The 56,833-nt window shown below is 69.6% G+C and carries 43 protein-coding genes and 1 tRNA gene; 25 read left to right on the top strand and 19 right to left on the bottom strand.

Features of this window, described 5'->3' with window-relative positions; genetic code table 11:
* Positions 1-539 (bottom strand): formate dehydrogenase accessory protein FdhE domain-containing protein (gene fdhE, locus ACFQ4O_RS02535; RefSeq protein ID WP_378774068.1); only part of this gene is annotated, 539 nt, incomplete at its 3' end.
* A gap of 300 nt (positions 540-839) precedes the next feature.
* Here fdhE and ACFQ4O_RS02530 point away from each other — a divergent pair.
* Entirely contained in the window at positions 840-998 is a 159-nt protein-coding gene (locus tag ACFQ4O_RS02530; protein WP_378774067.1) for a hypothetical protein, read from the top strand.
* Between the two features lie 432 nt (positions 999-1,430).
* Here ACFQ4O_RS02530 and ACFQ4O_RS02525 read toward each other — a convergent pair whose 3' ends face one another.
* Genes ACFQ4O_RS02525 through fdnG form a run of 3 tightly spaced genes read right to left on the bottom strand, consistent with a single transcriptional unit; the run spans position 1,431 to position 6,135 of the window.
* Positions 1,431-2,096 carry a formate dehydrogenase subunit gamma gene (locus ACFQ4O_RS02525; RefSeq protein WP_378774066.1) on the bottom strand — a complete coding sequence of 222 codons (666 nt, stop codon included), beginning with the start codon at positions 2,094-2,096 and terminating at the stop codon, positions 1,431-1,433.
* Entirely contained in the window at positions 2,096-3,034 is a 939-nt protein-coding gene (gene fdxH / locus ACFQ4O_RS02520; protein WP_378774065.1) for a formate dehydrogenase subunit beta, read from the bottom strand. Before fdxH ends, ACFQ4O_RS02525 begins: the two co-directional genes overlap by 1 nt.
* A 14-nt stretch (positions 3,035-3,048) precedes the next feature.
* On the bottom strand, positions 3,049-6,135 hold the full coding sequence (gene fdnG, locus ACFQ4O_RS02515; protein ID WP_378774064.1) for a formate dehydrogenase-N subunit alpha: 3,087 nt from the start codon (positions 6,133-6,135) through the stop codon (positions 3,049-3,051).
* Between the two features lie 167 nt (positions 6,136-6,302).
* On the opposite strand from fdnG, the gene ACFQ4O_RS02510 reads away from it, so the two are divergent.
* Complete coding sequence (locus ACFQ4O_RS02510) at positions 6,303-6,593, top strand: sulfurtransferase TusA family protein (RefSeq protein WP_378774063.1); 291 nt, start codon at positions 6,303-6,305, stop codon at positions 6,591-6,593.
* A gap of 25 nt (positions 6,594-6,618) precedes the next feature.
* Positions 6,619-6,695, top strand: a tRNA-Lys gene (locus ACFQ4O_RS02505).
* A 201-nt stretch (positions 6,696-6,896) separates the two neighbouring features.
* Here the strand turns inward: ACFQ4O_RS02505 and uvrA are convergent.
* Positions 6,897-9,761 carry an excinuclease ABC subunit UvrA gene (uvrA, locus tag ACFQ4O_RS02500; protein WP_378774062.1) on the bottom strand — a complete coding sequence of 955 codons (2,865 nt, stop codon included), beginning with the start codon at positions 9,759-9,761 and terminating at the stop codon, positions 6,897-6,899.
* Between the two features lie 518 nt (positions 9,762-10,279).
* On the opposite strand from uvrA, the gene ssb reads away from it, so the two are divergent.
* The 13 genes from ssb (at position 10,280) to ACFQ4O_RS02435 (ending at position 28,217) form a co-directional block, all read left to right on the top strand.
* Complete coding sequence (ssb, locus tag ACFQ4O_RS02495) at positions 10,280-10,801, top strand: single-stranded DNA-binding protein (RefSeq protein ID WP_378774061.1); 522 nt, start codon at positions 10,280-10,282, stop codon at positions 10,799-10,801.
* A 173-nt stretch (positions 10,802-10,974) separates the two neighbouring features.
* A complete protein-coding gene (locus ACFQ4O_RS02490) occupies positions 10,975-12,117 on the top strand; it encodes a glycosyltransferase family 4 protein (RefSeq protein WP_378774060.1) in 1,143 nt (380 codons plus the stop codon).
* Between the two features lie 90 nt (positions 12,118-12,207).
* Positions 12,208-13,716, top strand: coding sequence for an undecaprenyl-phosphate glucose phosphotransferase (locus tag ACFQ4O_RS02485; RefSeq protein ID WP_378774059.1), 1,509 nt, complete (start codon positions 12,208-12,210; stop codon positions 13,714-13,716).
* On the top strand, positions 13,713-14,990 hold the full coding sequence (locus ACFQ4O_RS02480) for an O-antigen ligase family protein (RefSeq protein ID WP_378774058.1): 1,278 nt from the start codon (positions 13,713-13,715) through the stop codon (positions 14,988-14,990). The genes ACFQ4O_RS02485 and ACFQ4O_RS02480 overlap by 4 nt, the downstream gene beginning before the upstream one ends.
* 73 nt (positions 14,991-15,063) lie before the next feature.
* Entirely contained in the window at positions 15,064-15,651 is a 588-nt protein-coding gene (locus ACFQ4O_RS02475; protein ID WP_378774057.1) for an ANTAR domain-containing response regulator, read from the top strand.
* On the top strand, positions 15,648-16,751 hold the full coding sequence (locus ACFQ4O_RS02470) for a CmpA/NrtA family ABC transporter substrate-binding protein (RefSeq protein ID WP_378774056.1): 1,104 nt from the start codon (positions 15,648-15,650) through the stop codon (positions 16,749-16,751). The genes ACFQ4O_RS02475 and ACFQ4O_RS02470 overlap by 4 nt, the downstream gene beginning before the upstream one ends.
* Before the next feature lie 363 nt (positions 16,752-17,114).
* Entirely contained in the window at positions 17,115-18,425 is a 1,311-nt protein-coding gene (locus tag ACFQ4O_RS02465; RefSeq protein ID WP_378774055.1) for a CmpA/NrtA family ABC transporter substrate-binding protein, read from the top strand.
* Positions 18,426-18,492: 67 nt separating this feature from the next.
* Positions 18,493-19,404, top strand: a complete 912-nt coding sequence (ntrB, locus tag ACFQ4O_RS02460) for a nitrate ABC transporter permease (protein WP_378774054.1) — start codon at positions 18,493-18,495, stop codon at positions 19,402-19,404.
* An 11-nt stretch (positions 19,405-19,415) separates the two neighbouring features.
* Positions 19,416-20,213, top strand: coding sequence for an ABC transporter ATP-binding protein (locus tag ACFQ4O_RS02455; protein WP_378774053.1), 798 nt, complete (start codon positions 19,416-19,418; stop codon positions 20,211-20,213).
* 14 nt (positions 20,214-20,227) lie between these two features.
* Positions 20,228-21,442 (top strand): NAD(P)/FAD-dependent oxidoreductase, encoded by a 1,215-nt coding sequence (locus ACFQ4O_RS02450; RefSeq protein WP_378774052.1) that lies wholly within the window; start codon positions 20,228-20,230, stop codon positions 21,440-21,442.
* A gap of 11 nt (positions 21,443-21,453) precedes the next feature.
* Positions 21,454-23,238, top strand: coding sequence for a NirA family protein (locus ACFQ4O_RS02445; protein ID WP_378774051.1), 1,785 nt, complete (start codon positions 21,454-21,456; stop codon positions 23,236-23,238).
* 667 nt (positions 23,239-23,905) lie between these two features.
* On the top strand, positions 23,906-25,534 hold the full coding sequence (locus tag ACFQ4O_RS02440) for a sulfite reductase subunit alpha (RefSeq protein ID WP_378774050.1): 1,629 nt from the start codon (positions 23,906-23,908) through the stop codon (positions 25,532-25,534).
* 19 nt (positions 25,535-25,553) lie between these two features.
* On the top strand, positions 25,554-28,217 hold the full coding sequence (locus ACFQ4O_RS02435; RefSeq protein WP_378774072.1) for a nitrate reductase: 2,664 nt from the start codon (positions 25,554-25,556) through the stop codon (positions 28,215-28,217).
* An 11-nt stretch (positions 28,218-28,228) separates the two neighbouring features.
* Here ACFQ4O_RS02435 and ACFQ4O_RS02430 read toward each other — a convergent pair whose 3' ends face one another.
* From ACFQ4O_RS02430 to ACFQ4O_RS02405, 6 genes are all read right to left on the bottom strand, one after another.
* Positions 28,229-29,218, bottom strand: coding sequence for a S41 family peptidase (locus ACFQ4O_RS02430; RefSeq protein WP_378774049.1), 990 nt, complete (start codon positions 29,216-29,218; stop codon positions 28,229-28,231).
* Between the two features lie 56 nt (positions 29,219-29,274).
* Positions 29,275-30,627, bottom strand: coding sequence for a GTPase HflX (gene hflX, locus ACFQ4O_RS02425; protein ID WP_378774071.1), 1,353 nt, complete (start codon positions 30,625-30,627; stop codon positions 29,275-29,277).
* 58 nt (positions 30,628-30,685) lie between these two features.
* Positions 30,686-30,952, bottom strand: a complete 267-nt coding sequence (gene hfq, locus ACFQ4O_RS02420; protein ID WP_378774048.1) for an RNA chaperone Hfq — start codon at positions 30,950-30,952, stop codon at positions 30,686-30,688.
* A 217-nt stretch (positions 30,953-31,169) separates the two neighbouring features.
* On the bottom strand, positions 31,170-32,027 hold the full coding sequence (locus ACFQ4O_RS02415) for a D-amino-acid transaminase (RefSeq protein ID WP_378774047.1): 858 nt from the start codon (positions 32,025-32,027) through the stop codon (positions 31,170-31,172).
* Positions 32,028-32,172: 145 nt separating this feature from the next.
* Positions 32,173-33,537 (bottom strand): nitrogen assimilation response regulator NtrX, encoded by a 1,365-nt coding sequence (gene ntrX / locus ACFQ4O_RS02410; RefSeq protein WP_378774046.1) that lies wholly within the window; start codon positions 33,535-33,537, stop codon positions 32,173-32,175.
* A 34-nt stretch (positions 33,538-33,571) separates the two neighbouring features.
* On the bottom strand, positions 33,572-35,830 hold the full coding sequence (locus ACFQ4O_RS02405) for a sensor histidine kinase NtrY-like (protein WP_378774045.1): 2,259 nt from the start codon (positions 35,828-35,830) through the stop codon (positions 33,572-33,574).
* A 487-nt stretch (positions 35,831-36,317) separates the two neighbouring features.
* Here ACFQ4O_RS02405 and ACFQ4O_RS02400 point away from each other — a divergent pair, with 487 nt between their 5' ends.
* The 5 genes from ACFQ4O_RS02400 (at position 36,318) to ACFQ4O_RS02380 (ending at position 42,761) form a co-directional block, all read left to right on the top strand.
* Positions 36,318-36,659 carry a hypothetical protein gene (locus tag ACFQ4O_RS02400; RefSeq protein ID WP_378774044.1) on the top strand — a complete coding sequence of 114 codons (342 nt, stop codon included), beginning with the start codon at positions 36,318-36,320 and terminating at the stop codon, positions 36,657-36,659.
* A gap of 73 nt (positions 36,660-36,732) precedes the next feature.
* A complete protein-coding gene (locus tag ACFQ4O_RS02395) occupies positions 36,733-38,016 on the top strand; it encodes a TolC family protein (RefSeq protein WP_378774043.1) in 1,284 nt (427 codons plus the stop codon).
* Positions 38,013-38,330 carry a hypothetical protein gene (locus tag ACFQ4O_RS02390; RefSeq protein WP_378774042.1) on the top strand — a complete coding sequence of 106 codons (318 nt, stop codon included), beginning with the start codon at positions 38,013-38,015 and terminating at the stop codon, positions 38,328-38,330. The genes ACFQ4O_RS02395 and ACFQ4O_RS02390 overlap by 4 nt, the downstream gene beginning before the upstream one ends.
* Positions 38,327-39,538, top strand: a complete 1,212-nt coding sequence (ihpB, locus tag ACFQ4O_RS02385; RefSeq protein ID WP_378774041.1) for a divalent metal ion exporter adaptor subunit IhpB — start codon at positions 38,327-38,329, stop codon at positions 39,536-39,538. Before ACFQ4O_RS02390 ends, ihpB begins: the two co-directional genes overlap by 4 nt.
* A 25-nt stretch (positions 39,539-39,563) precedes the next feature.
* A complete protein-coding gene (locus ACFQ4O_RS02380; RefSeq protein ID WP_378774070.1) occupies positions 39,564-42,761 on the top strand; it encodes an efflux RND transporter permease subunit in 3,198 nt (1,065 codons plus the stop codon).
* A 173-nt stretch (positions 42,762-42,934) separates the two neighbouring features.
* Here the strand turns inward: ACFQ4O_RS02380 and ACFQ4O_RS02375 are convergent, their stop codons facing one another.
* Positions 42,935-43,564 (bottom strand): NAD-dependent dehydratase, encoded by a 630-nt coding sequence (locus ACFQ4O_RS02375; protein ID WP_378774040.1) that lies wholly within the window; start codon positions 43,562-43,564, stop codon positions 42,935-42,937.
* 46 nt (positions 43,565-43,610) lie between these two features.
* The gene (locus ACFQ4O_RS02370; protein ID WP_378774039.1) at positions 43,611-43,877 is read right to left on the bottom strand and encodes a YARHG domain-containing protein; all 267 of its coding nucleotides are present in this window, start codon (positions 43,875-43,877) and stop codon (positions 43,611-43,613) included.
* 88 nt (positions 43,878-43,965) lie between these two features.
* On the opposite strand from ACFQ4O_RS02370, the gene uvrB reads away from it, so the two are divergent.
* Positions 43,966-46,710, top strand: coding sequence for an excinuclease ABC subunit UvrB (gene uvrB / locus ACFQ4O_RS02365; RefSeq protein WP_378774038.1), 2,745 nt, complete (start codon positions 43,966-43,968; stop codon positions 46,708-46,710).
* Positions 46,711-46,734: 24 nt separating this feature from the next.
* On the opposite strand, the gene ACFQ4O_RS02360 is transcribed toward uvrB, so the two are convergent.
* Positions 46,735-48,390: a PGAP1-like alpha/beta domain-containing protein gene (locus tag ACFQ4O_RS02360; RefSeq protein WP_378774037.1), complete on the bottom strand. Its 1,656-nt coding sequence runs from the start codon at positions 48,388-48,390 to the stop codon at positions 46,735-46,737.
* Positions 48,391-48,852: 462 nt separating this feature from the next.
* Here ACFQ4O_RS02360 and ACFQ4O_RS02355 point away from each other — a divergent pair, with 462 nt between their 5' ends.
* Genes ACFQ4O_RS02355 through ACFQ4O_RS02345 form a run of 3 tightly spaced genes read left to right on the top strand, consistent with a single transcriptional unit; the run spans position 48,853 to position 51,805 of the window.
* Positions 48,853-49,776: an aliphatic sulfonate ABC transporter substrate-binding protein gene (locus ACFQ4O_RS02355; protein ID WP_378774036.1), complete on the top strand. Its 924-nt coding sequence runs from the start codon at positions 48,853-48,855 to the stop codon at positions 49,774-49,776.
* Positions 49,777-49,786: 10 nt separating this feature from the next.
* The gene (ssuD, locus tag ACFQ4O_RS02350; RefSeq protein WP_378774035.1) at positions 49,787-50,899 is read left to right on the top strand and encodes an FMNH2-dependent alkanesulfonate monooxygenase; all 1,113 of its coding nucleotides are present in this window, start codon (positions 49,787-49,789) and stop codon (positions 50,897-50,899) included.
* A 39-nt stretch (positions 50,900-50,938) separates the two neighbouring features.
* Complete coding sequence (locus ACFQ4O_RS02345; protein WP_378774034.1) at positions 50,939-51,805, top strand: 3-methyl-2-oxobutanoate hydroxymethyltransferase; 867 nt, start codon at positions 50,939-50,941, stop codon at positions 51,803-51,805.
* 94 nt (positions 51,806-51,899) lie between these two features.
* On the opposite strand, the gene ACFQ4O_RS02340 is transcribed toward ACFQ4O_RS02345, so the two are convergent.
* The 5 genes from ACFQ4O_RS02340 to ACFQ4O_RS02320 all read right to left on the bottom strand — a co-directional run.
* On the bottom strand, positions 51,900-53,060 hold the full coding sequence (locus ACFQ4O_RS02340; RefSeq protein ID WP_378774069.1) for a cytidylyltransferase domain-containing protein: 1,161 nt from the start codon (positions 53,058-53,060) through the stop codon (positions 51,900-51,902).
* Positions 53,061-53,207: 147 nt separating this feature from the next.
* Entirely contained in the window at positions 53,208-54,083 is an 876-nt protein-coding gene (locus tag ACFQ4O_RS02335; RefSeq protein WP_378774033.1) for an N-acetylneuraminate synthase family protein, read from the bottom strand.
* A gap of 100 nt (positions 54,084-54,183) precedes the next feature.
* On the bottom strand, positions 54,184-54,567 hold the full coding sequence (locus ACFQ4O_RS02330) for a phosphomannose isomerase type II C-terminal cupin domain (RefSeq protein WP_378774032.1): 384 nt from the start codon (positions 54,565-54,567) through the stop codon (positions 54,184-54,186).
* A gap of 67 nt (positions 54,568-54,634) precedes the next feature.
* A complete protein-coding gene (locus ACFQ4O_RS02325) occupies positions 54,635-55,945 on the bottom strand; it encodes a DUF6716 putative glycosyltransferase (protein ID WP_378774030.1) in 1,311 nt (436 codons plus the stop codon).
* A partial coding sequence (locus ACFQ4O_RS02320; protein ID WP_378774029.1) for a hypothetical protein occupies positions 55,942-56,833 on the bottom strand: 892 nt, incomplete at its 5' end. The genes ACFQ4O_RS02325 and ACFQ4O_RS02320, both read right to left, overlap by 4 nt.

The following is a 56,833-nucleotide window of genomic DNA, read 5'->3' as shown; positions in this document are numbered from 1 at the left end:
AGCCGCTCCGCGTCGAGCGCGGCGGCGAGGCGGACGAAATGGGTCTGCAGCGCCGCCGCCGCGAACACGTGTTCGGCGAGCGCCTCCGCGCCTGCGGCGCTGTCCAGCGCGTCGTTCAGCGCCGTCTCCCGCGTTTCACGGCCGCCGTCGCGCAGCCGCCGCACGGCCTCCGCCGCGGGTTCCGGCATGGCGATCGCGCCGGCCCGCTCCAGCAGGCGCTCGAAGGCGGCGTGAATGGTCTCGTCCATGCGCATGCGCGCCCGGTCGAGCGGCGGCATGGCGAAATCTTCCGCCCGCGTCAGAAAATCCGCGTCGGGCGCCTGCGCCGGCGGCTGTTCGGCGACCACCGCGTGCTGCGCCCGGCTCAGCTCCGCTAGGAACCCGAGATAAGCCTCCAGCGGGTGGCCCGGCGCCAGCGTCTCGAAGCGCTCCGCCCGGCTCAGGAACAGCCGCTCCGGGTCCGGCAGCACGGCGAACAGCGGCTGCGCCACGCCGCCGATGTCGGACGGCGTCGGGGCGAGTGAGGCGGGACCGGCCATGCGCATGCTCCATTTCGGCCGCGAACGCGGCGTCGTCTCACATCGGGCGCCCGGAAGGCGCGGGCTGGGCCGCGCCCGTCCGGCGCCGTCGTCATATGGCGTCCGCGTGGACGCCCGTCCAACCGGCGCGCGCGAGGCCCTCGACCCACGCGGCCGCCCACGAAACCGCCGCAGAGGTTGACGCGGTTTAACCGCGCTCCGCTCGCCGCGCACATCTGGCATGCCAACTTGGGCGTACCGCCCGCATCGCTGGCATGCCAAATACCAATCACGCAAAATCTAGACTAAAGGATGAGGCCCATGCCCACCACCATCGCCCAGACCGCGTCCTCCGCCCCGGTCGAAACCACCGGCTTCGCCGCCCTCGTCGCCCGCCTGTTCACCGAGGTCACGGCGTTCTTCGAAGAGTCCGGCCGCGCCCTGCACCGCGCCCATCGCGACTACCCGTTCGGCCTCTGATCCCGCCGAACGCAGCGCCTCGCGAAGGCTCCCCCGCCCTTCGCGTTCCGACATCGGGCCGTCCGCCACGCGCGGGCGGCCCGATTGTTTTTGCGCCGAAGAGGTTGGCCGTCTCGCCGCCTGAACCGACATCCAGATGCGCCGGCTTGCCGAGCCTGGCCACCGACGCCTCGGCTTGAAGACGCCGCGTATCGAGAGCCGAAGGCGGCTCTTCCTTGTCCCGGCCTTGAGCCGGGACCCAGACCCTCAACGGACACGATAAAGCGCGACATCCGAGCGGCTTGATGCTGAAGCGCCGACGTTTCTGGGTCCCGGCTCAAGGCCGGGACAAGAAAGTAAGCGCCCGGCGTGGAGCGAACCCGTCACGCCCGCACATCGCGCAGGCCAGACGGACGTCCGCACATCGCGACACGCACCATCCGACGTGGATCGTCAGTGGTCGTCCGTCTCCTTCACCTTCGACCGCAGCCACTTGCGGTGGTGGCGCCAGGCCCAGCCGCCGGTGACCTGCCCCTGCGTCATGGCCCGAACGGTGCCCTTGACCCAGATGCCGGCGTAGATGTGGACGATGATGATCAGGATCGCCCCGATGGCCGCCAGCGAGTGGGTGAGCGCCGCGAGCCGGTTGACGTTGATCGACACCAGCCCGTGGAAATACTGGTCCCAGATCACCAGACCCGAGGCGAGCAGCACGACGAGCAGCAGCGACGTGCCCCAGAACACCATCTTCTGACCGGCGTTGTATTTGCCGAGCTCCGGAAGATGCTCCTCCTCGCCTTTGACCACGTCGCCGATCTGCGACATCCAGCGGGTGTCGTCGCGGTTCCAGAGGTTGAGCTTCCAGAACCGCACGAACAGCACGGAGAAGCTCGCCACCAGCACCACGCCGATCCAGGGGTGGAAGGCGCGGGTGTTCGCCCCGCCGCCGAACAGGTCGGTGAGGAAGAACAGGCTGGGGTGGAACAGCGCGAGCCCGCTCAAGGTGAGCAGCACGAAGCAGATCGCGGTGATCCAGTGGTTGACGCGGGCGGAGGCGGAGTAGCGCTTCACCTCCGTCCGCTCGACGATCATCGGCCGGCGTTCGATCTCGATCGCCATCAGAGCGTCCTCGTCTCAGGCGTCGGCGGCGCGCCGTTGGCCTCTTCCGCCAGATCCGCCGCATTGGCCTCGTCCGTGTCGGTGACGCGGTTCGGCCCCACGATGGTGTGGTGGAAGAAGGCGCCCACCGCCGCGAAGGCGATCGCCCCCAGCGCCAGCAGCTTCGCCCCGCCCTTCCAGGCGGAGACCAGCGGGCTGATCTGCGGGTCCTTCGGCAGGCCGGCGTAGATCTCCGGCTTGTCCAGATGATGCAGCACATACATCACATGGGTGCCGCCGACGCCGGCCGGATCGTACAGCCCGGCGTTGGCGAAGCCGCGCGACTTGAGGTCCTCGATCCGCCGCGACGCCTGGTCCTTCATGTCCTCCTTGGTGCCGAACATGATGGCGGCGGTCGGACAGGCCTTGGCGCAGGCCGGCCCCATGCCGACCGACACCCGGTCGGAGCACAGGGTGCATTTGTAGGCCTTGCGGTCCACCTGGCTGATGCGCGGAATGTTGAAGGGGCAGCCCTTCACGCAATAGGCGCAGCCGATGCAGTTCTCCGACACGAAATCCACGATGCCGTTGGTGTACTGCACGATCGCGCCCGGCGAGGGGCAGGCCTTCAGACAGCCCGGATCGGCGCAATGCATGCAGCCGTCCTTGCGGATCAGCCACTCGAAATTGCCGTTGTCCGGGTTGTCCCATTCGCTGAAGCGCATCAGCGTCCAGCTGTTGGGGGTGAGGTCGTGCGGGTTGTCGTAGACGCCCGTGTTGACCCCGACCTCTTCCTTCAGGTTGTTCCACTCAAGGCAGGCCGACTGGCACGCCTTGCAGCCGATGCACTTCGAGACGTCGATCAGCTTGGCCACCTCGAGGCCGGTCGACCGCACGGTCGGCGGCGTCGAGGTGGAGGCCGAGCGGCGCTTGATGTCGAGGGACTGGTAGGAAGCCATCTCTCAGCCCTCCCTCACGCGACCGCCGGAGCCGAGGTCGGCTCTATGTTGACCAAAAACGCCTTGTATTCCGGCGTCTCGATGTTCGCGTCGCCCACGAAGGGGGTCAGCGAATTGGGGTTGTGGCCCTTCTTCGTCTTGCCGATGAAGCCCCAGTGCTGGGGAATGCCCACCACATGGACCGCGCGGCCGTCCACCATCAGCGGCTTGATGCGCTTGGTCACCACCGCCTTGGCCTTGAGCGAGCCGCGGTTGGACCACACCCGCACCCAACCGCCCTTCTCGATGCCCTTCTCCTTCGCGAGCTCTTCCGAGATCTCCACGAAGAATTCAGGCTGCAGCGCCGCGTTGACCCAGACGTGCTTGGTCCACTGATGGAAATGCTCCGTCAGGCGGTAGCTGGTGGCGACATAGGGGAACTTGTCGGCCGAGCCGAGGGCTTCGAGATCCGCCTTGAAGATGCGCGCGGCGGGATTGCCGCGGATCTTCGGGTTGATCACGTTCGCCACCGGCGACTCGAACGGCTCGTAATGCGACGGGAACGGCCCATCGCGCATCATGCCGCGGGTGAACAGCCGCGCCACGCCCTCCGGGTTCATGATGAAGGGACCGACCGCCTGCTCGGGCTTCACCGTCGGGCCGTAGTCCGGCACGTCGTAGCCCGTCCAGCGCTCGCCCGACCACCACACCAGCTTGCGGCTCTCGTCCCACGGCTTGCCGGACACGTCCGACGAGGCGCGGTTGTAGAGGATGCGGCGGTTGATCGGCCACGCCCAGGCCCAGCGGGGCGCAAGCCCCGTGTCGCCCGGATCGTAGGTGTCGCGCCGGGAGGTCTGGTTGCCGGCTTCCGTGTAGCAGCCGGCGTAGACCCAGCAGAACGAGGAGGTGGAGCCGTCGTCGCGCAGCTGCGCGAAGGTGTCCACCTGCTTGCCCTTCTGGACCAGCACCTTGGTCGGATCGGTCGGGTCGTAGACGTCGGCCAGCGCTTGGCCGTTCATCTCCTTCGCCAGCTCTTCCGCCGAGGGCTCCTCCGGCTGGGCGTAGGGCCAGCGCAGGTTCACCACCGGATCCGGGAAGGCGCCGCCCTCCGAGAGGTACATCTCCTTCAGGCGCAGATGCAGCCCCGCCATGATCCAGACGTCGGACTTGGCCTCCGCGGGTGGGGACACCGCCGCGTTGTGCCACTGCAGCCAGCGGCCGGAGTTGACGATGGAGCCCTCGTCCTCGGCGAAGCAGCTGGTGGGCAGCTGGAACACCTCGGTCTGGATGTCCGCCGTCTTCACGTCGTTGAATTCGCCGTGGTTCTCCCAGAACCGCGAGGTCTCCGTGTCGAGCGGGTCCATGGTGACCAGCCACTTCAGCTTGGCGAGGCCCGAGGTGATCTTGCCCCGGTTGGGGAAGGTCATCAGCGGGTTGAAGCCCTGGCAGACATAGCCGGTGATCTTGCCCTGGTTCATCAGCTCGAACGTGCGCAGCACGTCATAGGTGACGTCCAGCTTGGGCAGCCAGTCATAGGCCCAGTCGTTCTCCGCCGTCGCCTTGTCGCCCCACATGGACTTCTGGAACGAGACGAAGAACTTCTTGTAGTTCTGCCAAAAACTGGTCTGCCCGGGCCGCAGCGGCTTGAAGCCGCGGGTCGACATGTAGGTCCCGAAGTCCTTCTCCTTCTCCGTGGGGAGATTGAGATAGCCGGGAAGCATGTTCGACAGCAGTCCGAGGTCCGTCAGGCCCTGGATGTTGGAGTGGCCGCGGAGCGCGTTCATGCCGCCGCCGCGCACGCCGATGTTGCCGAGCAGAAGCTGCACCATCGCCATGCCGCGGATGTTCTGCGCGCCCTTGGAATGCTGCGTCCAGCCGAGCGCGTACATCGACGTCATGGTCTTGGTCGGCGACGAACACTCCGAGATCATCTCGCAGATCTTGAGGAACTTGTCCTTCGGCGATCCGCAGACGCGCTCCACCAGCTCCGGCGTGTAAGTGGCGAAGTGCTGCTTCATGAGCTGGAAGACGCAGCGCGGGTCCGTCATGGTCTCGTCGACCTTGGCGAAGCCCTGCTCGTCCATCTGGTAGTCCCAGGACGACCGGTCGTAGTCGCGCTTCTCTTCGTTGTAGCCCGTGAACAGACCTTCCGACCAGCCGAACTCCGGTTTCACCAGGAACGTGGCGTTGGTGTAGGCCTTGACGTAGTCCTTCTGGATCTTGTCGTTCGCCAGCAGGTAATTGATGACGCCGCCGAGGAAGGCGATGTCCGAGCCGGGCCGGATCGGGCAATAGAAGTCCGCCACGGAGGCCGTGCGCGTGAAGCGCGGGTCCACCACGATCAGCTTGGCGCCGCGATTGGCCTTGGCCTCGACCACCCATTTGAAGCCGCACGGATGCGCTTCAGCCGCGTTGCCGCCCATCACGACAACGAGGTCGGTGTATTTGATGTCGCCCCATGCGTTCGTCATGGCGCCGCGACCGAATGTTGGGGCCAGACTGGCCACCGTCGGTCCGTGTCAGACGCGCGCTTGGTTGTCGAACGGCAGAGTTCCGAGCGACCGCATCACCTTGTAGGTGATCGTGCCGGTTTCATTGGTGGTGGCGGAGGCCGCCAGGAAGCCGACCGAGGTCCAGCGGTTGACCGTCACGCCGTCCTTGTTCGTGGTCTGGAAGTTCGCGTCACGGTCGTCCTTCATCAGGCGCGCAATGCGGTCCAGCGCGAAGTCCCACGACACCCGCTCGAACTTGTCCGAGCCCGGCTTGCGGTGCATCGGATACTTCAGCCGGGTCTCCGCATGCACGAAGTCCAGCAGAGCCGCGCCCTTGGGGCAGAGCGTGCCGCGATTCGTGGGGTGATCGGGATCGCCCTCCACGTGCATCAGCGCGGCGCGCGTGTTCTTGGACCGATCGCCGAGGCTGTACATAATGACGCCGCAGGCCACCGAGCAGTAGGGGCAGATGTTCCGGGTCTCCGTCATGCGGGCCAGCTTGAACGGCCGCACCGCCTGGGCCATGGCCTGTTCGGCGCCGCCGAACCCCATCGCTCCAAGCGTGGTCCCGGCGACGCCCACGCCGGCCGCTTTCAAAAAGCCGCGCCGTGAGACTTCACCGATCGTCATCGGGAAGGATCCTCCTTCGAATGCGCGGACCGCCCATCGGCCGCCGCGCCGCCACAGCGTCATCTCCTGACGCAATCGTCCGATTGTAGGATTGTATCAATTCAAATGTCAAACCGGACCAGTTCTGAAATGCCGCACAATTCCATGGAAAATCAGTTGTTTAGATTGTGAACGACACGACGCGCGATGAGGACGGACGACCGCTTCCCACGCTGGACCTGAGAGGCCTGCGCTGCCCGCTGCCGGTGCTGAAGGTGCGCAAGGCGCTGTCGGGAATGGCGCCCGGCGAACGGCTTTCCGCGCGCGCCGACGACCCGCTCGCAGGCGTCGACATCCCCCATTTCCTGCGGGAGACGGGCGACGCGCTGATCGCGACCGAAACCGACCACGGCGAATTCCTGTTCGTGATCGAGAAAGCCGCGCCCAATCCGCTTGAAAGCGCGCCCGACCCCCTCTAGTGTCCGCGCCGCGCTGACATGGCGCGGGCGCGTAGCTCAGTTGGTTAGAGCAACTGACTTTTAATCAGTAGGTCCTGGGTTCGAGTCCCAGCGCGCTCACCAATAAAATCAATGACTTAGCTGAAATTCTGGCAGAACGCACCGGGAACGTGCGACTTTTCAAAAGTCTCTCGTGAGACTGTCCGTTTCGCGGCTGCGCCCTGCGCTTGTGCGCCGGCCGGCCGCCAAGGCGCACGTGTGAGCGGGGCGAGGAGGCTGCGGAAAGCGTAGGCTTGAGCGCGGCGGAGCTGCGTCACCTCGCGCCTACTCCGCCGCCTGTTTCTTCAACGGACGACGGCGCAGCACCTCGGCGAGGAAGCGACCGGTGTGGCTCGCCTCGTCGGGGGCGATCTGCTCGGGCGTTCCGGCCGCGACCACCATGCCGCCGCCGTCGCCGCCTTCCGGGCCCATGTCCACAATCCAGTCCGCGGTCTTGATGACCTCGAGATTGTGCTCGATCACGGCGACCGTGTTGCCCTGGTCCACCAGCTGGTGGAGCACCTCCAGCAGCTTGGCCACGTCGTGGAAGTGCAGGCCCGTCGTCGGTTCGTCTAGGATGTAGAGCGTGCGCCCCGTTGAACGGCGGGACAGCTCCTTGGAGAGCTTCACCCGCTGGGCCTCGCCGCCGGACAGCGTGGTGGCGGGCTGGCCGACCTTGACGTAGCCGAGGCCGACCTTGGCCAGCGTCTCCATCTTCTCCCGGATCGACGGCACCGCCTTGAAGAACTCGGCCGCCTCGTCGACCGTCATGTCCAGCACGTCGGCGATCGACTTGCCGCGGTAGAGCACCTCCAGCGTCTCGCGGTCGTAGCGCTTGCCCTTGCAAACGTCGCAGGTGACGTAGACGTCCGGCAGGAAGTGCATCTCGATCTTGATGACGCCATCGCCCTGGCAGGCCTCGCAGCGGCCGCCCTTGACGTTGAACGAGAACCGCCCCGGCTGGTAGCCGCGCGCCTTGGACTCCGGCAGGCCGGCGAACCAGTCGCGGATCGGCGTGAAGGCGCCGATGTAGGTGGCGGGGTTCGACCGCGGCGTGCGCCCGATCGGCGACTGGTCGATGTCGATCACCTTGTCGATCGCCTCGAAGCCCTCGATGCGCTCGTGGGCGCCGGGGTTCTCGTTGGCGCCGTTCAGCTTACGCGCCGCCGCCTTGAACACGGTGTCGATCAGCAGCGTGGACTTGCCGCCGCCGGACACTCCGGTCACGCAGGTGAAGCAGCCGAGCGGGATTTCCGCGGTCACGTCCTTCAGATTGTTCGATCGCGCGCCGACCACCTTCAGCGTCTTCTTTTTGTCGAACGGACGCCGCCGCGCAGGCGTCGGCACCGTCAGCTCGCCGGTCAGATACTTGCCGGTCAAGCTGGCCGGATCGGCCATCACCTCGTCGGGCGTGCCCTGCGCGATGATGCGACCGCCGTGGACGCCGGCGCCGGGGCCCACGTCCACCACATAGTCGGCGAGGCGGATGGCGTCCTCGTCATGCTCCACCACGATCACGGTGTTGCCGAGGTCGCGCAGCCGCTCGAGCGTGCCGAGCAGCCGCTCGTTGTCGCGCTGGTGCAGGCCGATGGAGGGCTCGTCCAGCACGTAGAGCACGCCGGTGAGCCCTGAGCCGATCTGGCTCGCCAGCCGGATGCGCTGGCTTTCGCCGCCGGACAGCGAGCCGGAATTGCGCGCGAGCGTGAGGTAGTCGAGCCCCACATCCACCAGAAAGCGCAGCCGGTCGCGGATTTCCTTCAGGATGCGGAAGGCGATCTCGTTCTGCTTGGTCGTGAGATGCTGCGGCAGGTCCTCAAACCAGGCGTGCGCCGCCCGCACCGACAGCCGCGCCGCCGCGCCGATGTGCCGGTCCGACACCCGCACGGCCAGCGCCTCGGGCTTCAGCCGGTAGCCTTCGCAGACGAGGCACGGCACGTCGGACATGTAGCGGCCGATCTCCTCGCGGGACCAGTCGCTCTCCGTCTCCTTGTAGCGCCGCTCCAGATTGCGCACGACGCCCTCGAAGGTCTTCACCGTCTCGTAGGAGCGCAGCCCGTCGTCATAGACGAAGCGCACCTTCTCCGAGCCCGAACCGTAGAGAATGACGTTCTTCGCCTTCTCCGGCAGGTCCGCCCAGGGCTTGGTGAGCGAAAAATCGTAATGCTTGGCGAGCGCGTCCAGCGTCTGGATGTAATAGGGCGAGGTCGAGCGCGCCCAGGGCGCGATGGCGCCCTTGCGCAGGGTGGCGCCGCCATCGGGGACCACCAGATTGGGATCGACCGCGAGCTCCGCGCCGAGGCCGTCGCAGGCCGGGCAGGCGCCGAAGGGGTTGTTGAACGAGAACAGCCGCGGCTCGATCTCGGCGATGGTGAAGCCGGACACCGGACAGGCGAACTTTTCCGAGAAGGTCAGCCGCTTTGGGTTCCCGTCCTCGTCCGTCTGGTCGGCGAATTCGGCGATCGCGATGCCGTCCGCCAGTCCCAGCGCCTGCTCCAGACTGTCGGCGAGGCGGCTCGCGATGTCGTCACGGATGACGACCCGGTCCACCACCACGTCGATGTCGTGCTTCAGCTTCTTGTCGAGCGTGGGCGCGTCGGCGATCTCGTAGAAGGCGCCGTCCACCTTCAGCCGCTGATAGCCCTTCTTCTGAAACTCGGCGATCTCCTTGCGGTATTCGCCCTTGCGGCCGCGCACCACCGGCGCAAGGAGATAGAGTCGCGAGCCCTCGGGCAGCGCCAGCAGCCGATCCACCATCTGGCTCACGGTCTGGCTCTCGATCGGCAGGCCGGTCGCGGGCGAATAGGGGATGCCGACGCGCGCCCACAGCAGGCGCATGTAGTCGTAGATCTCCGTGACGGTGCCGACAGTGGAGCGCGGGTTCTTGGAGGTGGTCTTCTGCTCGATGGAGATCGCCGGCGACAGACCATCGATCTGGTCCACATCCGGCTTCTGCATCATCTCCAGGAACTGGCGGGCGTAGGCCGACAGGCTCTCCACATAGCGGCGCTGGCCTTCCGCGTAGATGGTGTCGAAGGCGAGCGACGACTTGCCCGAGCCCGAAAGCCCGGTGAACACCACCAGCTTGTCGCGGGGAATGTCGAGATCGACGTTCTTGAGATTGTGCTCCCGCGCGCCCCGGACCGAGATCATCCTTCCGTCCCGCACGGACAGCCGCGTCTCGGCAGCGGCGTCGAACGCGGCCTCCAGCGCGGCGGGAGACGTCGCCTTCGCCCCAGTGACGACCGCAGACGTGACCCTCGCGGGCGCCTTGCTCTTCGCGCCAGCAGGCGCAGCGGACGTGGCGCCGGTGGGCGCCTTGCTCTTAGGCGCGTCGGACCGCGCAGGCTTGGTCGAAGCCGGCGCGCGAGCGGGCTTGACGCCGGCCTTCGTCGTCCGGCCGGCGCCGGTCCGTGAACGTTCTGTCGTCATGCCGCACCATCTTGTGGCGGATCGGAACGCCGCCGTCGGCTGTCAGTTCGGTCGCGCGGCTCCATCGTCAAGCCATCGGCTTGCCGGGCGCCGCACGCCATGTTAAGGAACATAAAAGGAACAAAAGCTTCTGTCCATCAAAACAGTGCCCCCGCAGGCCGTTGTGGACAAGCCCGCCGCCGGCGCGACGCGCCGCCGCGGCGGGTTTAGGGTGCGCGCTCGGAAATCTGGAGGTCGTCATGGCGGGCAGCGTCAACAAGGTCATTCTGGTGGGCAATCTCGGCCGCGACCCCGAGGTGCGCCGCCTGAACTCCGGCGAGCCGGTGGTGAATCTGCGCATCGCCACGTCGGAAAACTGGCGCGACAAGCAGAGCGGCGAGCGGCGCGAGAAGACGGAGTGGCACTCCGTGGTGATCTTCAACGACAATCTGGCGAAGATCGCGGAGCAGTATCTGCGCAAGGGCTCCAAGGTCTATGTGGAGGGGCAGCTCCAGACCCGCAAGTGGACCGACCAGTCCGGCGCCGAGCGCTACACCACGGAGATCGTGATCCAGCGCTTCCGCGGCGACCTCACGCTGCTCGACGGCCGCAGCGGCGGCGGGGGCGGCGACGACGCCTATGAGGGCGGTGGCGGCGGCGACAGCTTCGGCCGGTCGAGCCCGATCGAGAACCGCAGGCCTTCGTCTCCGGCCCCCTCCTCCGGCGCCGGCGGCCGTGGCGGGTACAGCGACTCCTCTATGGACGACGACATCCCGTTCTGACCTGACGGGACGCTGCGCCTCGTCTTCGCCTCCCCTTCCGGAATTCCGCGTCAGCGACACGGGATTTTTACCGACGGCGGCCTAGGGTCCCCGCGCCGGATCTCCCGGATCTGCGGCGCGCGTGGCGGCGCGCGGCCGCGGCGCGAAGATAAGGGGTCCGCCAAGGCCGCGCCATGACGTCCAAAACTCTCCGGATCGTCCATCTGGTCCGTTCGCCGGTCGGAGGCATTTTCCGCCATATCGCGGATCTGGCCGAGGCGCAGGCCGACACGGGCCACGAGGTCGGATTCGTCTGCGACAGCCTGACCATCGGCCCGTTCGAGGACGCCAAGATCGCGGCGCTCGCTCCGCGCCTGTCGCTCGGCGCGCACCGCATCCCCATCGCCCGCCACGTGGCGCCGTCGGACATCACGGCGCTGTCGCGGGTACATGGCCTGCTGTCCCCGCTCGCGCCGGACGTGGTGCACGCCCACGGCGCCAAGGGCGGCGTGTTCGGCCGTCTCGTGGGCGCCTGGCTCGGCCGCGCCCGGCCGGTCGCCCGAATCTACGCCCCCCATGGCGGCAGCCTGCATTACGACGCCGGCTCGCTCGAGGGCCGGATCTATTTCCGCGTCGAGCGGGCGCTGGAGCGCCTGACCGACGCCATGATCCATGTGAGCGCCTATGAGGCGAACGCCTATGTGGAGAAGGTCGGCGCCCCGCGCTGCCGGACCGCGGTGGTGCGCAACGGCCTGGCGCCGGACGAGTTCGACCCCGTCGCGCCCGACGCCGACGCCACAGACTTCCTTTATCTCGGCATGCTGCGGGACCTGAAGGGCGTCGACGTGTTCATCGAGGCGCTCGCCCGGCTGAAGGCGGAGGGCCGCGCCGCCAGCGCCACCATCGTGGGCGACGGGCCGGACGAGGCGCGCTACCGCGCGACCGTCGCGGAACGCGGCCTGTCGGAGCTCGTCCGCTTCGCGCCCTCAACGCCGGCCCGGCGCGCCTTCGCCATGGGGCGGGCGATCGTGGTGCCGTCGCGTGCGGAATCCATGCCCTATGTGGTGCTCGAATCGATCGCGGCGGGCCTGCCCATCGTCTCCACCGCCGCGGGCGGCATTCCGGAAATCTTCGGCCCTTACGCCGACGCGCTCGTGACGCCCGGCGACAGCGCGGCGCTCGGCGACGCCATGGCCGAGGGCCTGCGCGATCCCGCCGCCGCGAAAACGCAGGCGCGGCTGCTGCGCGACCACATCGGGGACGAGTTCTCCCGCGCCGGCATGGCCGCGCGCGTGGAAACCGTTTACCGCGATGCGCTGCGGGCGAAGTCGGTTTAACGTCCACATGGAGCGCGTAAGCTCTTATTGTGGCTTGCATGGCATCTTCCGGCCGTTCGATCGGAGATCACCGTCGTGACTGGGGCTTCCATGTCGACGCTTGAGACTGCCCCTCCCGAAAACCGCCCCGAAAAGCCGCGCCAGGCGCGGCTGAACGACGAGGCGCGGGAAATCGCGGAGCAGTTCCGTCAGTCCTCCATCTCGCAGGTTCTGCTGGTGGGCGCCGTCCGGTTCTTCGACGTCGCGGCCATCGTGCTGACGTCGCTCGGCGCCTACGCCGTTCTGCACCAGGGCGCGCTCTCGGCGCCTTGGACCTATGTGGTCGCGACGCTCGCCGCGACCGTGCTGACGCTGATCTTCGCGCAGGCCGCGGACGCCTATCACGTGGTGGCGTTCCGGGTGTTCGGCGGCCAGCTCGGCCGCATGCTCGGCGCCTGGACGCTGACCTTCGCCGGCTTCGCGGTGGTCGGCAGCTTCCTCGATTTCGGCGGCGCGGTGGAAAGGCGCTGGCTCGGCCTGTGGTTCGTGCTGGGCGCCCTCGCCTTCCTGATCTCCCGCCTCGTGCTGACGGCGCTGGTGCGGCGCTGGGCGGCGGACGGACGGCTCGGCCGAAAGGCCGTGATCGTCGGCGGCGGCGAGCCCGCGGGCGAGCTCATCCGGGCGCTGGAGAGCACGCCCGGCAACGACGTGCACATCTGCGGCGTGTTCGACGACCGCTCCAACGACCGTTCGCCGGCGATCGTGGCGGGCTATCCGAAGCTCGGCACCGTGGCGGAGCTGGTGGAGTTCGGCCGGGTGGCGCGGATCGACCTGCTGATCGTGACGATCCCGGTCTCGGCCGCCGGCCGGGTGCGCGAAATCCTCAAGACGCTGTGGGTGCTCCCGGTGGATATCCGCCTCTCGGCCCACACCGACAAGCTGCGCTACCGCCCCCGCGCCTACTCCTATGTGGGCTCGATCCCCATGGTGGAGCTGGCCGAGAAGCCGATCGCCAACTGGGACTTCGTGATCAAGCGCGCCTTCGACCTGATCGTGGGAACGCTGGCGCTGATCGTGCTCGCGCCGCTGATGATCGCCACCGCGATCGCCATCAAGCTCGACAGCCCCGGCCCGGTGTTCTTCCGCCAGAAGCGCTACGGCTTCAACAACGAGGTCATCGACGTCTTCAAGTTCCGCTCGCTCCGGCACGAGATGGCGGATCCGGACGCGAAGACCGTGGTGACCAAGAACGACTCCCGCGTCACCAAGGTCGGCCGCTTCATCCGCAAGACCTCGATCGACGAGCTGCCGCAGCTGTTCAACGTGCTGAAGGGCGAGCTGTCGCTGGTCGGCCCGCGCCCGCACGCGGTGAACGCGCACACCTCGGAGACCCTTTGGAACGACGTGGTCGACGGCTATTTCGCCCGCCACAAGGTCAAGCCCGGCGTCACCGGCTGGGCGCAGATCAACGGCTGGCGCGGCGAGGTCGACACCAGCGACAAGCTGAAGCGCCGCATCGACCACGACCTCTATTACATCGAGAACTGGTCGATCCTGTTCGACGCCATGATCCTCATCAAGACGCCCTTCGCCCTCGCCAAGACGGACAACGCCTATTGAGCCAGGCGTCCGCCCTCGGGGCCGCGCGCCCGCTGACGATCGGCGTCGAGACGCTGCGCGAGGGGCTCGTCGCCATCGCGGTGCTGACGAGCTTCGTCGTCATGTTCGAGCCGGCGCCCTACGACCTGCTGTTCGTGCTGGCGATCGTGCTGTTCTCGCTCACCGGGCTGACGCTGCCGCGCACGCTGCTGCCGTTCGTGACGCTGGTGGCGCTCTACCAGCTCGGCGCGGTACTGACGCTCTCGCTGGTCATCAGCCGGCCGGACACGCTGAAATGGACCATCGTCGGCGTCTTCCTTGCGGTCACGGGCGTGTTCTACGCCCTGCTGCTGGCGGACCGGACGGAGATCCGGGCGCGGCTGATCGCCAACGCATGGGTGGTGGCGGCGGTCTTCGGCGGCGCGCTGGCGATCATCGGCTATTTCCACCTCGGGCCGGGCTCGGACAAGTTCCTGCTCTACGGCCGCGCCAAGGGCGCGTTCAAGGACCCGAACGTCTACGCGCCGTACCTGATCTTCCCGGCGCTGATCCTGATCCAGCGGCTCTACGCCGCCGAGCGGCTGCGGCAGATCATCTTCATCCTCGTGCCGCTCGGCGTGATCGTGAGCGGCATCTTCCTCAGCTTCTCCCGCGGCTCGTGGGGCCATCTGATCGCCTCCGCCGCGCTGATGACGGGTCTGACGATCCTCGCCTCGCCCAGCCCCGCGCGCCGGGCGCGCATCCTGCTGATCTGCTGCGGAGCGGCGGTGTGCGCGACGCTGCTCATTCTGGTGCTGCTCAGCCTGCCGTCGGTGTCGAACCTGTTTGCGGAGCGCGCCAGCCTCGAACAGGGTTACGATTCCGGCCGCTACGGCCGCTTCGGCCGTCACCTGCTCGGCGCCCAGATCGCGCTGGTGCAGCCGCTCGGCATCGGCATCTACGAGTTCGCACGCATGTTCGGCTCGGACGTGCACAACACCTATCTCAACGCCTTCCTGTCCTACGGCTGGCTCGGCGGCATATCGCTCATCGCGCTTGTGGTGATCACGGCGGTGTTCGGCGGGCGCTACGTGCTGTCGCCGACGCCGTGGCGGCCCATCTTCATCTGCGCCTACTCCACCTGGCTCGTGCTGATGATGGAGGCCTGGGTGATCGACGTGGACCACTGGCGCCACCAATGGGCGCTGCTCGGCATCACCTGGGGCCTGATCGGCGCGACCGCCCGGTTCGAAAAGCTGCGGCGATCGGCGTCCGATGCGACGTCGCGCCGGCTGGTGGACGCGCCGGCGAGGTGATCCATCTGTGACGCAGGCCACCCGACGCGACGGGCCGAAGGCCGACGCTTCACCGACGACGACGGACCGAGCCATGGCCGAGCGGCCGCTCAAGATCGTGCTGATCGACGCCAGTCCGGTGCGCGCCGCGATCCTGGAGGAGGGACTGCGCGACGCGGGCCATGCGAACATCATGCGCATCGCCGACCACGCCAATCTGCTGGAGCGCATCTACGCCATCGATCCGGACGTGATCCTGATCGACCTCGCCGACCCGAGCCGCGACGTGCTGGAGCAGATGTTCCAGGTGAGCCGCGCGGTGCGGCGGCCGGTGGGCATGTTCGTGGACCAGACCGACCATGCGGCGATCGAGGCCGCCATCGACGCCGGCGTCTCCGCCTATGTGGTGGACGGGCTGAAGCGCGAGCGCGTGAAGCCGATCCTCGACACCACCATCAGCCGCTTCCACGCCTTCTCCAAGCTACGCACGGAGCTCGAACAGGCCCGCAGCCAGCTCGAGGAGCGCAAAGTGGTGGACCGCGCCAAGGGCATCCTCATGCGCAGCCGCAACATCGGCGAGGAGGAAGCCTACGGCCTGCTGCGCAAGGTCGCCATGAACGAGAAGAAGAAGATCGCTGAGATCGCGCAATCGGTGGTCACCGCCGCGGAGCTTCTGGGATGACCCTCGACCGGGTGCGTATCGGCTTCATTCCCCTCGTGGACGCCGCGATCCCGATCGTGGCGGCGGATGTGGGCTTCGCCGCGGCGGAAGGCTTCGCCATCGATCTGGCGCGCGAGGTGTCGTGGTCGAACATCCGCGACCGGCTGACGCTCGGGCATTTCGACGTTGCGCATCTGCTGGCGCCGCTCGCCATCGCCACCTCGCTCGGGCTCGGGGCCCTGAAGGCGCCGCTGGCCGCGCCCGTGACCTGCGGGCTCAACGGCAACGCCATCACCTTCTCGCCCCATCTCTACGACGAGCTGCTGGAGCATCTGGCGCCGGACGCGAACCTGTTCGACCCGCGCGCCACGGGAGCCGCCTTCGCGTCGCTCGTGCGGGCGCGGCGCGCCCGCGGCGACGAGCAGCCGACGCTCGGCATGACCTTCCCGTTCTCCAGTCACAACTACCTGCTGCGACTCTGGCTCGCCGAGGCCGGCCTCGCGCCCGACGAGGACGTGCGCCTCGCCGTGGTGCCGCCGCCCTACATGGTGGACGCGCTGGAGCACGGGCATGTGGACGGCTTCTGCGTCGGCGCGCCGTGGAACGCGGTGGCGGTCAGCCTCGGGCTCGGGCGCATCGTCCATCTCGCCGTCGATCTGGTGGCGCGCTGCCCGGAGAAGGTGCTCGCCGTGCGCGAGAGCTGGCTCACCGACGCGCCCGACCGCGCGGACGCCCTGACCCGCGCCTGCCTGAAGGCCGCCGCCTGGTGCGACGATCCCGCGAACCACGACGATCTGGCGACGCTGCTGTCGTCGCCCGACCGGCTCGACGTGCCGGCCGGCGTCATCCGCGCCGCGCTCGACGGGCGGCTGGAGGTGGGGCGCGGCGTGCGCGCCAACGACGACTACCAGATCTTCGGCCGGGACCATGCGCTTCGGCCCGATCCGCGCCACGCGCTCTGGCTCTATGCGCAGATGACGCGCTGGCGGCAGGCCGGCGGCGAGGCGGAGGAAGCCGAGCGGGCGGCCGCGGTCTACCGCCCGGACCTCTACGACCGCGCCGTCGGCGCGGCCCCGCCGGCTGTGGCCGAAGACCCCTTGGGGCTGTTCAACGGCGGCTGAGCCGCCCTGCCTTCCTATTGACCATCGCTTACGATTAAGGCGCCCGCTGCGCTTCGCTGCGGCGCCGCAGCGGCTGCGCGCGATGGCGCGGCCGGACCTTCCAACCCTTTAATCGTTCAAATTTGAACCGTGACGGCGCTCGGCCGGCAGTTGGCACGCTGTCTGCATATGAAAACACGAAAGCCGGCGCCGCCGACGACGCCTCCTTTCACCGGCCCAACGATGGGCGCCAGCACCGCCGCTGATCTGACACGCGATCCCGCTTGTCCAGACAGCGGCTTTTTTTGTTCTCCGATCGCTTCGAGGGGAGCGGTCGTCCGACGACCACAGCGCCGATGGGCGCGCACGGAGCCGACGACTGAGATGAGCAAAGACCTCTCGACCTTTCTGACTTCGGGCCTGAGCCGCCGCACCGTCCTGCGCGCCGGCGCAGGCGCCGCGGCCACGCTGGCGGCCGCGCGCGTCCTTTCGCCCTCGGGCGTGTTCGCGCAGGGCGCAGGGCCCGAAACGACGAAGGCGACCCTGGGCTACATCGCCCTCACCGACAGCTCTCCGCTGATCATCGCCAAGGAGAAGGGCTTCTTCGCCAAGCACGGCATGACCGACGTGCAGGTGGTGAAGCAGGCCTCCTGGGGCACCACCCGCGACAATCTGGTGCTCGGCTCCGAGGGCAACGGCATCGACGGCGCCCACATCCTGAGCCCGATGCCGTACCTGATCTCGGCCGGCAAGGTGACGCAGCAGAACATTCCGCTGCCGATGTACATCCTCGCGCGCCTCAACTACGACGCGCAGGCGATCTCCGTCGGCTCCGCCTACAAGGGCCTGAAGCCGACCGTCGACGCCACGCCCCTGAAGGACGAGTTCCTGAAGAAGAAGGCCGCCGGCCAGCAGGCCAGGGTGGCCATGACCTTCCCCGGCGGCACCCACGACCTCTGGCTCCGCTACTGGCTGGCCGCCGCCGGCATCGATCCCGACAAGGACGTGGAGACCATCGTGGTGCCGCCGCCGCAGATGGTGGCCAACATGAAGGTCGGCACCATGGACGCGTTCTGCGTCGGCGAGCCGTGGCCGGGCCAGCTCGTGGGCCAGGGCATCGGCTTCACCGCCTGCAACACCTCGGAGCTGTGGGAGAACCACCCCGAGAAGTCGCTCGCCATGCGCGCCTCCTGGGTCGACAAGCACCCGATCGCCGCCAAGGCCATCCTCGCCGCGGTGATGGAGGCGCAGGCCTTCTGCGACGATCCGGCGAACAAGGAGGAGGTGGCCAAGACGGTGGGCACCCGCGCCTGGTTCAACGTGCCGGTGAAGGACATCGTCGGCCGCCTGTCCGGCGTCTACGACTACGGCGACGGCCGGGTGGTGGAGAACAGCAAGGGCCTGATGAAGTTCTGGGGCGGCGGCGCGGTGTCCTACCCGTTCCAGAGCCACGACCTGTGGTTCCTCACCGAGGACGTGCGCTGGGGCAAGCTCGACGCCGGCGCGGACCTCAAGGCCATGATCGCCAAGGTGAACCGCGAGGATCTCTGGCGCGAGGCGGCCAAGGCGGTCGACGGCGCCACCGCGCCCGCCTCCACCTCCCGCGGCGTCGAGACCTTCTTCGACGGCAAGACCTTCGACCCCGAGAACCCGCAGGCCTACCTCGACAGCCTCGCGATCAAGCGCCTCGCGTAAGCGAGGCCTTCGGGGACGCGCGCCCGGCCCGCGTCCCCTCCTCCGTCAACCGCCGAAGGATTCCGCCATGTCGGCCCCCGTTCTGAAACTCGACGACGCCCGCGCGCCGAAGCCGGCCGCGCCCTCCGCCACCGTGGTGGCGCTGCCGGCGGCGGCCAAGTCCTCCCCGTCCCGCGTCGCCAAGACGCTCGGGGCCGCCCGCGACTGGACGCTGACCAATCTGGTTCCGCCGCTGGTGGTGCTGGCGCTGCTGCTGTTCCTCTGGGAGATGATCTGCTCGCAGCCGGGCTCCGCCCTGCCGCCGCCGAGCCAGGTGATCTCCGACACCTGGGAGCTGCTGATCGATCCGTTCTACGATCGCGGCGGGCTGGACAAGGGCCTGTTCTGGCACCTGCTGGCGAGCCTGCAGCGGGTCGCGGTCGGCTACGCCATCGCGGTGGTGGTGGGCGTGGCGCTCGGCGTGCTGGTCGGCCAGTCCGCCTGGGCCATGCGCGGTCTCGATCCCATCTTCCAGGTGCTGCGCACCGTGCCCCCGCTCGCGTGGCTGCCGCTGTCGCTCGCCGCGTTCCGGGACGGCCAGCCCTCGGCGATCTTCGTGATCTTCATCACCTCGGTCTGGCCGATCATCATCAACACCGCCGTCGGCATCCGGAACATCCCGAGCGACTACGTAAATGTCGCCAAGGTGATCCGGCTCAACGGCTTCGAATATTTCGTCAAGATCATGCTCCCGGCCGCGGCCCCGTACATCTTCACGGGTCTTCGCATCGGCGTCGGCCTGTCCTGGCTCGCGATCGTCGCGGCCGAGATGCTCATCGGCGGCGTCGGCATCGGCTTCTTCATCTGGGACGCGTGGAACTCATCCAACATCAGCGACATCATTCTGGCGCTGATCTACGTGGGCGTGGTCGGCTTCATCCTCGATCGCGTCGTCGCCTTCATCGCCAGCGCGATCACGCGCGGCGCCGCCAGCGCCTGAGGAGAGCCGCGATGACCGTTCCGTTCCTGAAAATCGAGCATGTGGACAAGAGCTTCACCCGCGGCGCCGTCACCAACGAGGTGCTGAAGGACGTGTCGCTGGAGGTGAAGAAGGGCGAATACATCTCCATCATCGGCCATTCCGGCTGCGGCAAGTCCACGTTGCTGAACATCGTCGCGGGGCTGACGCCTGTGACCAAGGGCGTCGTCTTCCTCGAAGGCAAGGTGGTGGACGAGCCCGGCCCGGACCGCGCGGTGGTGTTCCAGAACCACTCGCTGCTGCCCTGGCTCACGGCCTACGAGAACGTGGCGCTCGCGGTCGACAAGGTGTTCGCCCGCACCAAGACCAAGGCCGAGCGCCACGACTGGACCATGCGCCAGATCGAGCTGGTGAACATGGCCCACGCCAAGGACCGGCGCCCGTCCGAGATCTCCGGCGGCATGAAGCAGCGCATCGGCATCGCCCGGGCGCTCGCCATGCAGCCCAAGGTCTTGCTGCTGGACGAGCCGTTCGGCGCGCTCGACGCCCTCACCCGCACCCATCTGCAGGACCAGGTCATGCAGATCCAGGCGGAGCTGAACAACACGGTGCTGATGATCACCCACGACGTGGACGAGGCCGTGCTGCTCTCGGACCGCATCGTGATGATGACCAACGGCCCCTCGGCCCGCATCGGCGAGATCCTCGACGTGCCGTTGGAGCGGCCGCGCAAGCGGCTGGAGCTGGTGTCCGACCGCGCCTACATCGCGGCCCGCGCGGCGGTGCTCAAGTTCCTTTACGAGCGCCATCGCTTCGTCGAGGCGGCCTGAGGAGCCTTGGAGAGATGGAGCGCGAGCGCCTCGTCGTCGTCGGCAACGGCATGGCCGGCCTGAAGCTTCTCGAGGAGCTTCAGGCCGCCTGCCCCGGCCGCTACGCCGTCACCGTGATCGGCGCGGAGCCGGAGCCGGCCTACAACCGCGTGCTGCTGTCGTCGCTGCTCGCCGGCGAGGCGAGCGACGAGGACATCCGCTTCCGCGACCGCGCCTGGTACGCCGCCAACGGCTTCCGCCTGCTGACCGGCGTCGCGGCCCGCGCCATCGACCATGACCGCCGCCGGGTGGAGCTGCGGGACGGCCGCGTGGCGCCCTACGACCGTCTGGTGCTCGCCACCGGCTCGGAGGCGATCCGCCTGCCGCTGCCGGGGGCGGACCTGCCGCAGGCGCTGGTGTTCCGGGACCATGCGGACGCAATGAGGCTCAAGACCCTCGCCCGGCCGGGCGCCCGCGCGGTGGTGATCGGCGGCGGCCTGCTCGGGCTGGAGGCGGCCTATGGGCTGGCGCTGCTCGGCTGCGAGACCACCGTGGTCCATCTCATGGACCGGCTGATGGAGCGCCAGCTCGACGCGCAGGGCGCGGCCACGCTGCGCCGGGCGCTGGAGGCGAAGGGCGTGCGGTTCCGGCTCGGCGTCCAGAGCGCGGGCGTCGCCGGCGAGACCAGGGTCGAGGGGCTCACGCTCGCGGACGGCGAGGTCATCCCCTGCGACATGCTGGTGATGGCCTGCGGCGTGCGGCCCAACGCGGCGCTTGGGCGCGCGGCCGGGCTCACCATCCAGCGCGGGCTGGTGGTGGACGACGGGCTGGCCACCTCCGCGCCGGACATCCACGCGCTCGGAGAATGCGCCGAGCACCGCGGCGTGGTCTACGGCCTCGTGGCCCCGGCCTATGCGCAGGCCCGCGTGCTGGCCGCCCGCCTCGCCGGCGACGCCACGGCGGCCTACGCCGGCAGCCTGCTCTCCACCAATCTCAAGGTGTCCGGCGTGTCGGTGTTCTCCGCTGGCGCGATCGACCCGGAAGACGGCGACCAGACCGTGCTGCTGTCCGATCCCGGCCACGGCGCCTATCGCAAGCTGATCGTGCGCGACGACCGCCTGACGGGCGCGATCCTCGTGGGCGAGGCCTCGGACGCGCTCTGGTACCTCGACCTCATCGCCCGCGCGGAGCCCCTCGGGGCGTTGCGCGACGACCTGGCCTTCGGCCGCAGCTTCGCGGCGGCCGCGTGAGGACTGACATCATGAGCGGCGATTTTTCCCCCGACCAGAAGCGCTACCTCGAAGGTTTCGTCTCCGGCGTGCAGGCCGTGCGCGTCGCCCGCGGCGCGCCGGTCCTCGGCGGCGGCTCCGCGGCGGCAGCCGCGCCCGCACTGAACGAGCCCACCGGCCCGGACGCCATTCACCTCAAGGCCATGGCGGCGCAGGAAAAGGCCGGCAAGAAGCTGGTGGCGCAGGAGAAGGCCAAGCGCGACGAGCACCCGTTCGACGCCTATGGCCGCTTCAAGCAGATGGCGAAAGACGGCCAGTTCGCCAAATCGATCGACGACTTCCGCATCCGCTTCCACGGCCTGTTCTATGTGGGGCCGACGCAGGACGCCTACATGTGCCGCCTGCGCATCCATAACGGCGTCCTGAAGGCGTGGCAGTTCCGGGGCGTGGCCGATCTCGCCGACGCCCATGGCGGCGGCTACTCCCACGTCACCACCCGCGCCAACCTGCAGGTGCGCGAGATCGACGCGAAGAACGGCGTCCCCTTCATCGAGGGGCTGGTGGACATCGGCCTCACCGCCAGGGGCTCCGGCGCCGACAACATCCGCAACGTCACCGGCACACCGACGGCGGGGATCGATCCGCAGGAGCTGGTGGACACCCGGCCCTACGCCAAGGAGTGGCACCACCACATCCTGAACGACCGCGCGCTCTACGGCCTGCCGCGCAAGTTCAACGTGGCCTTCGACGGCGCCGGCCGCATCGCCGCGCTTGAGGACACCAACGACATCGGCTTCCAGGCGGTGGAGATCCGCGACGGCTTCGGCGTCGCGCCCGGCGTCTGGTGGCGTCTCGCGCTCGGCGGCATCACCGGCCACAAGGACTTCGCCCGCGACACCGGCGTGATCGTGCCGCTCGACGAGGCGATCCGGGTGGCGGACGCCATCGTGCGCGTGTTCATCGCCTCCGGCGACCGTTCCGACCGCGCCAAGGCGCGGCTGAAATACGTGCTCGACGCCTGGGGCTTCGAGAAGTTCCTCGCCGAGGTGGAGACGACCCTCGGCGCCCCCCTCACCCGCGCGCCGGCGGAGGCCGTCGCCCCCCGCCCGGACAGCGACCGGCTCGCCCATATCGGCGTCCACCCGCAGAAGCAGGCGGGGCTGAACTGGGTCGGCGTCGTGCTGCGGCTCGGCAAGCTCACCTGCGACCAGATGCGGGGCCTCGCGACGATCTCCGAGCGCTACGGCGACGGCGACGTGCGCCTCACCGTCTGGCAGAACCTGCTGCTGTCCGGCGTGAAGGACGCGGACGTGGCCGCGGTTGAGGCGGAGATCGCGGCGCTCGGCCTCGCCACGCAGGCCTCCAACGTGCGCGCCGGTCTGGTGGCCTGCACCGGCAGCCGGGGCTGCAAGTTCGCGGCCGCCGACACCAAGGGCTTCGCCGACCAGATCGCCGATCACGTGGACGGCGTGCTGGCGGTCGACACGCCTGTGAACATACACGTCACCGGCTGCCACCACTCCTGCGCCCAGCACTACATCGGCGACATCGGGCTGATCGGCGCCAAGGTGCCGGTGGGCGAGGAGGATATGGTGGAGGGCTTCCACATCCTCGTCGGCGGCGGCTTCGGCGCCGACGCCTTCATCGCCCGCGAGCTCGTCCGCGACGTGAAGGGCGAGGACTGCCCGGCGGTGGTGGAGAAGATGCTGCGCGGCTACATGGCCGGCCGCGCCGCCCCGGACGAAACCTTCGCCGCCTTCACCCGCCGCCACGACGCCGACGCCCTGAAGGCCCTGTTCGAGCTGGAGGACGCATGACGACGCGCGCCCTCCCTTGTCCCGGCCTCAAGCCGAAACCCGGAGCCGCTTGCGGTTCAGAACATCGCTCTGAGCGCCCCGCGATCCCCCTGAGCCTCGGCGTTTCAGGACGCCGTTTCGACCGTCTCGCGCGCACCGGCTCCGTCAGCGTGTCTGGGTCCCGGCTCAAGGCCGGGACAAGAAGAGCGCGCTCCTTCTTCTCTTGTCCCGGCCTTGAGCCGGGACCCAGAACCGCTGGCGGTTCAGGACATCGCTCTGAGCGTCCCGCGCTCCCCCTGAGCCTCGGCGTTTCAGGACGCCGTTTCGGCCGTCCCACGTTCACCGGCGCCCGCAGCGTGTCTGGGTCCCGGCTCAAGGCCGGGACAAGAAAAACGCGCCCTTTCTTCTCTTGTCCCGGCCTTGAGCCGGGACCCAGAACCGCTGGCGTCTCAGAACCTCGCTCTAAGCGGCCCGTGCTTCCCTGGAACGTCGGCGTTTCAGGACGCTGTTTCGACCGTCCCGCGTTCACCGGCGCCGTCAGCGTGTCTGGGTCCCGGCTCAAGGCCGGGACAAGGGAGGCGCGCCTCTCAGACCGTCGCTCTCAGCGCCCTGCACCCTTTCGAACCTTCGGCGCGTCCTCGCTCTCTCTCCAGAGCGAACCCCGTCGCGCGCCGGCCGGAGCCCGCCCATGACCTTGCAGACCGCCGTGCTGCCTCCGCTCGTTCCTGAAAACGCGCCGTTCAGCCCCGAGCAGCGCGCCTGGCTCAACGGGTTCTTCGCCGGGCTGCTGTCGCTCGACGGCGGCGTGCAGGCGCTGTCGCGGGACGCCGCCACCGTCCTGCTTGGCTCGCCGCTGCCGGGCGAGGCCCCGGCCGCCCCCGCGGAGGAGGACGACGGCGCGCCGTGGCACGACGCCTCCATGCCACTCGACGAGCGCATGACGCTCGCGGACGGCAAGCCGCTGCGCCGGCGCATGATGGCGGCCATGGCGCAGCAGGACTGCGGCCAGTGCGGCTATCTCTGCGACACCTACGCCGACGCCCTCGCCAAGGGCGAGGAGAAGAAGCTCAACCTCTGCGTCCCCGGCGGCAAGGAGACGAGCCGCATGCTGAAGAGGCTCGCGGAGGAGCTTGGCGGCGCCGCGCCGGCGAAGCCCGTGGCGGTCGTCGCCGCAGCGCCGGCGGTGGAGCCCGGCCGCTCGCGCGAGGCGCCGGTGCTCGCCGCCTTCCTGTCAAAGCGCGCGGTGAGCGGCGCGGGCTCCGACAAGGAGACCAACCATGTGGAGATCGACCTCAGCGCCTGCGGCCTGACCTACGAGCCCGGCGACTCGTTCGGCCTGTTCGCCGCCAACGCCCCGGACCTGTGCGCGGCGGTCGCGGCCCGGGTCGGCGTCGACGCCGACACGGCGGTCGCCCATGACGGAGAAACCCTGCCGCTCGGCGTCTGGCTGGCGGAGAAGGTCTCGCTCGGCGCCGCGCCCGACGCCCTGTTCGAGCTGCTGGGCGCCTATGCGGAAAGCCCCGACGACAAGGCGACGCTCGCCCGGCTCGCCGAGGGCGAGGACCCCGACGGCGACCTCGAGACGCTGGACGTGCTGGCGGCGCTGGAGAAGTTCCCCGCCGCGACGCCGCCCGTGGCCGAACTTCTGGCCGCGCTCGATCCGCTGCAGCCGCGGCTCTACTCGATCTCGTCGGCGCTCTCCGCCGATCCGGGCAAGGTCAGCCTCACGGTGGCGGCGGTGCGCTACCGCATCGGCGACCGCACGCGGCTCGGCCTCGCCTCCACCTATCTCGCGGATCGGGTGGCGCCGGGCGACGCGCTCAAGGTCTATGTGCAGAAGGCGCACGGCTTCGCCCTGCCGGCGGACGGCGCGACGCCGGTGATCATGGTCGGCCCCGGCACCGGGATCGCGCCGTTCCGCTCCTTCCTGCGCCATCGCATGGCGACCGGCGCGGGCGGCGGGGCGTGGCTGTTCTACGGCCACCAGCACGAGGCGACCGACTTCTACTACCGCGACGAGCTGGAGGAGCTTCAGGCGGCGAACGCGCTGACGAAGCTGTCGCTGGCCTGGTCCCGCGACGGCGCGCAGAAGGTCTATGTGCAGGACCGCATGCGCGAGGCCGGCGCCGAGCTGTGGAGCTGGCTGGACCGGGGCGCGCATTTCTACGTCTGCGGCGACGCCAAGCGCATGGCGGCGGATGTGGAGAAGGCGCTGGTCGACGTGGTCGCGGCCCATGGCGGCCGGGAGCCGGACGCGGCGCGCGCTTACGTGGCCGAGCTGAAGAAGTCCGGCCGCTACCAGGCCGACGTCTACTGAGGAGCGCAAAGCCATGAACATGCGCGCCGCCGATCCGAACCCCGTGCGCACCACCTGCCCCTATTGCGGCGTCGGCTGCGGCGTGCTCGCCACGCCCGATCGGGCGGGCGGCGCCGCGATCGCGGGCGATCCCGAGCACCCGTCCAACTTCGGCCGGCTGTGCTCCAAGGGCTCGGCGCTCGGCGAGACGCTGTCGCTGGAGGGGCGGCTGCTGCATCCCGAGATCGACGGCCGGCGGGCGAGCTGGGACGACGCGCTGGACGAGGTCGCCGACGGCTTCCGCCGGACCCTCGAGGCCCATGGGCCCGGCGCGGTCGCGATCTATCTCTCCGGGCAGCTGCTGACCGAGGACTATTACGCCGCGAACAAGCTGTTCAAGGGCTTCCTCGGCTCCGCCAACGTGGACACCAACTCGCGGCTCTGCATGTCGTCCTCGGTCGCGGGCCACAAGCGCGCCTTCGGCTCCGACACCGTGCCCGGAACCTACCGCGACCTGGAGACCGCGGACCTGCTGGTGCTGGTGGGCTCCAACGCCGCCTGGTGCCATCCGGTGCTCTACCAGCGCATGCTGGCGGCGCGCGCGGCGCGGGGAACGAAGCTGGTGGTGATCGATCCGCGCGCCACCGCCACCTCCGAGGAGGCGGACCTGCATCTGCCGATCGCCGCCGGCGCGGACACGGTCCTGTTCAGCGGCCTGCTGGTGGCGCTCGCGGAACGCGGCGCGCTCGACCGGGCGTACGTCGCCGACCACACGGACGGCTTCGAGGCCGCGCTCGCCCGCGCGTACGAACTCGCCCCGAGCCTCGACGCCGTCGCCGCCGCCTGCGGGCTGGAGGCCGCGGCGGTCACGGCCTTCTACGACCTGTTCGCCGCCACCCGGCGGACGGTGACGCTTTACAGCCAGGGCGTGAACCAGTCGGCGCAGGGCACCGACAAGGTGGGCGCCATCCTCAACGTCCATCTCGCCACCGGCCGCATCGGGCGCGAGGGCATGGGGCCGTTCTCGCTCACTGGCCAGCCCAACGCCATGGGCGGTCGCGAGGTGGGCGGGCTCGCCAACACGCTCGCCGCGCACATGGACTTCGACGCGGCGTCGATCGACCGCGTGCAGCGCTTCTGGGGCGCGCCGCGCATGGCCCGCGCGCCGGGCCTGAAGGCGGTGCAGATGTTCGAGGCGATCGGGCGCGGCGAGATCAAGGCGCTGTGGGTGATGGGCACCAACCCCGCCGCCTCCCTGCCCCGCGCCGACGCCGTGCGGGACGCGCTCGGCAGGCTCGACCTGTTCGTGGTGTCCGAGAACATCGCCTCCAACGACACCGTCAACGCCGGGGCGCGCATCCGCCTGCCCGCCGCCGCCTGGGGCGAGAAGGACGGCGTGGTGACCAACTCCGAGCGCCGCATCTCCCGCCAGCGCGCCTTCCTCGCCTTGCCGGGGCAGGCCCGGCCGGACTGGTGGGCGGTCGCGCAGGTGGCGAAGCGGCTCGGCTTCGAGGACGCGTTCGGCTGGCGCACGCCGGGCGAGGTGTTCCGGGAGCACGCCGCGCTCTCCGCCTTCGAGAACGACGGCGCGCGGGATTTCGACATCGGCGCGCTGTCGGACCTCGACACGCGCGATTACGATCAGCTCCGCCCGACCCAGTGGCCCGCCCGCCCCGGCGCCGCCCGAAGCGACACCCGCTTCTTCGCCGATGGCGGCTATTTCACGCCCACCCGGCGCGGCCGCTTCGTGGAGGTCGCGCCGATCGCGTCCGGATCCGCGCACGACGACGCCCATCCGTTGCGTCTCAACACCGGCCGCATCCGCGACCAGTGGCACACCATGACGCGCACCGGCAAAAGTCCGCGTCTGGCGAGCCACCTGCCCGAGCCCTTCGTGGAGATCCACCCCGCGGACGCAAGGGCGGCGGGGGTCGTGGACGGCGGCTTCGCGCGGGTGACGAGCCCCCACGGCGCGGCGACGCTGCGCGTGCGCGTGACCGACGGCGCGCGGACGGGCGCGCTGTTCGCCCCGATCCACTGGACCGACGAAACCGCGTCCCACGCCCGCGTCGGCGCGCTGGTCCATGCGGTCACCGATCCGTTTTCCGGCCAGCCCGACGCCAAGGCGACTCCGGCGGCGATTGCGCCCGTGAGCTTCGCGCTGCAAGGCTTCGCCATGGCGCGGGGCGATCTCGGCGCGCTGGACCCTGCGGCGTGGTGGGCGAAGGCGACCGCGCCGATGGGCCACGGCCTGCTGTTCGCGCTTCAGGCCGAACCGGAGGTCGCGGCGCTGTTCCCGGACATGGAGCCGACCGACGAGATCGTCGAATATGTGGACGCAGGGCGTGGCGTGCGCCGCATCGCCATGTTCCGCGACGGCGAGCTCGACGCCTGCCTGTTCGTCGGCCCCATGCGGCAGGACGGGGCCTGGACCTATCTGCGCGACAAGCTCGGCGCGCGGCTGAGCGAGGGGCAGGTGCGGAGCCTGCTGCTGGCGGGCCGGGCGAGCGACGGCGTGGCGGCGGGGCCCATGGTCTGCGCCTGCCACGGCGTGGCGAAGGGCGTGATCGACCGCGCCATCGCGGGCGGATGCCACGACACGGCGGCGGTGGGCGCGGCCACGAAGGCCGGCACCAATTGCGGCTCCTGCCTCCCCGAAATCCGCCGCATGCTGGCCGCCCAGCGCATCCCGGCGACCGCCTGACGGTCCGGCGCTTACGGCGTCGTCGCGAGCCGCGCCAGCGCCAGAGCCGTCGCGACGTCCTTCGCGGTCTCGGGCGCCGTCTCGACGTCGGGGCGCACGCCGACCCCTTCCCAATTTCCGCGGGTGACCGGATTCTCCGCCCGGCCCGTCGGAACGACCACGAACAGGTCCGCCCCAAGCTCCGTCAGGCCGCCCGGATTGGCCCCGCCGCGGGTGGTGGCGCCGACCACGGTCGCGCGCCGAAGCGCCTGAAGGTCGTAGGCGAACTCCTCGCCCGCCGAATAGGTCTTCGGCCCGACCAGCACATAGACCGGCCTGGCGAGATAGCGCGTCGGCGTCGGCGAACTCCAGAACGATTCCGTCCGGAAAGTCGTCGTTCCCCGCTCGCGCCAGACGAGATCGTTGATGTGGACCCGCGCGTCGGGATCGAGAAAGAAGCTGACGAGATAGGCGACCGAGGCCGGATGGCCGCCGCCGTTGTCGCGCATATCGACGATGAGCGCCGCCGTGTCCGCCAGACGGCTCATGGCCGCGTCGGCGGCCGGCGCGAAGGTCTCCGGCGGCGCGAACCGCGCGACATGGAGATAGCCGACGCCGCCCTCCAGCCGCGTCACCTCGAAGCCGTCCCCCTCCGGACCGGGCGACGACGGCCGAGGGCCGAAGGGCGAGCCGGAGATCACCCGCACATGGCCGTCGCCGGTCAGCGCCCGCAGCCGGTCGGTCAGCCGGCGCGCGAACACGGCCGGGTCGGTCGCGTCCGCATAGGCGCCGTCCGCTCGCTCCGCCTCCAGCGCGTCCGCAGCCGTCGCGCCGCGGTCGGGAAACACGTAGGCCTCGCGCAGTTCCGTGGCGATCCGGCCAACCGTCCGGTCGATCGCCGCCCGGTCGAGACCCGCCCCGTGCGCCTCCGCGGAGAGCGCCGCGGCGGCCGTCGGGCCGGCCGCAAACGTCAGGGCCGCGGCAAGGCCGCCGGCGAACATGACAAGGCGATGGCGCATCATGGCTTCGCTCTCCCAACCGCGCGCGGTTTCGAGGCTCGCGCAGGCGCGACGTCCCGTCAGGCGGCCTCTTCAACCGTCACGAAGCGGCGGCGCAGGCCTTCCACGCGTTCGGGCTCGATGCGCACGGTGACGCGCGTCGCGCCGTCGTCCTTCACGTGGCGCTCCATCACGTCGCAGTGGCGGAACAGCCAATTCACGCCCGCGCCGTCCTCGGGCGCGACGGTGACCACAACGGTCTCGCGTCCCACCGACAGCCGGGCCTCGATGGCGGCGAGCAGCACGCCTTCGCCTTCGCCCGTCAGCGCCGAGACCGGCGCGGGCCGCGCCTCCGGCTCGCGCCGCGCGGCGGTGGCGAGCAGGTGCTCGCGCGCGCCGTCGTCCAGCAGGTCGATCTTGTTCCAGACCTCGATCACCCGCCGGCTGTCGTCCGGGTCGATGTCGAGATCGCGCAGCACCGCCACCACGTCGGCGCCCTGCGCCTCCGCGTCCTCGTGGCTGATGTCGCGCACGTGCAGGATGACGTTGGCCTCGATCACCTCCTCCAGCGTCGCCCGGAAGGCGGCGACGAGCTGCGTCGGCAGTTCGGAGATGAAGCCCACCGTGTCGGACAGGATGGCGTGGGCGCCGTGCGGCAGGGTGATGGAGCGCAGCGTGGGGTCGAGGGTGGCGAACAGCATGTCCGCCGCCATCACGTCGGCGCGGGTCAGGCGGTTGAACAGCGTCGACTTGCCGGCGTTGGTGTAGCCGACCAGCGCGACCACCGGATAGGGCACGCGCTTGCGGCCGGCGCGGTGCAGGCCGCGGGTGCGCTTCACCTGCTCCAGCTCGCGCTCGATCTTGAGGATGCGCTCGGTGATCATCCGGCGGTCGGCCTCGATCTGGGTCTCGCCCGGACCGCCGAGGAAGCCGAAGCCGCCGCGCTGCCGCTCCAGATGGGTCCAGGAGCGCACGAGCCGGCTCTTCTGCCAGGTGAGATGGGCGTGCTCCACCTGCAGCACGCCTTCCCGGGTGCGGGCGCGCTGGCCGAAGATCTCCAGAATGAGGCCGGTGCGGTCCAGCACCTTGGCGCCGAGCGCCTTCTCGAGATTGCGCTGCTGGACGGGCGTGAGCGCCGTGTCCATGATCACGAGCTCGATGTCCTCGGCCTTGGCGAGCTCCGCCAGTTCCTCCACCTTGCCCTTGCCGACGAAGGTGGAGGGCCGCGCCTGCTGCAGCATCACCAGCCGGCGCGCGCGCACGTCGAGATCGATGGCGAGGGCGAGGCCCACCGCCTCCTCCAGACGCGCCTCGGGCCCGCGGACAGGGCCTTCGGCCGCGCCGCGCACCACCGGCGTCACCACCAGGGCGCGCGTGCGGTCCGCCCGGCGGGTCTCATAGCCCCGCGCGGGACGGTCCTCGTCCTCGAACACGTCGTCGTCGTCGTCGTTCACGCCGTCACCCCGGCGGCGAAGGCGTCGCCGCGCACGCTCAGCGGCCGCCGCGCGTCGGCGTCTCCGCCTCGTCCTCGGGCTCGAACAGCTGGATCGGATGGCCGGGCATCACGGTGGAGATCGCGTGCTTGTAGACGAGCTGGGAATGGCCGTCCCGGCGCAGGAGCACGCAGAAGTTGTCGAACCAGGTGACGACGCCTTGAAGCTTCACGCCGTTGACCAGGAAAATCGTCAAAGGAATCTTGTTCTTGCGAACGTTGTTGAGAAACGTGTCCTGAAGGTTCTGCGTACGCTCGGCAGCCATGTTTTTCTTCTTCCGTTGAAGGCTCAACCGACACAAAGCGCCAGCCGCGGGAAAGGGCGCCTCAGGCGCACGCTGAAGTTGGGCTCCCCCGAGCGTCGGACGCTGCGTCCTGCGGGCGAACCCGCAGGGGCATTTAACGCCGGGCGAACCGCTTTTCGCAAGAGCGAGATGGTCACGACGTCACTTTGGAGCGCATCGATCTACGACTTTCTGGGGATTAATCCCGCGCGGCGAACTCATGAAACCGGCGGCGAAGGCCAAGAGCGACCGGGCCAGGGCGACCGTCGCCCACCGGCTCGCCGTCGATCGCCGTCACCGGCGTCACCAGCGCGGTGGCGGCGGTGTTGAACGCCTCCGCCGCGGCCTTCGCCTCGGCCACCGTGAAGCGGCGCTCCTCGATGCGCATCTGCAGCTTCTCGGCGAGATCGAACAGCGTGGTCCGGGTGACGCCGCGCAGGATGCCGTTCTCCGCCGGCCGGGTGACGATGACGCCCTCCCGCGTGACGATCCATGCGTTGGTGGAGCCGCCCTCGGTCACGTAGCCCTCGGCGTCCACGTACCAGGCCTCTTTGGCGCCGGCCTCCTTCGCCTGCTGCTTCACCAGCACGTTCGGCAGCAGGCCCACGGTCTTGATGTCCACGCGCGGCCAGCGGTTCTCGGGGACCGTGATCACCTTCACCCCGGCCTCGGCGCCGGCGTCCATTCTGGCGCGGTCATGGGCGCGGGCGGTGACGACCAGCGCCGGCGGAGTCGCGTCGGAGGGGAACGTGTGGTCCCGGCGGGCTACGCCGCGCGTCACCTGCAGATACACGATGCCGTTCCGCACCCGGTTGCGCCGGACGGTCTCGTTCAGCACCACCCGCAGCGCGGCCTCGCCCATGGGCGCGCGGATGCGCAGCTCGTCGAGCGAGCGCCACAGACGGGCGAGATGGCGGGGCGCGTCGATCAGCGCCCCGTCCCGCACTTCGCACACCTCGTAGACGCCGTCCGCGAACTGGTAGCCGCGGTCCTCGATGTGCACGGCGGCGTCGGCGTGGGGGACATACTGGCCGTTGACATAGGCGATGCGGGACATGGAGCCGCTTCCGTTCGATGAGAGGTGATCGGTCCTTCTCGGCGGACCGGAGCATCAAATCCAGGCGCGCGCCGCTCGTTGGGCCCCGGCGTGTTTCGGGCCTGACGAGCGGCGATCGCCACCGACGTCTTCGCTCAGCGGCGCCTCAGCCGATGCCGAGCGCCTTGAGCTTGCGGTGGAGCGCCGAGCGCTCCATGCCGATGAACTCGGCGGTGCGGGAGATGTTGCCGCCGAACCGGCTGATCTGCGCCATCAGGTACTGGCGCTCGAAGATCTCCCGCGCCTCGCGCAGCGCGAGCCCCATGAGCTGCTCGCCGCCGGCGCCCTGCGGCATGGGCGGCACCATGGCGCCGATCTCCGAGGGCAGCATGCTGGCGGTGACCACGGCGTTGGGATCGCCGCCGGCCAGAATCATCAGCCGCTCCACGTTGTTGCGGAGCTGGCGCACGTTGCCGGGCCAGTCGTGGCTCTGCAGCACCGCCATGGCGTCCTCGCCGATGTCGCGCTTGGGCAGGCCGGTCGCCGCGGAGATCTGGTCGAGAAAGAACTCGATCAGCTCCGGAATGTCCTCCCGCCGCTCGGCGAGCCCCGGCACCCGCACCGGCACCACCGCGAGGCGGTGGAACAGGTCCTCCCGGAAGGCGCCGTCGGCGATCTCGTTCTCCAGATTGCGGGCGGAGGACGAGATGATGCGCACGTCCACCGACACCTTGGTGGAGCCGCCGACGCGGGTGAAGGTCTGCTCCACCAGAACGCGCAGGATGCGGTTCTGGGTCTCGCGCGGCATGTCGGCCACTTCGTCGATGAACAGCGTGCCGCCATGCGCCTCTTCGAGCGCGCCGACCTTGCGGCTGCCGTTCACGCCCTCGACGCCGAACAGCTCCTCCTCCATGCGCTCCGGCGTGATGGCGGCGGCGTTGATCAGCACGAACGGCCCCGCCGCGCGCGCCGAAGCGGCGTGGATCGAGCGGGCGGCGAGCTCCTTGCCGGCGCCGGAGGGGCCGGTGATCAGGATGCGGCTGTTGGTGGGCGCCACGCGGTCGATCGCGGTGCGGAGCTGGTTCATCACCGTGGAGCGGCCGACGAAGCGGCTGGCGTGCGTGGAGCCGCGCTTCAGGTCGCGCAGCTCGCGCTTCAGCCGCGAGGCTTCGAGCGCCCGCTGGGCGATCAGCACCAGACGGTCGGCCTTGAACGGCTTCTCGATGAAGTCGTAGGCCCCGCTCTTGATGGCCGCCACCGCGGTCTCGATGTTGCCGTGGCCGGAGATCATCACCACCGGCAGGTCCGGGTGCTCGGCGTGAATCTGCTCGAGGATCTCCAGCCCGTCGAGCTTCGAGCCCTGAAGCCAGATGTCGAGGAACACGAGCTGCGGCCGCCGCTTCGCCACTTCGGCCAGCGCCTCGTCGGAGTTGCGGGCCGTGCGCGTGCCGTGGCCCTCGTCCTGAAGGATGCCGGCCACGAGTTCGCGGATGTCGGCTTCGTCGTCGACGATGAGGATGTCGGTCGCCATGGGACGGGTTCTAGACTCCGTTTCTTGATCGTGTTCAGGCCGCGGGGGCCCCTCGGGTGGGCGCGACGTTCGGGACGGCGGCGCTCTCGCCGGCGCGGGCCTGGAACCAGAGCCGCACCATGGCGCCGCGTCCGCCGGAGGCCACGGAGGGCGCGTCCAGCAGCTCCACGCCGCCGCCGTGCTCCTCCAGAATCTTGCCGACGATCGCGAGGCCGAGGCCCGTGCCCTTCTCCCGCGTGGTCATATAGGGCTCCAGCAGCCGCTGTCTGTTCTCCACCGGCAGGCCGGCGCCGTTGTCGATCACGTCGATCACGGCGATGTCGCCCTCGCGGCGGACGGCCACGTCGATGCGGCCCTCGCCGCGCACGTCCTCCGGCACGGCGTGCACGGATTCGGTCGCGTTCTTCACGATGTTGGTGACGGCCTGCGCCACCAGCCGGCGGTCGAAGCGCGCCAGCACCGGCTCGTCGACGCCCTGCATCTCGATGCGGATGTCGGGATAGCCCACGCGCATCATGAACACGCCCTGCTTCACCACCTTGGCGAGGTCCTCCTCCTCCATGGTGGGCTTGGGCATGCGCGCGAAGGACGAGAACTCGTCCACCATACGCTTGATGTCGTCCACCTGGCGGATGATCGTGTCGGTGCACTGGTCGAACACCTCGCGCTCCTCCACGATCACCTTGCCGTACTTGCGGCGGATGCGTTCGGCGGAGAGCTGGATCGGCGTCAGCGGGTTCTTGATCTCGTGGGCGATGCGCCTTGCCACGTCCGCCCAGGCGGAGGTGCGCTGCGCGGCCACCAGCTCGGTGATGTCGTCGAGGGTGACCACGTAGCCGTGCTCGTCCGCGCTGGGCGTCTCGATGGTGAAGCGCACGTTCAGGTTGCGCTCGCGCCCCGCGCGCAGAATGCTCACCTGCCCCTGCACCAGCTTCTGGGCGCGGCCGAGCGCGGCCTCCACCAGCGGCGCGAACTCCGGCGCGGCCTCCGCCAGCGGCGCGCCCAGAAGCTTCTCCTCCCGCGCGCCCAGCAGCTTCTCCGCCGTGCGGTTCATGAGCGTGATCCGCCCCTGCGGATCGATGCCGATGACGCCCGCGCTCACGCCCGCAAGCACGGCTTCGGTGAAGCGGCGGCGGCTGTCCATCTGGTCGGCGGCCTCCACCAGCTCGTTCCGCTGGGTGCGCAGGTCCGCCGTCATCTTGTTGAAGGTCTCGGCGAGGCCGCCCAGTTCGCCCTGCTGCTTCTTCGTCTCCGGCACCTGGACGTAGAGGTTGCCCTGGCTGACCTGATCGGCGGCCGAGATCAGCCGCCGGATCGGCGTCACCAGCCGGTTGGCGAAGGCGAGGCCGAACCAGATCGCCGCCAGCAGCAGCGACAGCGCCACCACCAGATAGAGCAGCGCGAAGGTGGCCTGGATGCGCGGCCGGCGGTCGGTGAGGACCGAGTACTCCTCCGCCCCCTGCTCCACCAGTTGGAGGTAGCTGTTGGCGCGCGGGTCCACCGGGCGCGCGACGAACAGCACCAGATCGTCGTAACCGGACAGCTTCAGCACGGCGCCGATGGCGTTCTGGCGGCCGGGGGCGAGCAGCGTCGGCTCGTCCGCCGCCGCCTGCTGCACGTCCGGCAGCGGCGGGCGGGGAAACTCGCGGCCGATCTTGATGTTGGCCCGCAGCACCACGGTCCCGTCCGGCCGCATCAGCTGCGCTTCCGGCAGGCCGCGGATGGTGGCCTGGGCGGTGAAGAACTCGGCGAAGCGCTCCCGGTCGTTGTCAAACAACGGCCGCGCCCGGTTCACGTCGTTCGACATGGCGAGGATTTCGCCGCGGATGGAGCGGGCGTGCTCCTCCAGATAGGCGCGCGCCACCACCCGCGAGTTCTCCACGATCTCGCGCACGCGGGTGGAGAACCAGCTGTCGAAGCCCCGGTCGATGGTGACCACGGCGAAGATGGCGAGCAGCGCCGCCGGCGTGACCGCCACCACCGAGAACAGCGCCACCAGCCGCCCGTGGATCTGCGAGCCGGCGAGCCCGCGCCTGCGGGCGATCACGAAGGCCCGCGCCTCCCACAGGATGACGAGCAGCAGCAGCCCGACGAAGAAGCCGTTCACATAGACCGCGATGCGGCTTGCTTCCTCGGTCGGCTCGATGTCGAGCCGCCCCGTCAGCACCACGAAGGTCACCAGCGCCGAGATCAGCGCCGCGATGACGCAGACGGGGCCGAGCACGCCCGGCCCGCGGCGCTCGAGGTTCGCGATCGGCAGGTCGGTGGAGGCGGCGGGAACGTCGCTGGGCATGCGGTCTCAGGCGGGGACAGACGTCTCTCATGGCCGGACGCCGCCGGACGGCGCCCTCCCCGATGCGAGTCGCCGCGACGCCATGATGCAACGGGAGCACACTGTTGTCGAAATGCGACAACTTCGTGGTCGCCAAAGATGTGGATGACTCGCCCGCTGCACGCTCCGTTCGGGACCGGATCATGTCGTCAAAACGGCATTAAATGTCAGTTCATTAGGGTCGTTTCCTCCACCTCTTCCACGCTATCCGTTTCGATGCGCCGGCTCTCGGCGGAGGCGCGACGGCGGCCGCCCGAAACGGCTCATACAAGTCTGCGACGTCCGGCGCCCTGACGACATCGCCACCCTTGGCGGCGCACCCCAGTCGCGTGAGCGAGGCTTCCGGCGGGCTTGACACGGGCGCCCCTTTCCACGGATGCGTGATGGCATGGACGCTGTGACGAAGGCGAAGAGATCGCGTGCCTGGCGCTTGTGCGTCCGGGCTGCGGTGGCGCTTTGCCTTGTCGTCTTCGGCCTCGGCGACGCCGTGGAGCGCGGGCTCGCCGGTCATGTGGGGCTCGACGCGGCCCTGACCTACGCGGTCTCGGCCGAGCCTGCGGCGAACGCTTCGCCTGACCATTCCGGCCTCCATGTGGACGAGCGGTCGGGCGACGACGATCGCGGCGGCCCGGTCGTCGGCCATGGCTGCCACGGCTGCGCGGCGCTGCCCGGACGGATGGCGCCGGTCGTCGCCGCGCCCGCCGTGCTCGGATCCTCCCTCGCCTGGGCCTCCGTGCCGTCGGCTGCGGGACGCGCGCCGCTCATCGACCTTCCTCCTCCCCGAGCCTGACCTGACGACACCCTGAGCCGGCGCGCGCCGAGAGCCGCGCCCGACCCCGTTCGTCCGTTCATCAGGTCAGGTCATGTTTTTCCGAACCCGCGCGCTTGCGCTGGGGGCGGCCATCGCGCTGCTTCCCGCGCCGGCGACGCACGCCGCGCCCACATCCCCACCTTCGGCGCGCGCCCTCACCCTGTCGCAGGCGCTGTCGCGCGCCGTCGCCACCAGCCCCGGTCTCGCCATGGCGGACCGGGACATCGGGGCGGCGGGCGCACGCAGCCTGCAGGCCGGCGTCTTCCCGAACCCCGAGCTTTCCGCCGAACTCGACAACGCCTTCGGCTCGAAGGCGAAGCGGAACCTCAGAAGCGCCGAGACGACGCTTCAGATCAGCCAGCTCTTCGAGCTTGGGGCCAAGCGCGAGGCCCGGATGGCGGTCGCGGCCGCCGACATCGACGCCGCGCGCTGGGACCGGGCCGCGACCCGGCTTCAGGTGCTGGCGGAAACCGCCGAAGCTTTCGCGAGGACGCTCGGCGCGCAGGCCCGCGTGTCCGAACTGGACGCCCAGGTGGACGACCTCGACCGCCTGACCCCGCTGCTCCAGCGGCGCGTAGAGACCGGCGCCTCGTCGAGCGCGGAGATCGCGCGCGGCCGCCTCGCCACCGAGACGACCCGCGTCGAGCTCGCCAAGGCGCGCGCCAGCTTTCAGGCGGCCCGGCGCGAGCTGTCGGCGCTGATCGGGGAGAAGGCTCCCTCCTTCGCCTCCGTCGGCGGCGACCTCCGGCGCATCGGCGCGCCGCCCCCGTTCGACAGCCTGATGTCGAGGGCGTTGCAGACCCCGCAGCTCACCCGCTTTACGGCGGTGCGGGCCCAGCGCCGGGCGCTGCTGGCGGCGGCGCAGGCCAAGGCCACGCCCGACGTCACGGCCGGCGTCGGCTGGCGGCATGACCGCGAGGACCGCTCCAACGCGGTGATGGCCTCGCTCAGGATGCCGCTGCCGGTGTTCGACCGGAACCAGGGCGGCGTGATCGAGGCGAACGAGACGCTCGCCCGAACCGAGGCCGAGACGGCCGCGGCCCGGCGGACCCTGACCATCCTCGTCGGCGCCGCCTACGAGGCGCTTCGGGGCTCCTACGACGAGGCCCGGCTCACCCGCGCCAACGTGCTGCCCGTCGCCCGCGAGGCCTACGACAGCATCCGCACTGGCTACGGCGAGGGGCGCTACTCGCTGCTCGAACTGCTCGACGCCCGGGCCGCCCTTTCGGAAGCCTCCCTCAAGGAGATCGACGCGCTCGTCTCCTTCCACGCATCGCTCGCCAGTCTCGAAGGCCTGACGGGTTCCGCCCTCGTTCTGTCCCGGAGAGACAAATGACCCCGTTCAAGACCGCCTGCGCCGCTGGCGCGCTTCTGCTCGCCTCGCTGACCTCCGCCTGCGCCGCGCCCGCCTCGACGCCCGGACACGACGGCGCCCGTATCGCCAACGGCGGCGCGCCCGGGAGCTGCAACGCCCGGGACGTCCGCGTCCGCCATTTCGCGGGCGACGGCCATGCCGACACCCACGCCGACCACGCCCATCTCGCCCATGGCCACGACCTCAAGTGGTCGAAGCGGAACTACAAGGGCTACGCGACCAAGCCGCCCTGCTACGTCCGCCGCGCCTCCGCCCTGTCCGGAGACCCGTCATGAGCCGCGCGCTCGCACGCGACGCCGCCGTCCTCGTGGTCGGCGGCCTGATCGGAGCCGGCGGCCTCTACGTCGCCCAGCAGGGACCGTCCGCGGCCGCCGACCGGGCGCTCGCGCTGTACTCCGGCCTGATGGGCGGGGACGGCCACGCGCATGCGGAAGGACCGAAGACTCTCGCCGCCGCCGACGACCACACGGAGGGCGACGACCACGCCCACGGAAAGGAAGCCACCCAACCGAAGGACGACGGTCACGGCCACGGCGAGGACGACGGCCACTCCAAGGATGACGACGATGGCCACGGGTCCGGCGAGGACGACGGCCATGGCCATGACGCGCCGAAGCCTAGGGCCGACGCCGGGAACGACGGCCACGGTCATGGGGCCGAGCTTCCCGAGGGCGTGGTCGCGTTCGACGACGCCAGGCTGCGGGCCGCGGGGATCGCGCTCGGTGAGGCGGGCGCCTCGACGCTGCGCGAGGAGCTTCAGCTCAACGGAATCGTGCGGGCGAACCAGGAGGCGGTCGTGCAGGTCACGCCGCGCTTCCCCGGGATCGTGCGCACGCTCGCCCGACGCCTCGGCGACGAGGTGAGGAAGGGCGATCTGCTCGCCGTGGTCGAGAGCAACCAGAGCCTCACGACCTACGATCTGAAGGCCCCCATGGCGGGCGTCGTCACCGAGCGGCAGGCCTCGCTCGGCGAATACGTCTCCGAGCAGAAGCCCGCGTTCGTGATCACCGACCTCTCGACGCTCTGGGTCGACTTCTCGGTCTACCGCCGCGACCTCGCCAGGGTCGCGGTCGGCGGAACGGTGCGGATCGACCCCGAGGACGGCGGCGAACCGATCGAGGCGACGATCTCCTACCTGTCGCCGATCGGGGCCGCCGACACCCAGAGCGCCGTCGCGCGCGCGGTGATCCCGAACGACGGCCGCTTCCGGCCGGGCCTGTTCGCCACCGGAGCGGTCGCGACCGCCGAGCAGCCCGTGCCGCTCGCGGTGTCGCTCGACGCGGTCCAGTCGCTGGAGGGCCGCGACGTGGTGTTCGTGCGCGAGGGCGACCGCTTCGCCGCGCGCGACGTCACGCTCGGGCGCCGCGACGGACGAACCGTCGAGGTCGTCACCGGGCTCAAGGGCGGCGAATCTTACGCCTCGAAAAACAGCTTCGTCGTGAAGGCCGAGCTCGCAAAGGGAAGCGCGAGCCATGAGCACTGAGACCGGCGACGTCAGACCGAACGGCCTGATCGAGCGCATCCTCGCATTCTCGATCGCGCAGCGCTGGATGGTGGTGTTCGCCTGCCTCGCCGTGGCGGCGCTCGGCGCGTGGAACTTCCTGCGCCTGCCGATCGACGCGGTGCCGGACATCACCAACGTTCAGGTCCAGATCAACGCCACCGCGCCCGGCTTCTCGCCGCTCGAGGTGGAGCAGCGCATCACCTATCCGCTCGAGACGAGCCTCGCCGGCCTGCCGGACCTCGATCATACGCGCTCGCTCTCGCGCTACGGCCTCGCCCAGGTCACGGTCGTCTTCAGGGACGGGACCGACATCCACTTCGCCCGCCAGCTGGTGAACGAGCGGCTGCAGCAGGCGAAGGACCAGCTCCCCGTCGGCGTCGAGACCGTCATGGGGCCGATCTCCACGGGCCTCGGCGAGATCTACAATTACGTGGTCGACGTCCGACCCGGCGCGAAAAAGCCGGACGGCTCGGACTACAGCCCCGCGGACCTCAGGACGATCCAGGACTGGATCATCACGCCCCAGCTCCGCACCGTGCCGGGCGTGGTCGAGGTCAACACCATCGGCGGCTACGAGCGGCAGCTCCACGTGCTGCCGAACCCCGCGCGGCTGATGGCCTATGGCCTGACCTTCCGCGACGTGATGACGGCGCTCGGCTCCAACAACGCCAATGTGGGCGCCGGCTACATCGAACGGAACGGCGAGCAGTATCTCGTCCGCGTCCCCGGTCAGGCGCTCACCGCCGAGGACGTCGGAAGCATCGTGATCAACGCCCATGCGGGCACGCCCGTCCGGGTCTCGGACGTCGCCGAGGTGAAGGACGGGCGCGAGCTGCGCAACGGCGCCGCGACCCTGAACGGCCACGAGGTGGTGCTCGGCACCACCATGCTGCTGATCGGCGAGAACAGCCGCACCGTCGCCGAGCGCGTCGCCGGCAAGCTCGGCGAGATCCAGGCGTCCCTGCCCGCGGGCGTCGAGGCGCGGCCGGTCTATGACCGCTCCACGCTGGTCGAAGCCACCATCGCCACGGTGGAGAAGAACCTGATCGAGGGCGCGCTGTTCGTGGTCGCGGTGCTGTTCCTGCTGCTTGGCAACATCCGGGCCGCGATCGTCACCGCATGCGTCATCCCGCTCGCGATGCTCTTCACCATCACGGGCATGGTCGAGAACAGGGTCTCGGCCAACCTGATGAGCCTCGGCGCCATCGACTTCGGCATCATCATCGACGGGGCCGTGATCATCGTCGAGAACTGCCTGCGGCTGCTGGCCCACGAGCAGGAGCGCCGGGGCCGCCTGCTCAGCGCGCAGGAGCGGTTCCAGACGATCCTCGCCGGAGCGAGCGAGGTGATCCGACCGAGCCTGTTCGGCACCATGATCATCGCGGTGGTCTACCTGCCCGTGCTGACCCTCACGGGGGTCGAGGGCAAGATGTTCACGCCCATGGCGGTCACCGTGCTGATGGCGCTGCTCGGCGCCTCGATCTTCTCCATGACCTTCGTGCCCGCCGCGATCGCGATCTTCGTCACCGGCAGGGTCAGTGAGAAAGAGAACTGGTTCATGCGGGGCGCCCGCGTGACCTACGAGCCGCTGCTCGGCCTCATGATCCGGCTCCGCTGGGTCGTGGCGCCGGCCGCGGCGGCGCTGGTCGTCGTCACCGGGATCGCGGCCTTGCGCATGGGCGGCGAGTTCATCCCGAGCCTCGACGAAGGCGACGCCGCCATCCAGGCGCTGCGCGTGCCGGGCGCGAGCCTGACCCAGTCGCTCGAGATGCAGGCCGCGCTCGAAAAGCGCCTCATCCAGCTTCCCGAGGTGAAGGAGGTGTTCGCCCGCACGGGCGTCGCCGAGGTCGCGACCGACGCCATGCCGCCCTCGATCTCGGACGGCTACATCATGCTGAAGCCGAGATCGGAGTGGCCGAACCCGGACAAGACCAAGGCCGAGCTGATGGAGGACGTGGAGAAGGCCGCGGAGGAGATTCCCGGCTCGAACTACGAGCTTTCCCAGCCGATCCAGCTCCGCTTCAACGAGCTGATCTCGGGCGTGCGTTCGGATGTGGGCGTGAAGATCTTCGGCGACGATCTCGACACGCTGCTGAAGGTCGCGGGCGAGGTGCAGACCGTCCTTCAGGCGACGCCCGGGGCGGCGGACGTGAAGACCGAACAGGTCACCGGCCTGCCGATCCTCACCGTCAACCTGAACCGGGCCGCGCTCTCCCGCTACGGGGTCAGCGTCGGCGACGTGCAGGAGATCGTGGAGATCGCGGTCGGCGGCAAGGAGGCCGGCCAGATCTTCGAGGGCGACCGCCGCTTCGACATCGTGGTGCGGCTGCCCGAACGCCTGCGCACCGACATCGAAGCGTTGAAGACCCTGCCCGTGCCGCTGCCGGCCCCGGACGGCGGCGAGGCGCAGGCCAGTCCTGCGGTTCTCGGAGGCCCGTCGTCCCGCACTCGGTACGTTCCGCTCTCGTCGCTCGCCTCGCTCGATGTGGCGCAGGGGCCGAACCAGATCAGCCGCGAGAACGGCAAGCGCCGCATCGTGGTTTCGGCCAACGTCCGCGACCGCGACCTGGGCTCTTTCGTGGGTGAGGCGCAGGCGCGGATCGCCAAACAGGTGACGCTGCCCGCCGGCTACTGGATCGGCTGGGGCGGGCAGTTCGAGCAGCTGGTTTCGGCGACCCGGCGCCTCACGATCGTGGTTCCGATCGCGCTCGGGCTGATCTTCGCGCTGCTGTTCATGAGCCTGGGCTCGTTCAAGGACGCCGCGCTGGTGTTCTCGGGCGTGCCGCTCGCGCTCACGGGCGGGGTCGCGGCGCTGCTGATCCGGGACATCCCGCTCTCGATCTCGGCGGGCATCGGCTTCATCGCGCTGTCGGGCGTGGCGGTGCTGAACGGCCTCGTGATCATCGCCTTCATCCAGAAGCTCCGCGCGCAAGGGCAGGATCTGGTCGAGGCCGTGACGGAGGGCGCGCTGACGCGGCTCCGCCCGGTTCTCATGACGGCGATGGTCGCCTCGCTTGGCTTCGTGCCGATGGCGATCGCGACCGGGCCGGGCGCCGAGGTTCAGCGGCCGCTCGCGACCGTGGTGATCGGCGGAATCGTGTCGTCCACGATCCTGACGCTGCTGGTGCTGCCGGCGCTCTACGTGCTGTTCACCCGGCGTCGGGTGCCGGCTCCCGCGCCGGCCCCGGCCGCAGCGGCGTGACGCGATAGGCGGCGCCGACCCGTCCGGCCGCCATGCGTGCGGCCCTTGCGCCGGGGGCTTTGTCCCCGGCGCGCCCAGCGTTCAAGACGGCGGGCGTGCCATCCACGGCCGGCGTCCGGACCGAGGCCCGGAGGGTGGGTCGGAAGGCCGGCCCGAGGCCCCGCCCGAACGCCTCACACGAGCTCGCCTGATGTGACGACTCTCACGCCGGGCCGGGCCGCGACGGCGGCCTCGAGCAAGGCCGACGCGATCCGGGGCGCCGGGTTTATCCGCCAGGCGCGCGGGAGAACCGGCCCGAGACAGCCCAGCACGACGGAGGCGACCCGCTCCATCGGCCGGCTCTCGCCGCGCTCTCCCCCGATCAGTCCGGGCCGGACGAGGGTGAGCGAGCGGAAGCCGACCGTCGCGAGATCGCGCTCCAGCTCGCCCTTCACCCGGCTGTAGAAGACCCGCGAACCGGCGTCGGCTCCCAGCGCCGAGTTCAGCGCGAAGATCTCCGCGCCCCTTTCATGCGTCAGCCGGGCGACCGCGAGCGGGTGGTCGTGGTCGATCCGGCGGAACGCGTCCCGCGAACCGGCTTTTCGGATCGTGGTTCCAAGCGCGCAGATCACCGCATCGACGCTCCAGAACGGGGCGTCCGCCGGCAGGTTTTCGTAATCGACGATCAGGGCCGACAGCTTCGGATGCGCGGGCAAGGGCCGGCGGACCGGCGCCGTCACCGCGGCGATGCGCGGGTCTGCGAGCGCCAGCGTCAGAACGTGACCTCCGACGAGGCCGGTGGCGCCCATAATCAGCAGCTTCATCCCACCCGCTCCTCCGCTGTCGTCGTCACGCCCGCCGAAGCCTGCGTCAGCGCGGGCAGCCCAGCAGCCGCTCCTCGCGCTGAATGTCGCGCACCCGGGCCCGCTCGCGGTCGGACAGCGGCACGTCCTCCAGCCGGTCGTACTGGCAGCCGGCGTTGCCGAAGGCGCGGATGGCGCGGTCGGTCTTGAAGCAGTAGCCGGCGCGGGCGTAGACGGCGTTGCGCTCGCCCCAGAGCTGCGCGCAGGCGGACTGGGCCGCCGCCGGCGCGGCGAACACGAAGCTGGCGAAACCGATGAGCAGGATGCGGCGCATGGCGAAACTCCCCCTGTGGCGTTTTCCGGCAGCATAGCACGCGGCGCCGGCCTCGCATTCCACCGCGCCCGGCTCCATATTGCGTCCCATGCCAAAGTCCCCCCGCCGCCCGTCTCCCGGCTTCTCGGAGCAGCCCCAGGCCGCGTTCGACGCCGGAACGCCCGTGGACCTCAGCGCCGTCTCGGGCGACGCTGCGCTGCTGCGCGCGCTCGGCCGAGGGGCCGCGGCGGCGGAGGCCGCGCGGCTCGAGGTGGCGGAGCGGGCGATCGGCGAGGCCGCCAGCGAGACGCCGGCGCCCGACGCCGAGGAGCCGAAGCCGCTCGCGCGCGCGAAATCCGCGCCGGAAAAGGGCAAGCGCAAGCAGAAGCGCGACGCGGTTCCCACCGCGATCCCCGACCCCCAGAAGGCGCCGCGCGGCTTCGGCGCCGTGCCCGAGACCGACCTCGCCGCCCTGCCCGACGGCTTCGACGCCACCGCCTCGGTCTCCGCCACCGTGCGGGCGCTGGAGGACCTGATCCAGAACGGGCGGCCGGAGCTGCAGGGCAAGCCGTGGGTTCCCCATCGCCCGCCCCGGCCGGAGAAGCTGGAGAGCGGCCAGACCTTCAACCTGTCCTCGCCTTACGAGCCCAAGGGCGACCAGCCCACCGCCATCGCGGAGCTGGTGGACGGCGTGCGCCGGGCGGAGCGCGACCAGGTGCTGCTGGGCGTCACCGGCTCGGGCAAGACCTTCACCATGGCGCAGGTGATCCAGCGCACCCAGCGCCCGGCGCTGATTCTGGCGCCCAACAAGACGCTGGCGGCGCAGCTCTACGGCGAGTTCAAGTCGTTTTTCCCCGACAACGCCGTGGAATACTTCGTTTCATACTACGACTACTATCAGCCGGAAGCCTACGTTCCGCGCTCCGACACCTACATCGAGAAGGAATCCTCGATCAACGAGCAGATCGACCGCATGCGCCATTCGGCCACGCGTTCGCTGCTGGAGCGGGACGACGTCATCATCGTGGCCTCGGTGTCGTGCATCTACGGCATCGGCTCGGTGGAGACCTACACCTCCATGACCTTCACGCTGCGGGTGGGCGAAAGCGTGCCCCAGCGCCAGCTGATGGCCGATCTGGTGGCGCTGCAGTACAAGCGCGCCGACGTGAACTTCACCCGCGGCACGTTCCGGGTGCGGGGCGACACGATTGAAGTGTTCCCGGCCCATTACGAGGACCGGGCCTGGCGCATCGGCCTGTTCGGCGACGAGATCGAGTCCATCCGGGAGTTCGACCCGCTGACGGGCGCGAAGATCCAGGAGATGGCGGCGGTCAAGGTCTACGCCAACTCCCATTACGTGACGCCGCGGCCGACGCTCAATCAGGCCATCAAGGGCATCAAGGACGAGCTCAAGGCCCGCCTCACGGAGCTGACCAAGATGGGCCGCCTGCTGGAGGCCCAGCGGCTGGAGCAGCGCACCCAGTTCGATCTGGAGATGATGGAGGCCACCGGCTCCTGCGCCGGCATCGAGAACTATTCGCGCTGGCTCACCGGCCGCAAGCCCGGCGAGCCGCCGCCCACGCTGTTCGAGTATCTGCCCGACAACGCGCTGGTGTTCACCGACGAGAGCCACGTCACCATTCCGCAGATCGGCGGCATGTATCGCGGCGACTTCCGGCGCAAGGCGACGCTGGCCGAATACGGCTTCCGCCTGCCGAGCTGCATGGACAACCGCCCCATGCGCTTCGAGGAATGGGACGCCATGCGCCCGCAGACGATCCATGTCTCCGCCACCCCCGGCGGCTGGGAGATGGAGCAGACCGGCGGCGTGTTTTCGGAACAGGTCATCCGGCCGACCGGCCTCGTGGACCCCGAGATCGACGTGCGGCCCGCGCGCTCCCAGGTGGACGATCTGCTGGGCGAGGTGAAGGAGGTCGCCGCCAAGGGCTACCGCTCGCTCATCACGGTGCTGACCAAGCGCATGGCCGAGGACCTGACGGAGTACCTGCACGAGCACGGCGTGCGGGTACGCTACATGCATTCGGACATCGACACGCTGGAGCGGATCGAGATCATCCGCGACCTGCGCCTCGGCGCCTTCGACGCGCTGGTGGGCATCAACCTGCTGCGCGAGGGCCTCGACATTCCCGAATGCGCGCTGGTGGCGATCCTCGACGCGGACAAGGAGGGCTTCCTGCGCTCCGAGACCTCGCTGGTCCAGACCATTGGCCGCGCCGCCCGCAACGTGGACGGCAAGGTCATCCTCTACGCCGACCACGAGACCGGCTCCATGGCCCGCGCCATGGCGGAGACCGCGCGCCGGCGCGAAAAGCAGCTCGCCTACAACGCCGAGCACGGCATCACGCCTGAGAGCGTGAAGCGCGAGATCGGCGACATCCTGAACTCGGTCTACGAGCGCGACCGCGTCACCGTGGACAAGGGCTTCGCCGACGACGCGCCCAAGGCCGGGCACAACCTCAAGGCCACGCTCGCCGATCTGGAGCAGCGCATGCGCAAGGCCGCCGGCGACCTCGAGTTCGAGACCGCCGCCCGGCTGCGCGACGAGATCAAGCGCCTGCAGGCGACCGAGCTCGCCATCTCCGACGACCCGCTCGCCCGGCAGTCGGACGTGGAGCGCTCGGCCGGCGGCTACGCCGGCGACCGCCGCTACGGCCGCTCCGCCAACGAGCCGCCCCGCACCCGCGCGGCCAAGCCCTCGCTCGACGACATGGGCCCCGGCACCGACCGCGCCACCCCGCTTGGCAACGGCGACCTGATCCGGCGGGAAAAGCCCGACATGATGACGGCGAACTTCAAGGCCGGCGGCCGCCGCAGCGGGCCGAAGCGGCGCTAGGCCGCCGGGCCCGCCCCTGGCCGGTCAACCGTTCTCAGGCACCATCGCGAACCGGATCTTGAATGTCGCCTGGAACTTGTCGTCGCCGACGGAGAACCTCCACTGCGTCGGGTCGCCCGCGTGAACCTGCTCCATCGGCGTCGCGCCGGCGGCGTCGCCAGTGTTCTCCGTCAGATGCAGGGACATGGTTTCGAGGCTCCCGTCCGCATTGAGAACCGCGCGCGCATAGCGCTGCTTGTGGAAGATCAGCGTGTCCGAGTGACCGACGCCGTAGGTGTCGCGTTCGCCCACATAGATGTCGAGGCGGATGAGCACGTCGTTCGGCATGGTGGTGGCGTCGTCCAGCGTGGGCACGCCCGTGATCGGCGTCATGCGTCCCGGAGCCACCGCCGTGGTGTCCAGCCAGCCCTCCCAGACCAGTCGCTCGTTCGCCGGATTTGAAGCCCAGCCGAAGGCCGGATTTTCGTCTTTCAGATCCCGCCTGTCGAAGGGGCCATAACAGTTTTCAGCCTTTTCGCTCTGATGGAACAGATCGAAGTCGACCTTGCGCGGCTTCACGCTGACGCCGAAGAAAAACTCGTTTTTGCCGAACCAGTCGCCGCCAGAACGGATATCGGCGTCTTCCAGAATGAGGGCGACCTTGACGTTGCCGAAGAAAAAGCGAGTGGCGATCTCGAACGCCTCGCGCGACGTGACCAGAGAGTCGACGCCACCGTGACACTTGTGCACGAACGTTCTCGGCGCTCCCGGCAATTGAGCGTAGGCCTGCTTCACCAACCCGTCACTGCGATTGTAGTTCATGCCGAACTCCCCCGGCACCGAACTCAACCGATTCAGCCAGCTGGCGATGTAGGGGCCGTAGCTTCCGAAATTCGTACCGACGACCGTCAGTATCCGCTCCAGAGGAAAGTAAGTCTTGAGCGCTTTGAAACCAATCCTGGGATCGATTTTCTGGGTGTCGGGGTTGAAGCGCTCCAGTTCCCTGCTGGCCTCCAGCCCCACCCAGTTCTTAAGCACCTGAAACGCAATGCCCTGATGGGGCGTGCCGAGCGTCACGACCTTGTTGATCAGGCGTGGAGCCTCGCCTTTCGGAATGGCGCGCTGGATGGCGTCCCGTGCGATCAGGCCGCCCATGGAATGCGCTATGATGTTCACCTTCGGCGCCGCGTCGCCGCGCGCCACCGCGAGCGCCCGGATGTACTGGATCAGCCTGTACAACATATCGCCATACAGCTCGAACCCGTCTTCACGACCGAGATCGTAGTAACGGAACACCCAGATCGTTCGGCTGATGTCTGATTTCGCCTTCAGCATCGCGAGCGCCATGCCGGGGTCGATCACCACCTGCTGACCGGAGAAGAACGTGGGATCAATGACCGTCTTCAGTTCGGACGGTATATCCGCGTCTCGCCACGTGAATTTTTTCTCGTAATAACCGACGACATTTGTGGCGTCGGCATAAGTCCATTTCGATTTCAGAAACCGAAGAACCAGACCTTCATAGATGTAATTCTCGCCACGCTTCTTATGGTAAACCGTCCCGTCGTTGAAACCCTGATACGCGACGCGCTTTTCATCCTCCACCCCCAATCCGCCAAACCCGCGGATCAGGATGATCGGCTGCGCCGATCGCGTGGCCCTTTTGTCGTCTTGTGCAGCTTGCGGTTGTCCGTTCGGCATCGCGTCCCCTCCAGCATCGGTTGAGGGTCGCGCCAATGATGCAACCTATGCAAGATCAGCATTGATACGTACAACCTTAGACGCGCACGCCAAGCCGTCAGCTCCGCGGCGCTGGCAAAGGGCGGAAAGGGCGCGTTTTCTCCATTGGGTCCATGACGCGTCCAGAGCCGCGACCGCGGACAGCCTCGGCTTCAACCTGCTGACCGTGGGCGACGCCGGGCCGATGTCGCAGAAGGCGCGCCCCCATTCCACCCGCTCAGGTCTCGAGGAACGGCGGGGGCTCAGTACGGACGCAGCAGCGGGCCGAAGCGGCGTTGACCGGCATGGCCATAACGCAGCCCACCCGTGCGCGTTTAGAAAGTTGACTCATTTTATAGGTTTTGTGCAGATAGCGCCGGTTTCCATCGGGAGTGGACTGGAATGCGTCTCGGGGCTTGGATCAGGACGGGGTGCGCGGCGCTGTTGGCGGTCGCGCTGGTCGGCGCAGGGGGCGCCTGGGCGGCGGAGCCCGCTCCGCCGAAGAAGCTGAGAGTCGGCTTCCAGAAATACGGCACACTGATCGTGCTGAAGGCCGAAGGCACGCTGGAGCGCAAGCTCAAGGACAAGGGCGTCGAGGTGTCCTGGGCCGAGTTCCAGGGCGGGGTCAAGGTGCTGGAAGCCTTGAAGGTCGGCGCCATCGACTTCGGCGTCGCCGGCGACGCGCCGCCCGTGGTGGCGCAGGCCGGCGGCGCGTCCTTCGTCTATGTGGGCGTGGAGCCGCCCTCGCCCAAGGGCGAGGCGGTGCTGGTGCGCGCGGACTCGCCCTTCCAGACGGTCGCCGACCTGAAGGGCAAGCGCGTCGCGACGTCCCGCGGCGGCAACGCGCATTACCTCACGCTGCGGGCGCTGGCCGGCGCCGGCCTGTCCGGAAGCGACGTGAGCTGGACCTGGCTGTTCCCCGCCGACGCGCGCTCCGCCATCGAGACCGGCGCCATCGACGCCTGGGGCGTGTGGGATCCGTTCCTCGCCGCCGCGCAGCAGACCGGCAAGCTGAGGGTGCTCGCCGACGGCGTGTCGGCCGGCGTGGCCAATTATCAGTTCTTCCTCGCGAGCCGCGCCTTCGCGACCGCCCATCCGGACATCGTGAACGTGATCCTCGAGGAGATCGCCGACATCGACCGGCGCGCGAAGCAGGATCCGGCGCCGATCGTGGAGGCCGTGGCCGCCGCGACCGGCATCGACAAGGCGGTCGTGGACGTCGCCATCCGCCGCATGGGCTTCGGCGTCACGCCGCTCTCCGCCGAGATCGTCGCGAGCCAGCAGGCCCTCGCCGACACGTTCCGCAAGGAAGGCATCATCGACAAGGCGATCGACGTCCGGGAGGCCGTGCTGGCCGTCTCCCAGTGAGGCCTCGGCGGTGAACATCTTCTGGTTCCTGCCGACCTTCGGCGACGGCCACTTCCTCGGAACCAGCATCGGCGCCCGTCCGCCAAGCTTCGGCTACCTCCGCCAGATCGCGGAGGCGGCCGAAGACCTCGGCTATGGCGGCGTTCTGGTGCCTTCGGGCCGAAGCTGCGAGGACAGCTGGGCGGTGGCGTCGGCCCTGTCGCAGACGACCCGCCGGCTCAAGTTCCTCGTCGCGCTTCGGCCGGGCACCGTGCAGCCCGCCGTGGCCGCGCGCATGGCGAACACCATCAACCGCATCTCCGGTGGCCGTCTGCTGCTCAACGTGGTGGTGGGCGGCGATCCGGACGAACTGGCGGGCGACGGCGTGTTCCTGCCCCATGACGAACGCTACGCCCAGGCGGCGGAGTTCCTGCAGGTGTGGAAGCGCCTTCAGGCGGGCGAAGAGGTGGATTTCGAAGGCCGCCACGTCCGGCTGAAGGGCGGGCGGCTCTACCTGTTCCCGGAAGACGCGGCGGAGCCGACGGAACCGCAGTTCTGGGCCGGCGGATCGTCCGTCGCCGGGCACCAGTTCATCGCCGAGCATGTGGACGTCTCTCTCGGCTGGGGCGAGCCGCCGCCCGCCATCGCCGAGAAGATCGCGGGCGTGCGCCGGCGCGCCGCGCCCGCCGGCCGCGCCGTCCAGTTCGGGCTGAGGCTGCAGACCGTGGTGCGGGCCACCGAGGCCGAGGCCTGGGCGGCGGCCGAGCGGTTGCTGCTGCATGTGGACGAGGCCGCCATCCGGCAGGCGCAGGAGACGCTGGCGCGGTTCGATTCCGAAGGCCAGAGGCGCATGGTCGCCCTGCACGGCGGCTCCCGCGACCATCTGGAGGTCTCGCCCAACCTGTGGGCCGGCTTCGGGCTGGTGCGGGGCGGCGTCGGCGCGGCGCTGGTGGGCTCGCCGGAGAACGTCGCGGCGCGGCTGAAGGAGTACGCCGATCTCGGCGTCGATCACTTCATCCTGTCGGGGCTTCCGCATCTGGAAGAGGCCCACCGGTTCGCCGAGCTGGTGTTCCCCCTGCTCGGCCGACGCCGCGGCCCCGATCGCAGCGTCTACGCCACCATGGGCGTCATGGGCCGCGCGTAAGAGCTTTCCCCGACACGTGTCCACCTGAGAGAGACGCACATGACCGCCGAGCCCGCGCGCCGCAAGGTGACGCTCAACGCCCTGCGCCGGAAGAAGGCGGCGGGGGAGCGCATCACCTCCATCGGCGTCTATGACGCGCCCATGGCCGCGATCGCGGACCGGGTAGGCTTCGATCTGCTGATCGTGGGCAACGCCGGGCCGATGTCGCTGCTGGCCCATCCCGATCCCACCAGCGTCAGCTTCGAGGAGCAGCTGTTCCTCACCCGCGCGGTGTCGCGGGTCGCGCGCTACGGTCTGGTGGTGGGGCATCTGCCGTTCGGCAGCTACCACGCCTCCGCCGAACAGGCGGTGACGAGCGCGGTGCGCTTCGTGCGCGAGGGCGGCGCGGACGTGGTGAAGTGCGAAGGCGACCGCCACACCGCCCCCCATGTGGCCGCGATCGTGCGCGCGGGCGTGCCGGTCATGGGCCACATCGGCATGCAGGCCTCGCGCCGTGTGGAGCAGAGCGGCTTCGGCGTGAAGGGCCGCACGGCGGAGGAGGCCGCGCGCATTCTGGACGGCGCCCGCGCCTTCGTGGAGGCGGGCGTGTTCGCCTTCATCGCCGAACAGATCCCGACCGAGCTGGCGGCGCACCTGACGCGGGAGCTGCCCGTGCCGGTGATCACGCTCGGCGGCGGGCGGGAGAACGACGGCGTCTACCACATCAGCGGCGATCTGGTCGGCTACTCCGCCTTCCCGATCCCGAAGAACCGCGGCGCTTACGCCGATGTGGGCGCGATCATCGAGGACGCGCTGACGCGCTACCGCGACGACTGCCTGTCGCACGCCTATCCGGCGCCCGAAAACGACGTCCACATGGCGCCGGACGAGCTGGACCGCTTCCGCAAGCTGGCGGGTGACGCCTGAACAGGACGGTCGCCGTCGTCAGGCCCGAAGATCACTCTCCGACCTGACGATGCGGCTCCCGGCGTTCGCCGCCCCCTAAAGCGGAAGCGAAGCGTCAACCCGCGCGCGGGTTGGCCGCGATCAGCGCTTCGCACAGCTCGCGCAGCGCGCCCTTGCCGCCCTCGGCGGAGAGCACCAGCTGCGCCACGTCCTTGGCCTCGGGCCGGGCGTCGGCGGGCGCGACCGCGAAGCCGACCGCGCGCATGCACTCCAGATCGTTGACGTCGTTGCCGATATAGACCGTCTCGGCGCGGGTGACGCCGCGCTGGGCGAGCCAGCGGTCCAGCTCCGGCAGCTTGTCGTCGATGCCCTGCCGCACCTCGATGTCGAGCTTGCGGCCGCGGGCGGAGACCACCGGGTTCGGCTCCTTGGACAGGATCAGCGGGCGGATGTCGGTCAGCTTGCGCAGCCGGCCGAGGCCCATGCCGTCGGAGCGGCTCGCCATCACCGCCTCGCGGCCGTCCTGATCGACCCAGACCCGGTCGTCGGTGAACACGCCGTCGAAATCCATCACCAGCGCCTTGATCCCGGCCGGGACCCGCGGCGCGCCGGCGCCCTCGCGCTTGGCGAGAATGGCCTCGATCACCTTGAAGTCGGCCTCGCTGTCGATCTCCACCGGCGGGGTGTCGACCTCGATCAGCGCGGTGCGGCCGCAGAAGCGGTGGCCGACCGCGCGGAACGCCGCCACGTCCATGGCGTAGACCGCGCCGGTCTCGAGATATTGCGGCTCGAGCTCCTGACGGCGCTTGCGGGGCTGCGTGTGGTCGTGGTTGACGCCCTGCGCCGAGCCGTCCGCCGCCCGCGACCACAGGAACCCGTGGTTGGGCGAGGCGGTGAAGGCCGCCGCCACGCCGTCGCGGCCGATGGCGGCGACAGCCCGCTCGACCTCGTCGGAGGCGGTGAAGGGCGAGGTGCATTGCAGGAACACCAGCACGTCCGCCGGCTCGCCCCTCGCCTCCAGCACGTCGAGCGCGTGGATCAGCGCGGATTCCGACGAGGCCTTGTCGCCGGAAATGTCCGCCGGGCGGTCGATGACGCCGGCGCCGGCCGCGCGGGCCACCGCCGCGATCTCGGCGTCGTCGGTGGAGACATAGACCGCGTCCACGCCTTTGGCGCCGAGCGCCGCGGCCACGGTGCGCGCCACCAGCGGCACGCCGCCGAGCGGCCTGACATTCTTGCGCGGCACGCCTTTCGACCCGCCACGCGCCGGAATCACCGCGACGCACCGCACGATTCGTCTCTCCCCGTCTCACAGATCGTCGTCGTCCGCGCGGATAGACCGGCGCGGGCCGGCGCGCAAACGAAACGTGGCCGGCTTTGCGGGCCGGCCACGTCGCAGGTTCAGTCGCTGGTCAGGCGCGGATCACGAAACCGCGCGGAGCGACGGCTGCCACTTGAGCTTCTTGCGCTGCACGTCCTCGACGTCGAGCACGTCCTTGGACTTGAAGGTCAGCGCCTTCTCGACGTTGTGCAGGTCGCGCACCAGACGGCGCATGCCGTCCGGCTCCAGCGAGGCGGCGTGGTCGGTGCCCTTCCAGGTGCGGTCGATCGTGAAGTGACGCTCGATCCAGTCCGCGCCGAGCGCGAGAGCGGCCACGTCGGCCGCGATGCCGAGGTGATGGCCCGAGAAGCCGATCTTCTTGACGCGGTCCTCGAACTTCTCGCGCAGGCGGGTGATCTCGCGCAGGCACAGGTCCTCGAACGCCACCGGATAGCCGGAGGTGCAGGAGTAGACCACGAGGTCCTTGGCGCGGCCGCGCTCCTCGTAGAACGTGATCAGCGTGTCGATCTCGTCCTTGGTGGTCATGCCGGTGGAGACGTGGATCTCGCCGGCGTAGTTCTCGGCCAGCCAGCCCTGCAGCTCGAAGTTCGAGTTGGTGGCGGACGGGATTTTGATCAGGTCCGGCTTCAGGCCGGCGATCTCCTTGGCGGAGGTCATGTCCCACACCGAGGTGGCGTAGCCGACGCCCTGGGTCTCGCAGAACTCCTTCAGCTCGGCGTGCTGCTCGACGGTGAACTCCAGCGCCTCGCGGTGCTCGCCATAGGTCGCGCCGTAGGAGTTGGCCGGAACCGGATGGGGCGCGCTGAACTGCGCGGGCGACAGCAGCTCGCGGTTGTTGCGCTTCTGGAACTTGGCGTAGTCGGCTTTGCAGACATGGGCGGCGACGGAGACGAGCTCCTTCGCGATGTCCATCTTGCCCATGTGGTTGCAACCGATTTCAGCGATCACCTTAACCATGTGAACGTCTCCCAAACTATCAAGAACAGATCGATTTCAGATCGAAACAATCGGCGGCCCGAGCCCCCCGCCCGGACCATCCCAAATCAGTTTGTCGCCCTCACGCGGAAGGCGGAGCCTCCGGAGCCCGGCCATAGTCGTCCTCGAGGCGCTCGATGTCATCCTCGTCCAGCGGATCGCCCCGCTGAACCTCGATGAACACGAGATCGACCGCGCCGCCGTTCTCCACGCGATGCACGCAATGGAGGGGAAGGTGGACGGCCACCCCGCGCGAGACGGGGATGCGTTCGTCATCGCGGGTGACCACACCCTCGCCCGCGACGACAATCCAATGCTCTTCACGAAACTGATGACGCTGCAGGGATAGCCGCGCGCCCGGCGAGACGATGATGCGCTTGACCACATAGTCGTCCCCTCCTGCGACCACTTCCCAGGTTCCCCAGGGACGGGTGTCGCGTTCGCCGACGGCGTAACGGTTAGCCATGCTTTCTCCTGATTGTGCGACGCACCATAATTCGGTAAGGCCCGAAAGAAAAGACGGTATCCAGATATTATCCTCTCGGCGCGAACCGGCGGACCTGCCGCAACCGTCGCGCCATGGCCGCGACCAGCCCCGCGCCCCTCCTCGGCCGTTCCACGAGATGCGGCGCATGCAGCGCCACCGGTCCCGCCTGGCCGAGCGCGAAGGCCAGCCAGTCGGGAGAACCGTAAGCCGGAACCAGCGGTCGCAGCGGCAGCGCGGCCCCGAGCCCGTCCTGCCCCTGCAGCAGGCCATGGCACCGGCTGAGCAGAGCTTCCGCGTCCGGGCTCGCGCCCGAGCGCGCCGCGAGCCAGTCGCGGTCCACCGTCTCGGGCATATGCGGCGTCAGCGAGGCCATGGGCGCGAGACAGCCCGAACCGACAAAGAAGCCGGTGCCGAGCGCCTCCGAGACGCCGAAATCCGAGATGATCCGGGTTGGCACCCCGCGCGCCATAGCCTCGATCGCGACCGTGGAGCTCACCGTCACGGCGAGCGAGGCCTGCTCCAGCAGATCGCTCGCCGGCTCGTGGGTGAAGGACAGGTTCGCGGGCCGCCCGCCGCGCGCGAACGCCTCGCGCGCCAGATCTTCAAGGTGGAAGCGGGCGCCGTGATGGGCGGTCTCGTCGCGGGCGTGGCGCGGCTTGATGGCGACGTCCGCCTCCGGGAACCGGCGCGCGAAGGCGGTGAGTTCGCCAAGAATATGCAGGCGCTGCATGCGGCGCGCCGGGATGACCGGCTGCTCGAAGAACACCACCTTCGGCCGTCCCTGCGGCGTCGGCCGCGGATGGGGATCGAGCCCCAGCAGGCCGGTGACGATGCCGTTGGTGTCGTCCACGCCGATCTCGGCGGCGGCGGCGCGGTAGAGCGCCAGATCGCTCTCGGTGTTGAAGCAGATCAGATCGGCCGGCGCCCGGCTCATGAAGCCCGCCAGATGATCGGCCAGCACCACGCCGGGCGAGGCCACCGCCACGATCGGCCGGGAGGGCTCGCGGCTGAGATCCGCGGCGGCGAGCGCCAGGAACAGCTCCCGCGCCCGGCCGCCGTCCACCACGGCGATCACCACATGGGCGTCCCGGAACAGGCGTTCGTTCACCAGCCGTTCGGCGGCGACGATCGGCACCGTCTCGTGCACGCCGCCGGCGCGGAGCTGTCGGAGGGAAAGCTGCCCCGCCGACGCGGCCAGCGCCGCGAGCTTCAGGCTGGCGCCCTCCGCCTGGAACCGGCGGCCGATCATCGCGGCGGTCTTCACGAACGAGTCGAACGTCCCGATCGCAAGCACCCGGCGGCCAGCGAAGCGTCCGTCAGAGTCGTCGTTCCGGGGCGTCGCAGGCGAAGACGTCATAGGGCGGCGAACGGTTCCGAGACTGATTCCGCGTCAGGACATACGACGTGAATCCGTGGGTTGAAAGCGTCATGCGCCCCAACAACGGCGAGTATGTGGTCTCTCTGACGGCGCAGGTATCCTTCGGGGAGGCCAAAACGGTAGATCGGTAACTCCGGGTCCACGGCCGCCAGCGTGTCGGCGGCGGACGAGGCGATCACCGCGACCGCGGCGGGCCGTGCCGCCGCCTCCAGATAGGCGAGCTCGATCGGCAGCGCCGCGGGCTCGAAGACGCAGCCGGCCTCGACCGCCAGCCGCGCCGCCCGCGCGGGATCCTCCCCCCGGTGCGGGCGGTAGACGATGGGGCCGGTCAGGCCTTCGCGCCGCAGCGCGGCCACGCCGCCGCGCACCAGCGCCACATGGCGCTCTGGATCGGCGATGCGCGCCTCCACATGGTTTGCGCCCAAGAGCCAGACCGCGTCGCCGCGCGGGGCGTCCTGCGGCGGGCGGAAGCTCTCGAAGGCGTGCGGCTCGATGCGGTCGTCCGGGCGGATGACGCCCTCCAGCAGCCGGCCGTAGATGGTGAAGAACGTCAGCGCGCCGGGCTCCGTCCGGGGCGGATCGCCGAGCAGGGCGCGGGCGAGCCCGGTGCGGAACCAGCGGTCGGTGAAGCGCTTCGGGTCGGGCGTCGGCAGCCCGCCGCGCCAGCGCCCCGCCTGCGGCGTGATCGAGCCGTCGTCCAGCAGCGTGAGCCGCGCGTGGGAAATGAGTTCGGTCAGCACGCGCTGGGACAGGTTGCGGTAATCGCCGAAGGCGAGCTCGGCGTAGCCCTCCGGCGCCAGCGACGCCGCGAGCCGGCGCAGCGCCGCCCGGTGCGCTGCGTCCGCCGCGTCGCGCATCAGCCGCGGG

The sequence above is a fragment of the Methylopila musalis genome (genome assembly GCF_042679725.1).
Lineage (GTDB): Bacteria > Pseudomonadota > Alphaproteobacteria > Rhizobiales > Methylopilaceae > Methylopila > Methylopila musalis.
This window is presented reverse-complemented; position numbering and strand designations above follow the sequence as displayed.

Coding starts and splice junctions, on each gene's coding strand:
- ACFQ4O_RS02530 (WP_378774067.1), top strand. CDS start 840: ATGCCCACCACCATCGCCCAGACCGCGTCCTCCGCCCCGGTCGAAACC.
- ACFQ4O_RS02525 (WP_378774066.1), bottom strand. CDS start 2,096: ATGGCGATCGAGATCGAACGCCGGCCGATGATCGTCGAGCGGACGGAG.
- fdxH (WP_378774065.1), bottom strand. CDS start 3,034: ATGGCTTCCTACCAGTCCCTCGACATCAAGCGCCGCTCGGCCTCCACC.
- uvrA (WP_378774062.1), bottom strand. CDS start 9,761: ATGATCTCGGTCCGGGGCGCGCGGGAGCACAATCTCAAGAACGTCGAT.
- ssb (WP_378774061.1), top strand. CDS start 10,280: ATGGCGGGCAGCGTCAACAAGGTCATTCTGGTGGGCAATCTCGGCCGC.
- ACFQ4O_RS02490 (WP_378774060.1), top strand. CDS start 10,975: ATGACGTCCAAAACTCTCCGGATCGTCCATCTGGTCCGTTCGCCGGTC.
- ACFQ4O_RS02485 (WP_378774059.1), top strand. CDS start 12,208: ATGTCGACGCTTGAGACTGCCCCTCCCGAAAACCGCCCCGAAAAGCCG.
- ACFQ4O_RS02475 (WP_378774057.1), top strand. CDS start 15,064: ATGGCCGAGCGGCCGCTCAAGATCGTGCTGATCGACGCCAGTCCGGTG.
- ACFQ4O_RS02470 (WP_378774056.1), top strand. CDS start 15,648: ATGACCCTCGACCGGGTGCGTATCGGCTTCATTCCCCTCGTGGACGCC.
- ACFQ4O_RS02465 (WP_378774055.1), top strand. CDS start 17,115: ATGAGCAAAGACCTCTCGACCTTTCTGACTTCGGGCCTGAGCCGCCGC.
- ntrB (WP_378774054.1), top strand. CDS start 18,493: ATGTCGGCCCCCGTTCTGAAACTCGACGACGCCCGCGCGCCGAAGCCG.
- ACFQ4O_RS02455 (WP_378774053.1), top strand. CDS start 19,416: ATGACCGTTCCGTTCCTGAAAATCGAGCATGTGGACAAGAGCTTCACC.
- ACFQ4O_RS02450 (WP_378774052.1), top strand. CDS start 20,228: ATGGAGCGCGAGCGCCTCGTCGTCGTCGGCAACGGCATGGCCGGCCTG.
- ACFQ4O_RS02445 (WP_378774051.1), top strand. CDS start 21,454: ATGAGCGGCGATTTTTCCCCCGACCAGAAGCGCTACCTCGAAGGTTTC.
- ACFQ4O_RS02440 (WP_378774050.1), top strand. CDS start 23,906: ATGACCTTGCAGACCGCCGTGCTGCCTCCGCTCGTTCCTGAAAACGCG.
- ACFQ4O_RS02435 (WP_378774072.1), top strand. CDS start 25,554: ATGCGCGCCGCCGATCCGAACCCCGTGCGCACCACCTGCCCCTATTGC.
- ACFQ4O_RS02430 (WP_378774049.1), bottom strand. CDS start 29,218: ATGATGCGCCATCGCCTTGTCATGTTCGCCGGCGGCCTTGCCGCGGCC.
- hfq (WP_378774048.1), bottom strand. CDS start 30,952: ATGGCTGCCGAGCGTACGCAGAACCTTCAGGACACGTTTCTCAACAAC.
- ACFQ4O_RS02415 (WP_378774047.1), bottom strand. CDS start 32,027: ATGTCCCGCATCGCCTATGTCAACGGCCAGTATGTCCCCCACGCCGAC.
- ntrX (WP_378774046.1), bottom strand. CDS start 33,537: ATGGCGACCGACATCCTCATCGTCGACGACGAAGCCGACATCCGCGAA.
- ACFQ4O_RS02405 (WP_378774045.1), bottom strand. CDS start 35,830: ATGCCCAGCGACGTTCCCGCCGCCTCCACCGACCTGCCGATCGCGAAC.
- ACFQ4O_RS02395 (WP_378774043.1), top strand. CDS start 36,733: ATGTTTTTCCGAACCCGCGCGCTTGCGCTGGGGGCGGCCATCGCGCTG.
- ACFQ4O_RS02390 (WP_378774042.1), top strand. CDS start 38,013: ATGACCCCGTTCAAGACCGCCTGCGCCGCTGGCGCGCTTCTGCTCGCC.
- ihpB (WP_378774041.1), top strand. CDS start 38,327: ATGAGCCGCGCGCTCGCACGCGACGCCGCCGTCCTCGTGGTCGGCGGC.
- ACFQ4O_RS02375 (WP_378774040.1), bottom strand. CDS start 43,564: ATGAAGCTGCTGATTATGGGCGCCACCGGCCTCGTCGGAGGTCACGTT.
- ACFQ4O_RS02370 (WP_378774039.1), bottom strand. CDS start 43,877: ATGCGCCGCATCCTGCTCATCGGTTTCGCCAGCTTCGTGTTCGCCGCG.
- uvrB (WP_378774038.1), top strand. CDS start 43,966: ATGCCAAAGTCCCCCCGCCGCCCGTCTCCCGGCTTCTCGGAGCAGCCC.
- ACFQ4O_RS02360 (WP_378774037.1), bottom strand. CDS start 48,390: ATGCCGAACGGACAACCGCAAGCTGCACAAGACGACAAAAGGGCCACG.
- ACFQ4O_RS02345 (WP_378774034.1), top strand. CDS start 50,939: ATGACCGCCGAGCCCGCGCGCCGCAAGGTGACGCTCAACGCCCTGCGC.
- ACFQ4O_RS02335 (WP_378774033.1), bottom strand. CDS start 54,083: ATGGTTAAGGTGATCGCTGAAATCGGTTGCAACCACATGGGCAAGATG.
- ACFQ4O_RS02330 (WP_378774032.1), bottom strand. CDS start 54,567: ATGGCTAACCGTTACGCCGTCGGCGAACGCGACACCCGTCCCTGGGGA.
- ACFQ4O_RS02325 (WP_378774030.1), bottom strand. CDS start 55,945: ATGACGTCTTCGCCTGCGACGCCCCGGAACGACGACTCTGACGGACGC.